General features: G+C 72.8%; 52 protein-coding genes (1 of these 52 only partly in view). 29 read left to right on the top strand and 23 right to left on the bottom strand.

Annotated features, from left to right (window positions below):
* The 3 genes from bcsA to A5481_RS17595 form a co-directional block, all read right to left on the bottom strand.
* A protein-coding gene (bcsA, locus tag A5481_RS17605; protein ID WP_048436246.1) for a UDP-forming cellulose synthase catalytic subunit crosses the window boundary here: on the bottom strand, positions 1-909 show its 5' portion. 1,860 nt of this gene lie to the left of the window's left edge; 909 of the gene's 2,769 nt are visible here — the first part of the coding sequence; the start codon lies at positions 907-909; the stop codon falls past the left edge of the window.
* Positions 909-1,652, bottom strand: a complete 744-nt coding sequence (gene bcsS / locus A5481_RS17600; protein WP_053082538.1) for a cellulose biosynthesis protein BcsS — start codon at positions 1,650-1,652, stop codon at positions 909-911. The genes bcsA and bcsS overlap by 1 nt, the downstream gene beginning before the upstream one ends.
* Before the next feature lie 503 nt (positions 1,653-2,155).
* Complete coding sequence (locus tag A5481_RS17595; RefSeq protein WP_053082537.1) at positions 2,156-4,903, bottom strand: PAS domain-containing hybrid sensor histidine kinase/response regulator; 2,748 nt, start codon at positions 4,901-4,903, stop codon at positions 2,156-2,158.
* 197 nt (positions 4,904-5,100) lie between these two features.
* Here A5481_RS17595 and A5481_RS17590 point away from each other — a divergent pair, with 197 nt between their 5' ends.
* Positions 5,101-5,496 carry a PilZ domain-containing protein gene (locus A5481_RS17590; RefSeq protein ID WP_048436245.1) on the top strand — a complete coding sequence of 132 codons (396 nt, stop codon included), beginning with the start codon at positions 5,101-5,103 and terminating at the stop codon, positions 5,494-5,496.
* A gap of 345 nt (positions 5,497-5,841) precedes the next feature.
* Here the strand turns inward: A5481_RS17590 and A5481_RS17585 are convergent, their stop codons facing one another.
* The gene (locus A5481_RS17585) at positions 5,842-7,002 is read right to left on the bottom strand and encodes a ceramide glucosyltransferase (RefSeq protein ID WP_048436244.1); all 1,161 of its coding nucleotides are present in this window, start codon (positions 7,000-7,002) and stop codon (positions 5,842-5,844) included.
* Positions 7,003-7,191: 189 nt separating this feature from the next.
* On the opposite strand from A5481_RS17585, the gene A5481_RS17580 reads away from it, so the two are divergent.
* The 3 genes from A5481_RS17580 to A5481_RS17570 all read left to right on the top strand — a co-directional run bounded on the left by A5481_RS17580 (position 7,192) and on the right by A5481_RS17570 (position 10,484).
* Positions 7,192-9,279 carry a prolyl oligopeptidase family serine peptidase gene (locus A5481_RS17580; protein ID WP_048436243.1) on the top strand — a complete coding sequence of 696 codons (2,088 nt, stop codon included), beginning with the start codon at positions 7,192-7,194 and terminating at the stop codon, positions 9,277-9,279.
* 109 nt (positions 9,280-9,388) lie between these two features.
* Positions 9,389-10,030, top strand: a complete 642-nt coding sequence (locus tag A5481_RS17575; protein WP_048436242.1) for a L,D-transpeptidase — start codon at positions 9,389-9,391, stop codon at positions 10,028-10,030.
* Between the two features lie 76 nt (positions 10,031-10,106).
* Positions 10,107-10,484, top strand: a complete 378-nt coding sequence (locus A5481_RS17570; protein WP_048437074.1) for a hypothetical protein — start codon at positions 10,107-10,109, stop codon at positions 10,482-10,484.
* A gap of 7 nt (positions 10,485-10,491) precedes the next feature.
* Here the strand turns inward: A5481_RS17570 and A5481_RS17565 are convergent, their stop codons facing one another.
* The gene (locus A5481_RS17565; protein WP_048437073.1) at positions 10,492-11,355 is read right to left on the bottom strand and encodes a S49 family peptidase; all 864 of its coding nucleotides are present in this window, start codon (positions 11,353-11,355) and stop codon (positions 10,492-10,494) included.
* A 378-nt stretch (positions 11,356-11,733) separates the two neighbouring features.
* Here A5481_RS17565 and A5481_RS17560 point away from each other — a divergent pair, with 378 nt between their 5' ends.
* On the top strand, positions 11,734-12,078 hold the full coding sequence (locus tag A5481_RS17560; RefSeq protein WP_245239186.1) for a hypothetical protein: 345 nt from the start codon (positions 11,734-11,736) through the stop codon (positions 12,076-12,078).
* A gap of 248 nt (positions 12,079-12,326) precedes the next feature.
* Positions 12,327-13,481, top strand: a complete 1,155-nt coding sequence (locus A5481_RS17555) for an HD domain-containing phosphohydrolase (RefSeq protein ID WP_048437072.1) — start codon at positions 12,327-12,329, stop codon at positions 13,479-13,481.
* Between the two features lie 48 nt (positions 13,482-13,529).
* On the opposite strand, the gene A5481_RS17550 is transcribed toward A5481_RS17555, so the two are convergent.
* On the bottom strand, positions 13,530-14,471 hold the full coding sequence (locus A5481_RS17550) for a LysR family transcriptional regulator (RefSeq protein ID WP_048437076.1): 942 nt from the start codon (positions 14,469-14,471) through the stop codon (positions 13,530-13,532).
* 336 nt (positions 14,472-14,807) lie between these two features.
* Here A5481_RS17550 and A5481_RS17545 point away from each other — a divergent pair, with 336 nt between their 5' ends.
* From A5481_RS17545 to A5481_RS17535, 3 genes are all read left to right on the top strand, one after another.
* Positions 14,808-15,713: a hypothetical protein gene (locus tag A5481_RS17545; protein ID WP_048437071.1), complete on the top strand. Its 906-nt coding sequence runs from the start codon at positions 14,808-14,810 to the stop codon at positions 15,711-15,713.
* A gap of 6 nt (positions 15,714-15,719) precedes the next feature.
* Positions 15,720-16,580, top strand: coding sequence for a phosphoribulokinase (locus A5481_RS17540; RefSeq protein WP_048437070.1), 861 nt, complete (start codon positions 15,720-15,722; stop codon positions 16,578-16,580).
* A 173-nt stretch (positions 16,581-16,753) separates the two neighbouring features.
* Positions 16,754-17,992 carry a sensor histidine kinase gene (locus tag A5481_RS17535; protein WP_048437069.1) on the top strand — a complete coding sequence of 413 codons (1,239 nt, stop codon included), beginning with the start codon at positions 16,754-16,756 and terminating at the stop codon, positions 17,990-17,992.
* A gap of 90 nt (positions 17,993-18,082) precedes the next feature.
* On the opposite strand, the gene A5481_RS17530 is transcribed toward A5481_RS17535, so the two are convergent.
* Positions 18,083-19,618 carry a sensor histidine kinase gene (locus A5481_RS17530; protein ID WP_048437075.1) on the bottom strand — a complete coding sequence of 512 codons (1,536 nt, stop codon included), beginning with the start codon at positions 19,616-19,618 and terminating at the stop codon, positions 18,083-18,085.
* A gap of 245 nt (positions 19,619-19,863) precedes the next feature.
* Here A5481_RS17530 and A5481_RS17525 point away from each other — a divergent pair, with 245 nt between their 5' ends.
* The 3 genes from A5481_RS17525 (at position 19,864) to A5481_RS17515 (ending at position 23,360) form a co-directional block, all read left to right on the top strand.
* Positions 19,864-20,319, top strand: a complete 456-nt coding sequence (locus A5481_RS17525) for a (2Fe-2S)-binding protein (protein WP_048437068.1) — start codon at positions 19,864-19,866, stop codon at positions 20,317-20,319.
* 13 nt (positions 20,320-20,332) lie between these two features.
* Entirely contained in the window at positions 20,333-22,537 is a 2,205-nt protein-coding gene (locus A5481_RS17520; RefSeq protein WP_048437067.1) for a xanthine dehydrogenase family protein molybdopterin-binding subunit, read from the top strand.
* 70 nt (positions 22,538-22,607) lie between these two features.
* A complete protein-coding gene (locus A5481_RS17515; RefSeq protein WP_064504089.1) occupies positions 22,608-23,360 on the top strand; it encodes a uracil-DNA glycosylase family protein in 753 nt (250 codons plus the stop codon).
* Positions 23,361-23,653: 293 nt separating this feature from the next.
* Here A5481_RS17515 and A5481_RS33660 read toward each other — a convergent pair whose 3' ends face one another.
* A complete protein-coding gene (locus tag A5481_RS33660; protein WP_156312135.1) occupies positions 23,654-23,929 on the bottom strand; it encodes a hypothetical protein in 276 nt (91 codons plus the stop codon).
* A gap of 536 nt (positions 23,930-24,465) precedes the next feature.
* On the opposite strand from A5481_RS33660, the gene pyrF reads away from it, so the two are divergent.
* Together pyrF and A5481_RS17505 are read left to right on the top strand one after the other, a co-directional pair.
* Positions 24,466-25,176, top strand: a complete 711-nt coding sequence (pyrF, locus tag A5481_RS17510; RefSeq protein ID WP_048437065.1) for an orotidine-5'-phosphate decarboxylase — start codon at positions 24,466-24,468, stop codon at positions 25,174-25,176.
* A gap of 29 nt (positions 25,177-25,205) precedes the next feature.
* Positions 25,206-25,517: a DUF1330 domain-containing protein gene (locus A5481_RS17505; protein ID WP_048437064.1), complete on the top strand. Its 312-nt coding sequence runs from the start codon at positions 25,206-25,208 to the stop codon at positions 25,515-25,517.
* A 192-nt stretch (positions 25,518-25,709) separates the two neighbouring features.
* Here A5481_RS17505 and A5481_RS17500 read toward each other — a convergent pair whose 3' ends face one another.
* Both A5481_RS17500 and dapB read right to left on the bottom strand, forming a co-directional pair.
* Positions 25,710-26,333 (bottom strand): 2,3-bisphosphoglycerate-dependent phosphoglycerate mutase, encoded by a 624-nt coding sequence (locus A5481_RS17500; RefSeq protein WP_048434814.1) that lies wholly within the window; start codon positions 26,331-26,333, stop codon positions 25,710-25,712.
* Between the two features lie 31 nt (positions 26,334-26,364).
* A complete protein-coding gene (gene dapB, locus A5481_RS17495; protein WP_048434815.1) occupies positions 26,365-27,162 on the bottom strand; it encodes a 4-hydroxy-tetrahydrodipicolinate reductase in 798 nt (265 codons plus the stop codon).
* 172 nt (positions 27,163-27,334) lie between these two features.
* Here dapB and A5481_RS17490 point away from each other — a divergent pair, with 172 nt between their 5' ends.
* Positions 27,335-28,408, top strand: a complete 1,074-nt coding sequence (locus tag A5481_RS17490) for an alpha/beta fold hydrolase (protein WP_048434816.1) — start codon at positions 27,335-27,337, stop codon at positions 28,406-28,408.
* Here A5481_RS17490 and A5481_RS17485 read toward each other — a convergent pair.
* Together A5481_RS17485 and A5481_RS17480 are read right to left on the bottom strand one after the other, a co-directional pair.
* Positions 28,374-29,096, bottom strand: a complete 723-nt coding sequence (locus tag A5481_RS17485) for a MarC family protein (RefSeq protein ID WP_048434821.1) — start codon at positions 29,094-29,096, stop codon at positions 28,374-28,376. The two genes, A5481_RS17490 and A5481_RS17485, sit on opposite strands and share 35 nt — an antisense overlap.
* Positions 29,093-29,839, bottom strand: a complete 747-nt coding sequence (locus tag A5481_RS17480) for a class I SAM-dependent methyltransferase (RefSeq protein ID WP_048434817.1) — start codon at positions 29,837-29,839, stop codon at positions 29,093-29,095. Before A5481_RS17480 ends, A5481_RS17485 begins: the two co-directional genes overlap by 4 nt.
* Positions 29,840-30,015: 176 nt before the next feature.
* On the opposite strand from A5481_RS17480, the gene gloB reads away from it, so the two are divergent.
* The 3 genes from gloB to A5481_RS17465 all read left to right on the top strand — a co-directional run bounded on the left by gloB (position 30,016) and on the right by A5481_RS17465 (position 32,440).
* Positions 30,016-30,795: a hydroxyacylglutathione hydrolase gene (gloB, locus tag A5481_RS17475; RefSeq protein ID WP_048434818.1), complete on the top strand. Its 780-nt coding sequence runs from the start codon at positions 30,016-30,018 to the stop codon at positions 30,793-30,795.
* A gap of 5 nt (positions 30,796-30,800) precedes the next feature.
* Entirely contained in the window at positions 30,801-31,238 is a 438-nt protein-coding gene (locus tag A5481_RS17470; protein ID WP_048434819.1) for a cupin domain-containing protein, read from the top strand.
* Positions 31,239-31,567: 329 nt separating this feature from the next.
* Positions 31,568-32,440, top strand: a complete 873-nt coding sequence (locus tag A5481_RS17465) for a hypothetical protein (RefSeq protein ID WP_245238914.1) — start codon at positions 31,568-31,570, stop codon at positions 32,438-32,440.
* Positions 32,441-32,484: 44 nt separating this feature from the next.
* Here A5481_RS17465 and A5481_RS33655 read toward each other — a convergent pair whose 3' ends face one another.
* The gene (locus A5481_RS33655) at positions 32,485-32,715 is read right to left on the bottom strand and encodes a hypothetical protein (RefSeq protein ID WP_156311902.1); all 231 of its coding nucleotides are present in this window, start codon (positions 32,713-32,715) and stop codon (positions 32,485-32,487) included.
* A 97-nt stretch (positions 32,716-32,812) separates the two neighbouring features.
* Between A5481_RS33655 and A5481_RS17460 the strand changes: the two genes are divergently transcribed.
* Both A5481_RS17460 and A5481_RS17455 read left to right on the top strand, forming a co-directional pair.
* Positions 32,813-33,463, top strand: coding sequence for an alpha-ketoglutarate-dependent dioxygenase AlkB (locus tag A5481_RS17460; RefSeq protein ID WP_064504087.1), 651 nt, complete (start codon positions 32,813-32,815; stop codon positions 33,461-33,463).
* Positions 33,464-33,549: 86 nt separating this feature from the next.
* The gene (locus A5481_RS17455; protein ID WP_064504085.1) at positions 33,550-34,509 is read left to right on the top strand and encodes a hypothetical protein; all 960 of its coding nucleotides are present in this window, start codon (positions 33,550-33,552) and stop codon (positions 34,507-34,509) included.
* A 133-nt stretch (positions 34,510-34,642) separates the two neighbouring features.
* On the opposite strand, the gene A5481_RS17450 is transcribed toward A5481_RS17455, so the two are convergent.
* From A5481_RS17450 to A5481_RS17440, 3 genes are all read right to left on the bottom strand, one after another.
* The gene (locus A5481_RS17450) at positions 34,643-35,338 is read right to left on the bottom strand and encodes a peptidoglycan-binding domain-containing protein (protein ID WP_245298643.1); all 696 of its coding nucleotides are present in this window, start codon (positions 35,336-35,338) and stop codon (positions 34,643-34,645) included.
* A gap of 372 nt (positions 35,339-35,710) precedes the next feature.
* Positions 35,711-37,573, bottom strand: a complete 1,863-nt coding sequence (locus A5481_RS17445; RefSeq protein ID WP_082984930.1) for a sensor histidine kinase — start codon at positions 37,571-37,573, stop codon at positions 35,711-35,713.
* Positions 37,574-37,793: 220 nt separating this feature from the next.
* Entirely contained in the window at positions 37,794-38,024 is a 231-nt protein-coding gene (locus tag A5481_RS17440) for a heavy-metal-associated domain-containing protein (protein WP_064504083.1), read from the bottom strand.
* Positions 38,025-38,226: 202 nt separating this feature from the next.
* Here A5481_RS17440 and A5481_RS17435 point away from each other — a divergent pair, with 202 nt between their 5' ends.
* From A5481_RS17435 to A5481_RS17425, 3 genes are all read left to right on the top strand, one after another.
* Positions 38,227-39,861, top strand: coding sequence for an EAL domain-containing protein (locus A5481_RS17435; RefSeq protein ID WP_064504081.1), 1,635 nt, complete (start codon positions 38,227-38,229; stop codon positions 39,859-39,861).
* A 198-nt stretch (positions 39,862-40,059) separates the two neighbouring features.
* Positions 40,060-41,748: an adenine deaminase gene (gene ade, locus A5481_RS17430; protein ID WP_048437131.1), complete on the top strand. Its 1,689-nt coding sequence runs from the start codon at positions 40,060-40,062 to the stop codon at positions 41,746-41,748.
* A 122-nt stretch (positions 41,749-41,870) separates the two neighbouring features.
* Positions 41,871-42,776, top strand: a complete 906-nt coding sequence (locus A5481_RS17425; protein ID WP_048437132.1) for a TIGR01459 family HAD-type hydrolase — start codon at positions 41,871-41,873, stop codon at positions 42,774-42,776.
* Positions 42,777-42,843: 67 nt separating this feature from the next.
* Here the strand turns inward: A5481_RS17425 and A5481_RS17420 are convergent, their stop codons facing one another.
* Both A5481_RS17420 and A5481_RS17415 read right to left on the bottom strand, forming a co-directional pair.
* Positions 42,844-43,377 (bottom strand): protein phosphatase CheZ, encoded by a 534-nt coding sequence (locus A5481_RS17420; RefSeq protein WP_048437133.1) that lies wholly within the window; start codon positions 43,375-43,377, stop codon positions 42,844-42,846.
* Between the two features lie 204 nt (positions 43,378-43,581).
* The gene (locus A5481_RS17415; RefSeq protein ID WP_048427618.1) at positions 43,582-43,965 is read right to left on the bottom strand and encodes a response regulator; all 384 of its coding nucleotides are present in this window, start codon (positions 43,963-43,965) and stop codon (positions 43,582-43,584) included.
* A 251-nt stretch (positions 43,966-44,216) separates the two neighbouring features.
* On the opposite strand from A5481_RS17415, the gene A5481_RS17410 reads away from it, so the two are divergent.
* Positions 44,217-45,209 carry a bifunctional riboflavin kinase/FAD synthetase gene (locus A5481_RS17410; protein ID WP_048437134.1) on the top strand — a complete coding sequence of 331 codons (993 nt, stop codon included), beginning with the start codon at positions 44,217-44,219 and terminating at the stop codon, positions 45,207-45,209.
* 41 nt (positions 45,210-45,250) lie between these two features.
* Here A5481_RS17410 and A5481_RS17405 read toward each other — a convergent pair whose 3' ends face one another.
* The 4 genes from A5481_RS17405 to A5481_RS17390 all read right to left on the bottom strand — a co-directional run bounded on the left by A5481_RS17405 (position 45,251) and on the right by A5481_RS17390 (position 46,969).
* A complete protein-coding gene (locus A5481_RS17405; protein ID WP_048437135.1) occupies positions 45,251-45,490 on the bottom strand; it encodes a hypothetical protein in 240 nt (79 codons plus the stop codon).
* Between the two features lie 154 nt (positions 45,491-45,644).
* Entirely contained in the window at positions 45,645-46,109 is a 465-nt protein-coding gene (locus tag A5481_RS17400; RefSeq protein WP_048437136.1) for a type II toxin-antitoxin system VapC family toxin, read from the bottom strand.
* Positions 46,110-46,112: 3 nt separating this feature from the next.
* Positions 46,113-46,352, bottom strand: coding sequence for a type II toxin-antitoxin system Phd/YefM family antitoxin (locus A5481_RS17395; RefSeq protein WP_048437137.1), 240 nt, complete (start codon positions 46,350-46,352; stop codon positions 46,113-46,115).
* A 125-nt stretch (positions 46,353-46,477) separates the two neighbouring features.
* Positions 46,478-46,969 carry a GNAT family N-acetyltransferase gene (locus A5481_RS17390; protein ID WP_167350101.1) on the bottom strand — a complete coding sequence of 164 codons (492 nt, stop codon included), beginning with the start codon at positions 46,967-46,969 and terminating at the stop codon, positions 46,478-46,480.
* A 408-nt stretch (positions 46,970-47,377) separates the two neighbouring features.
* Here A5481_RS17390 and ileS point away from each other — a divergent pair, with 408 nt between their 5' ends.
* The 5 genes from ileS (at position 47,378) to A5481_RS17365 (ending at position 54,821) form a co-directional block, all read left to right on the top strand.
* Positions 47,378-50,350 (top strand): isoleucine--tRNA ligase, encoded by a 2,973-nt coding sequence (ileS, locus tag A5481_RS17385; RefSeq protein ID WP_048437138.1) that lies wholly within the window; start codon positions 47,378-47,380, stop codon positions 50,348-50,350.
* A 28-nt stretch (positions 50,351-50,378) separates the two neighbouring features.
* Entirely contained in the window at positions 50,379-50,876 is a 498-nt protein-coding gene (gene lspA / locus A5481_RS17380) for a signal peptidase II (RefSeq protein WP_048437144.1), read from the top strand.
* Positions 50,877-51,006: 130 nt separating this feature from the next.
* A complete protein-coding gene (locus A5481_RS17375; RefSeq protein WP_048437139.1) occupies positions 51,007-51,663 on the top strand; it encodes a hypothetical protein in 657 nt (218 codons plus the stop codon).
* Positions 51,664-52,086: 423 nt separating this feature from the next.
* Positions 52,087-53,442, top strand: a complete 1,356-nt coding sequence (locus A5481_RS17370; RefSeq protein ID WP_245239195.1) for a M16 family metallopeptidase — start codon at positions 52,087-52,089, stop codon at positions 53,440-53,442.
* 80 nt (positions 53,443-53,522) lie between these two features.
* Positions 53,523-54,821, top strand: a complete 1,299-nt coding sequence (locus tag A5481_RS17365) for a M16 family metallopeptidase (protein WP_048437141.1) — start codon at positions 53,523-53,525, stop codon at positions 54,819-54,821.
* Between the two features lie 110 nt (positions 54,822-54,931).
* On the opposite strand, the gene A5481_RS17360 is transcribed toward A5481_RS17365, so the two are convergent.
* Positions 54,932-55,390 carry a cupin domain-containing protein gene (locus A5481_RS17360; protein ID WP_048437142.1) on the bottom strand — a complete coding sequence of 153 codons (459 nt, stop codon included), beginning with the start codon at positions 55,388-55,390 and terminating at the stop codon, positions 54,932-54,934.
* Positions 55,391-55,758 lie beyond the last annotated feature (368 nt).

Genomic DNA, 55,758 nt, shown 5'->3' with positions numbered 1-55,758 from the left:
GCCGTTCCACTTGTCGAGCCCGGCCTGGGTCACGCCGTAGAACATCTCGTTCTCGGACGGCATGCGGGCGAAGGTGCGCAGATTCCGCTCGACCGGGTCCGGGTTGAGGAAGACGTGCGGGGTCTGGACCAGGAACAGCGACGGGTCCTGCGCGAACAGCCCGACGGTCTCGGTCAGGAAGCTGCGGAACGGCGCGTGGTCGGCGTCGAGCACCAGCACGATCCCGGCGCGGGAGGCGCAGAGCCCGTTGTTGAGGTTGCCGGCCTTGGCGTGCTCGTTGCGGGCGCGCGTCACGTAGCGGGCGCCGAGCGCGGCGCAGAGCGCCTGCAGCTCGGCCCGGCGCGCCCGGGCCGCGGCCGCCCGGACGGGATCCGGGTCGGCGCATTTCTGGTCGGTGCCGCCGTCGTCGAGGAGCCAGACCGTCAGCTTGCCGGCCGGGTAGTCGAGATTCAGCGCCGCCGCGAGGGTGACGCCGAGGATCGCGGTCGGCTCGTTGTAGCTCGGGACCAGCACGTCGACGGCGGGCAGGTCGGCGGCGGCGGGCAGCGGCACGCTCTCGCGCACCAGCGGGTCGGCGTTGACGACGAGGCTGACCGCCAGGATCAGCACGCAGTACAGTTCGGCGCCGAGCAGCACGAGCCCGCAGCCGAGACCGACCGGGTCGTCGAGGGAGGGCAGCGTGCCGGTGAGGCGCCAGTAGACGTAGCGGATCACCACCAGCGTCCCGAGCGCCAGGAAGGCGAGCCGCGGCAGGCCGCGGCGGGGCGCCAGCAGCCACAGCGCCACCATGCCGGCGCAGGCGCCGCCGCAGAGCCAGGCCTGCGCCTCCGGCCCGACCGGCTGGACGAGGAGCCCGACCGTGAGGAGCGCCGAGACGCCCCAGGCGAGCCAGCGGAGACCTGCGGCCATCAGAACCCCGCCCGCATGTCGACGGTGGTGTAGAGGCCGCCCTTGCGGGTCTGGTCGTGGAGGTAGCCGGCCGCGACGCCGAATTGCAGCGCGCCGAGCTGGAACCCGCTCCAATGGGCGCCGAGGCGCCACTGCCGGTAGTAGTCGTCGCCGAGCAGCGCGGCCTCGGGCCCGAGGAAGCCGCCCATCACCGCGACGCCGCCCCGCAGCCGGCCGTAATAGGCGTTGAAGGTGCTCGCATAGGTGCCGGTGGCGTGCACCATCGTGTCGGGGGTCGGCCGGGCGTAGAGGTCGAGCGCCGCCTTCAGGCCGCCGGCATTGCGCACGCTCGCCTCCAGCCCCGGCACCTCGTTGCGGCGCATGGTGAGGCCGACGAAGGCCGACAGCACCGCCTCCGGCCAGACCCAGCCGTAGCCGATCATCGCGGCGGCCTCCGCCTGCTGGCCGAGCCCGGTCCCGGCCCGGTACGAGCCGATCAGCGTGTCGGCCCGCAGGCGCAGGCCGCTGGTCAGGAGGGTGCCGGCCGGCGCCGCGGTGGCGGTGGCGCCGGCGAATTGCGAGCCCTGCGAGCTGACGGTCGCCGAGGTGTCGACCGAGACGATCCAGGCCTCCTGCGGGGCGGCCGGCTCGGTGCCCGTGTACCAGTCGGCCGCCAGCGCCGGCCGGCCGCCGAGGGCGGCCGCCGCCAGGACGCAGCGGAGGGAGCCGCGCCGGAACGCGGCACGGACGGGAATGCGGTGCATGTCGATACGCCACGAGACCTTGCAACGCCGGCAGGATCGGGCCCGCATCCTTAAGCGGACCTTGCCGGGACGGGCCGCATCCCGTCCGATTAAGTCTTACGACATTCAGGATAATTTCGATCGGAAAAGAATCCTGGACGGGGCGAGTCAAGCCTGCCGCCGGCCCGCGTCCACAGCCGCGGCGGGGTAGGCGGGGAAACGCTTCCCGGGGCTGTCCGCCTAGCTCCAGCCAAGCTTCCAGGATGTCGCGGGATCCCCTCTCCCGTGTGGGAGAGGGGTAGGGGTGAGGGTGGTGCGGTTTTCGCAACGAACACGAACTGTCGAGCTGCGCAGCTCCACCGTCGAAGCGTCATTCTGAAGCCGAGCCAACCTCACCCCCGACGCCTCTCCCGGACGGGAGAGGGGGAGCGTTCGACTTGGGAATGCCGTGGCAGCCCGACACGATTCTTGTCTCGCGCAGGGCGACTACTCCCGGACTTCACGCCCCTCCCCGCCCGCACGCCTTAGGCCGTCAGGCCGAGGCCGGACGGCGCCGCCGTGGCGTTCGCCGCCTCGGCCCGCAGGCGCCGGGTCTCGAACGCCGCCGCGGTGCAGCGGGCGCGGGCGCGGGCGAGCGCCGCCGCGAAGGCCGTCGCATCGCGTGCGACCTCGTCCTCGCCGCAGGCTTCGAGCGCGGCGCAGGCCCGGGAGAGCGCCGCGAAGCCGAGCATGCCGGCGGCCGAGACGAGGCCGTGCGCCTCGAAGCGCAGCCGCGCCCGCTCCGCCGCCTCGCCGCCCTCCCCGGCGAGCGCCCCGGTGACCTGCTCGGCGAGGTGGCCGAGGAGGCGGCCGACCGCCTCCGGCGGCAGGACGGCGCGCACCCCGTCGTAGAGCGTCTGGTCGAAGGCGGCGGGCTCGTCCTCGGCCGGCGCGGCCGGGGCGCGGTCGAGCCAGCGGGCGAGGACGGCCGTCAGTTCGGCCGGGGTGAACGGCTTGCCGAGATGGTCGTCCATCCCGGCATCGCGGAACGACTGGACCTGGTCGGGCAGCACGTTGGCGGTCATGGCGACCACCGGCACCCGCGCGGCCGCACCGGGCAGGCAGCGGATCAGCCGGGTCGCCATCGTGCCGTCGAGGCCCGGCATCTGCACGTCCATCAGCACGAGGTCGTAGGCGCCGGCCTCGACGGCGCGCACCGCCTGGAACCCGTCCGTGGCGACGTCGACGGAATGGCCGGCGGCCCGCAGCATCAGGCAGGCGAGCTCGCGGTTCACCTCGATGTCCTCGACGAGGAGGAGGCGGCCGGGGCGGCCCGGCGCCGCGGCGCGGGCCTCCGGCGCGGCCTGATCGCTTGCCCGGTCTCCTGCCCGGTCTCCTGCCCGGGGCAGGGTCAGGGTGAACCAGAAGGTCGCGCCGCGGCCGGCCTCCGAGATCACCCCGATCTCGCCGCCCATCGCCTCGACGAGGCGGCGGCTGATCGCGAGCCCGAGGCCGGTGCCGCCGTAGTCGCGGCGGATCGAGCTGTCGACCTGCGAGAAGCGCTCGAACAGCCGGCCCTGCTTGTCGGCCGGGATGCCGATGCCGGTATCGGCGACGCTGAAGCGGATGCGCTCGCCGTCCCGGCCGCTGCCCTCGTGGCGCAGGGCGAGGGCGACGCTGCCGCGCGGCGTGAACTTCACCGCGTTGTTGAGGAGGTTGAGGAGGATCTGGCGCAGGCGGCCCTCGTCGCCGACGAGGCGGCGCGGCAGGCTCGCGTCGATGGCGCTCGTCACCGCGAGGTCCTTGGCCGCCGCCGCCGCACCGACGACGCCGAGGCAGCCCTCGGCCAGGGCCTCGATCGCGAACGGATCGCCGCGCAGGGACACCGCACCGGCCTCGACCGAGGAGAAGTCGAGGATGTCGTTGACGAGGGTGAGCAGGCCGCCGGCCGAGGCGCGGGCGAGGGCGGCGTAGCGCCTCAGCTCCGGCTCCAGGCCGTCCGCCTGCGCCAGCAGGCCGGTGAAGCCGATCACCGCGTTGAGGGGGGTGCGGATCTCGTGGCTCATCGCCGACAGGAAGTCGGTCTTGGCGGCGTTGGCCCGCTCGGCGGCGGCTTTCGCGGCCTCTGCGGCGGCCTTCGCGGCGACGAGCCCGGCCTCCGCGTCCTTGCGGGCCGAGATGTCGAGGTTGAGGCCGGTGACCCGCAGGGCCCGGCCGGCGGGATCGCGGCCGAGCCGGCCGATCGCCTGGATCCAGCGCGTGCCGCCGGGGAGCACGACCCGGAAGGCGATGTCGAAGGTGCCGCCGCCGGCCACGGCCCCGCGCAGGGCCTCGAGCGCCGGCTTGCGGTCCGGCGGCGCCAGCCGCCGCAGCCAGGCGCCGAGCGCGAGCACCGCCGGCCGGTCGCCCGGAAGCCCGTGCAGCCGCGCGCTCTCGGGGGCCAGGATGATCTCGCGGGTGACGAGGTCGAGGTCGAACAGGCCGGCGCCGGCGGCATCCTGCGCGAGCCGCAGCAGGTCGCCGGTCTCCTCCAGCGCCTTGCGGGCGGCCAGGATCTCGTCGATGTCGAGGGCCGAGCCGAGCCAGCCGAGCAGCCGGTCGTCCTTGCGCAGCGGCTGGAACGAGAGCTGGTGCCAGCGATAGGCGCCGGTGCGGTCGCGCAGGCGGCCCTGGGCCTCGCCGCTGCCGCCTTGCGCCAGCGCCGCCTCGATCCGCGGGCGGTCGTCCGGGTGGCAGCGCTCCTCCCGCAGCGCCCGGCCCGGTCCGATCCCGTCGAAATAGCGCTCGAAGGCCGGGTTGGCGTAGACGGTCTCGCCGGTATCGGTGCGCTCCATCCAGACGAGCTGGGGCAGCGTGTCGGCGAGCGCCCGGTAATGCGCCCGGCTCGCCCGCAGCGCGGCCTCGACGTCCTGGCGCGCCGCGGCGTCGCGGATCGTCGCGACGACCGCCGATCCCGCGCGCGGTCCCGGCGCGGAGGCCCGGGTCTCGACCCACAGCCAGCGCCCGTCCGCATGGGCCAGGCGATGCACCAGGGCACCGCCGCCGGCCATGAGCGCCGCGACGCCGGCGCGGTCCTCCGGATGGACCAGCTCCGCCAGGGGCCGGCCCGCGAGGGCGCCGGGCGCGCGGCCGGTCAGCGCGCGGCAGGCCGCGGAGGCGAAGACGACGCGCCCCGTGCGATCGATCTCGGCGACGAGGTCGGGGCAGCCGGCGAGCCGCCGCGCGGCGCGCCCGCTCCCGAGCAGGCGCGCGACCGCGGCGCGCCAGCCGGCCCGCGTCGCCTCATGCGCCATCGGATCACGCTCCATGAGGCGCGCCCGGTGCGGCACCGCGCGTCGTCGTCCGCACCCGAGAGACCGGCGGGTGCGGCGTCGTGTCGGGACCCTGCGTCATGTCGGAGGCGGACTCGAAAGGACCAAAAGATATCACATGATGGTTAATCACCAATTCATTAAACGAGACTTAACCTATCCCTGCGACCAGAAAGGTCATGAACGTCACGCCCCACACGCCTCAGCTCGGCCCGACCTCCCCGGCATCGGCGGCCCTCGCCGACGCGGCGCGGGAGGCCGGCGAGCGGCGGCGCGACCGGCGTTTCCCCGTCACCCTGTCGGCGCGGCTGCATCACGGCGGACGGAGCTGCCGCACCGAGATCCTGAACCTGAGCCGCGGCGGCCTGCTGCTGGCGCCGGTGGCGGCGGTCGCGCTGGTGCCGGGCGCCCCGATCCGGATCGAGGCCGCATCGATCGGCGAGGTCGAGGCCCGGGTGGTCAGCCTGAGCGCGCTCGGGATCCACGTGCGGGTCGGCGACACGTCCGAACGGTTCCAGCACGCCCTGGTGCGGCTCGCCCGGCTGACCCGGATCTGGACGGCGCGAGAGGCGTGAGGGTGATCCGTGCCGGCCGCCGGCACGGCCGGCGTCGAGCACGGGACGAGGTCGAGCACGAAACAGGGCGGAAGCGACCGAGGTCGGGGCTCATCGGTCATCGGAAGGCGCACTGTCGCGAGTGGCTTCGCCGCCCCGTGAGGCCGCCTCCGCTCCGTCGTCCGCGGGGTGTGCCGCTACGCCCTGGCCCGAACGGCGGCCGGGGCGATCGTCGCGGACCGCCTCATGGGTGGCGTCATGCCTCCCTCCGTTCCCGTCGCCGCCGCGCCCGTGCGGGGGGCGAGGACGGGAGCGTGCGCCCTCCCCCACCGGTCGTCAAGCGGCGAGACATGCCGCGCCGCGCGGTCACGCCGCCGAGGCGTCGGTGCCGAGGCGGGCGGGCTTCGCCCGGAGATCCTTGGTGCGGATGTCCATGGCGTTGCCGCGCCAGACGATGTCGCGGGCGACCCAGGCGGCGAGCCAGATCGGCACGAACAGCAGGTCGCGGGCGAGGCAGGCGAGCGGCCAGCGCCAGGAGCGCGGCCAGCCGTTGCGGGCGGCGAGCCGCCACTCGGCGCCGTACCAGACGGAGCCGGTCCCGAGCATCGCCGCGAGGCCGGACAGGCCGCCACCCGCGGCCGGGTAGGCCGCCAGCATCGGGATCACCGCGCCGGTGCCGATCTCGGGGGCGAAGAACAGCGGGAAGGTGACGCGGCGCAGCCGCGCCCAGCGCAGCTGGCGCGACCACACCTCGCCGGCCCGGCGCGGCCCGAGCGGCTGGGCGAAGGGCGCGGCGACGAGGTGGACCTGCCGGCCCATCGCCCGCACCAGCTTGGTCGCCGCGGCGTCCTCGGCGATCTCGGCGCCGAGCGCCCGGATGCCGCCCCGGGATTCGAGCATCGGCCGGTGCCAGAGCATGCTCTTGCCCTGCGCGAAGCCGAGGCCGAGCGCCTCGCCGACATATTGCCAGCGCGCCTGCAGGGTGTTGAGGAAGGCGCACTCGACCTCGGCCCAGAAGCTGCCGGGCCGGGTGCCGACCGGCGTCGAGCAGACGAGGCCGGTCCCGGGGCGCCAAGCGGCGCGCAGGCGCTGGATGTAGTCCGGCGGCATCAGCACGTTCGAATCCGCCAGCACGATCCAGTCGTGGCGCGCCGCGTCCCAGCCGCGGATGCAGTTGTTGAGCTTCGGGTTGTCGCTCACCCGCTCGTCGCCGACGATGAGGCGCGCCGGCACGCCCGGATTCGCCGCGATCAGGCGCTCGACCAGGGGCACGATCGGATCCGCGGCGCGGGCGACGCAGAAGATCAGCTCGTAGGCCGGATAGGCGAGGCGGAAGCCCGAGGCCAGGGTCTCCTCGCTGTAGGTCTCGAGGCCGCAGACCGGCCGCACGATCGTCACCGGCGCCTCGGCGGCGCCCGCCGGCTCGGGATCCGGCCGTCCGAGGCGGCGCAGCGCGATGGCGAGGCTCGCGAGGTTGATCAGCGTGAGAGCGAGGCAGATGATGGCGGCGATGCCGGTACCGGTCATGCGGGTCCTCCCGGGCCGGTGCCGACCCGCGCCCTGTCCGCCCGTCAAACAGGTGGGCTGTTGCAGCCGTATGACGGTGCCGCAGGCCCGGGCCCGGTGGTCCCGGACGTGTTCCCCGGCGGCATCACCCTGGCCCCCGTCCCCGGCCGGGCTAGATCTCACCCGATCCGCGAACCCGAAGGGCCCGGCATGACGCGCATTCCCGATCCCCGCCCGACCCTCGAGGCCCCCGACGACGATCCCCATCTCTGGCTCGAGGAGATCGACGGCGAGCGGGCGCTGGCCTGGGTCGAGGCGCAGAACGCCGACACCCTCGCGGCCTACGCCGACGGCCGCTTCGCCGCCGACCGCGACGGCCTGAAGGCCGCCCTCGACCGGCCGGACAAGATCCCGGGCGTCACCCGGCGCGGCGGCCTGCTCTACAACCTGTGGCAGGATGCCGAGCATCCCCGCGGCCTGTGGCGGCGCACCACGGAGGCCGAGTACCGCCGGCCGGAGCCGGACTGGGACGTGCTCGTCGACCTCGACGCGCTGGCCCGCGACGAGGGCGAGGACTGGGTGTGGAGCGGCGCCGCGAGCCTGCCCGGCAGCCACGCCCGGGCGCTGATCCAGCTCTCCCGCGGCGGCGGCGACGCCACGGTGGTGCGCGAGTTCGACCTGACGGAGCGCCGCTTCGTCGAGGGCGGCTTCGCGCTGCCGGAGGCCAAGAGCATCCCGGTCTGGCTCGATCCCGACACCCTGCTCCTGGCCTCGCCCCTCGGCGGCCCCGAGCACGCGACGCCGTCGGGCTATGCCCGCACGGTGCGGCTGTGGCGGCGCGGCACCGACCCGCTCGCCGCCCCGGTGATCTTCTCGGCGGCGCCCGCCAGCATGGTCGCCTACGGCTACCCGGACCGGGAGGCGAGCCCGGAGCGCCTGGTCTTCGCCGAGCGCACCGGCTTCTTCGACGGCACGGTCAGCCTCGGCGACCGCACCGGGCCGAAGACCCGCCTCGACATCCCGACCGACGCCGACGCCCACTGGCATCGCGGTTTCCTCGCCATCCGCACCCGCACGCCCTGGGAGGTCGGCGGCCGGACCTACGAGCCCGACAGCGTGCTCGGCATCGGCCTCGACGCCTTCCTTGCCGGCGATCGCGGCTTCGCGGTGCTGTTCACCCCCGGGCCGCGCCGGGCGCTGCAGGGCTTCTTCTGGACCGGCGGGCGGCTGGTGATCTCGGTCCTCGACGATCTCAAGGCGATCTTCCCGGTCTTCACTCCCTCCGCGGGCGGCTGGGCCGAGAGCCGGGTCGCCGGCCTGCCGGAGCTCGGCGTCGTCAGCGTCTGGTCGATGGACGGCGAGGAGGAGGAATCGAACGGCGACCTCCTGGCGGCGGCGAACGATCCGGTCACCCCCTCGACCCTGCTCGCCACCCGCGCCGACCTCGCCGCGCCGACGCTGCTCAAGCAGGCCCCCGCCCTGTTCGCGGCCGACGGCCTGGTGGTGACCCGGCACGAGGCGGTGTCGAGCGACGGCGAGCGCATCCCCTACGTCCAGGCCGGGCCGCCGGGCGAGACCGGCGAGGCGCCGGTGCACCTCTCGGGCTACGGCGGCTTCCAGGTCACGAACCTCGCCGGCTACTCGGCGGTGCTCGGCCGGCTCTGGCTCGCCAAGGGCGGCACCCGGGTGGTGGCCAACATCCGCGGCGGCGGCGAGTTCGGCACCCGCTGGCACGAGGCCGGCCGGCGCGAGGGCAAGGCGCTCACCCACGACGACTTCGCGGCGGTGGCCGCCGACCTCGTGCGCCGCGGCGTGACCCGGCCCGGCCGCATCGCCGCCGAGGGCGGCTCGAACGGCGGGCTCCTCATCGCCAACATGCTGACGCGCTACCCCGAGCGCTTCGGCGCGCTGTTCTGCACCGTGCCGCTGATCGACATGCGCCGCTACACCAAGCTGCTCGCCGGCGCGAGCTGGATCGCCGAGTACGGCGATCCCGACGCCCCGGAGGACTGGGCCTTCCTGCAGCACATCTCGGCCTACCACGCCGCCGAAGGGGACCGGCCCTACCCGCCGATCCTCATCGCCACGACCCGGCGCGACGACCGGGTCCATCCGGGCCACGCCCGCAAGATGGCGGCGAAGCTCCAGTCGCTCGGCTACGCCGCCCGCTTCTACGAGCCGGAGGCCGGCGGCCACTCGCACGGCAAGACCAGCGCCGAGACCGCGTCCTTCGCGGCGCTCGGCGCCGCCTTCCTGCGCCGGGCGATCGGCTGGGAGCCGGAGGTGGCCGGCACATAAAGGTTTCTGCACAGTAAAACCGGGAACCTTGACGCGGCGCGCACGTCTTTCCGGCACCCGAAGCGTGGCATATTGCCTCCGCGCCAGGCCGGACAAGGAAGCCTCCACGATGCGCGCCGCAACAGCACTCCTCGTCACCCTCTGCGTGGCGGGGGCCGGTGTCGGGGCTACCGAGGCGCGGGCGGGAATCCTGATCCGGGTCGACAAGACCACCCAGCGGATGACGGTGACGCGCGACGGGCAGACGCTCTACGACTGGCCGGTCTCGACCGGCATGGCCGGCTACAGCACGCCGCGCGGCGCCTTCTCGCCGTCCCGCATGGTGGCCGATTACCGCTCGCGCGAGTGGGACGACGCGCCGATGCCGCACGCGATCTTCTTCACCGGCCGCGGCCACGCCATCCACGGCAGCTCCCATACCGGCCGCCTCGGCAGCCCGGCCTCGCACGGCTGCGTCCGCCTCGCGCCGGGCAAGGCGGCAGCCCTCTACGCCCTCGTCAAGGCGGAAGGGATGGGCAACACCCGGGTGGTGATCGGCGGCGACGAGACCGTGCTGGCCGGCCGCGCCGCGCCGCGCCGCGAGGCGCGGGCGCGGCGGGAGCGCCTCGACGAGGACGGCTTCACCCCGGTCGCCCGCGTCTCGCGCGGCCGCTCCCCCGATCCGTGGGGCGACGAGCGCTGGCAGCCGGTCGGGGCGACCTACCCGTCGCCCTATGGCGCGACGTACTACTCGTACGGCCCGTCGTACTGAGCCGCGGCGGGTTGCCGAACCGGGCACCCGGCGACACCTAGGGCCTACGCCGCCTCACGAGGGAGCAGGCCCCGGCATGCGCAGCCTGTTCGTCCTGATGAGCATCGCGGTGGCGCTCGGCTTCGTCGTCAGCGGCCTCATCAACGGCCTCGACGACCGGGCGCTCGCCCGCAGCGAGCGCGAGGCGCAGAGGCGGGTCGGGGTCGCGGTGGCGGACCATGCCCGGCGGCTCGGCCTGTCGCCGGACTGGGTCGCCTATTGCCGGGCCGAGACGCGGCGCAAGCTCGCGACCTACCCGAAGGACGGCTCGATCCCGTTCGGCCTGCGCTATTCGAGCGCCGGCACCGAGGAGGTCGAGCGGGCGATCCGCGAGCGCGAGACCTACGAGCGCCAGGACCAGATCCTATGCCTCACCCAGCTGCCGGCGGCCTTGCGCGACGGCGCCGCGCCGTGAGCCGGCACTACAATCCGTAGCGGGCGAAGGCGGCGCGCTCGTCGAGGACGGCGAGCGCGCCCTCGATCGCCGCGATCCCGACCGCCCCCGGCTCGCGCCGGCGCAGCAGCCGGGCGACGAGGCCGCCGCGCGCCGGCTCGACGAGGGTCAGGCGGACCTTGTCGCCGAAGCGCTCCCGCAGCACCGAGCGGACGTCGCCGTGGCCGTCGACGAGGCCGAGCGCCAGGCCCTGGCGGCCGGTCCAGACCGCGCCGGAGAACAGCTCGTCGGGATCGCCCTTCAGGCCCGGCCGGCGGCTGCGGACGAGCTCGGTGAACATCGCCTGCACGTCGGCCTGGATGGTCCTGAGGCGCGCGACGTCGTCCGGGTTCTCGGGCCGGAACGGGTCGAGCATCGCCTTGGCCTTGCCGGCGGTGTGGACCCGGCGCTCGACGCCGAGGCGCTCGATCAGCCCGGTGAAGCCGAAGCCCGCCGAGACCACGCCGATCGAGCCGACGAGGGAGGACGGATCGCAGAAGATCTCGTCGGCCGCGCAGGCGATCATGTAGCCGCCCGACGCCGCGACATCCTCCACGAAGGCGAGGACCGGCACGCCGGCCTCGGCGGAGAGCGCCCGGATGCGGCGGAAGATCAGGTGCGACTGCGCCGCCGAGCCGCCGGGCGAGTTGACGACCAGGGCCACCGCCCGGATGCCCTTCATGCCGAAGGCCCGCTCCAGGGCCGGCGCGCAGGCGCCGAGCGACAGGCCGGCCCGCAGGGGCGACACCGCCCCGATGGCCCCGCTCAGGCGCACGACCGGCACCACCGGGTGGCGGCGGGTCCAGGCGGCGGGCAGGAGGGCGCGCAGGGCGGCGAAGGGCCGGAACGGCATGGCGGGGCGGGATCTCCGATGATGCCCGACAGGTACGCGCACCGCCCTGCCCCGGCAAGCGAGCCCCGGGGGCCTTGCAGGCACGGACCACACCCGGCGCGGTGCAAGCCCCGGGCCGGGATACCTGGGAAGGGGTCGGACCGGATCCTGCAAGTCGACCCCAAGTTTTTCGCGTCCGTCGATTGAAGCGGGGCCGGGCGGGTCTAGATGGGCCGCCAGCGCCCCTCGGTCGTCCGGCGGTCGTCCGGCGGGCGTCCCGCCGGCCACGCGGCCGGCGGGAGCGAGCCTCGTTGCCCGCGGCGCCATCGCCGTCGCGGTCCCTGTCGCAGCCGGGGCGCCGGCGGCAGAGTGCCGCGCCGCCCGAGGGAGATCGATCACATGCGCGCCCTTCGATGGATCAGCCTGGTCCTGACGCTCCTCGTCGCCGGGATCGGGCTCGGCACCAGCCGCAGCTCCGCCGCCGCCCTGCCGACCGCCGGCGCCCTCGCGACCGGGGCCGGCACCGCCGCCCCCCTGGTCGAGACGACCTATTACTACCGCCGCCACTACCGCTACCGGCCCTACCGCCGCTATTACGGCTACCGCCCCTATCGGCGCCACTACTACCGGCCGTATTACCGCCACGCCTACCGTCCGTACTATCGCCGCTACTATCGGCCCGCTTACCGTCCCTACTATCGGCCGTATTACCGCCGGATCTACGGCCCGCGCTTCTACTTCTAGTCCGCGCCCCTGGACGGGGATCCCGTGACGGCGAAGCCGGGCGACAGGCCCGGCTTCGCGCTCCGGACACCGTCGACCGGCCCTGTCCTCGATTCCATTCCGCCATTTACCTACGGTTAAGCGCTAAAAGCCGAAGATCGCCGCACGAACGGACCAGACCCTGGCTTCGAGATCGGGAGAGCGCGCGGCTCTCCCCGCCGTCATCGCCGGCGAGATGGCGGACATCGTGCGCCGCGGGAGATGGGGAGATGGACGTACTCGTCGTCGACGACAGCCGGACGATGCTCGCCCGGATGAAGCGGCTGCTGGAGCACGACCGGCAGGCCGTCGCCGCAACCTTCCAGGACCCGGGCGCGGCCCTCGACGAGGCGCGGATGCGCGCCTTCGACCTGGTGCTGGTCGACTACACCATGCCGGAGATGGACGGCGTCGCGGTCATCCGCGCGCTGCGGGCGATCGAGCACTACGCCCAGGTGCCGATCGTGATGATCACCAGCGAGGTGAGCGACGCGGTCCGCCTCGCCGCCCTCGATGCGGGCGCCACGGACTTCCTCGACAAGAAGCTCGGCCGCGTCGAGCTGAGCGTCCGCCTGCGCAACCTCGTGCGGCTCGCCACCGCCGTGCGCCGTCTCGACGACCAGGCCTCCTGGCTCGCCGGCGAGGTCGAGAAGGCGGTGCGGACCCTGCGCGAGCGCGAGGCCGAGATCATCTTCCGGCTCTCCCTCGCGGTGGAGTACCGGGACAACGACACCGGCGACCACACCTGGCGCGTCGCCCGCTACAGCCAGATCATGGCCGAGGCCCTCGGGCTCGACGCCGACCTGTGCCGCCGCGTCTACCTGGCGGCCCCGCTGCACGATGTCGGCAAGGTGGCGATCCCCGACGGCGTGCTGCTCAAGCCCGGCCGCCTCGACGCGGAGGAATTCGCGCTGATCCGCACCCACGCGGCGATCGGCCAGCGGATCCTCGGCGGCAGCAACTGCGCGCTGATCGGCCTGGCGGCGTCGATCGCCGAATCCCATCACGAGCGCTGGGACGGCGGCGGCTACCCGGCCGGCCTGTCCGGCGAGGCGATCCCCCTGGCGGCGCGGATCGTCGCGGTGGCCGACGTGTTCGACGCGCTGACGACCCAGCGCCCGTACAAGGCGGCGATGCCCCTCGACGAGGCGCGGGCCTGCATCGAGGCGGAGAGCGGCCGCCACTTCGACCCGGCCTGCGTCGCGGCCTTCCTGTCGCGCTGGGACGATATCGTGGCGGTCGGCGCCACCGCCTCGACGCGCCTGCGCGACATCCCGTTCCGGATCGAGCCCTGGGCCCGGGTGCCGGCCCTGCCCCGGGAGGTGCCCGCGGAGGCGGCGGCCGGTCCGGGCCGCTCCGCGGTGCCGGAGGACGCGGCCGCGTAAGGCAGGCCGCTCGGGATGCCGGAGGACGCGGCCGCACAAGGCGGGCCGCTATGGGGTTCCGGAGGACGCGGCCGGCGCCGGCAGCACCGGAAGCCAGCCGGCGCCCTCCTCCACCAGGAAGTCCCAGAACGCCTGGCCGGCGGGGCTCAGCACCTTGTCGGCCCGGCGGACCGCGAACCAGTCGCGGCGGATCGGCAGGCCCTCGACGTCGAGGAGCACCAGGCGTCCGTCCGCCACCTCGGCCGCCACGGTGTGGCCCGAGATCAGCGCGATGCCCAGGCCCGCCATCACGGTCTGCTTGATGGTCTCGTTCGAGCCGCTGTCGACGCCGATGCGGGCGCGCCGGATAAGCAGGCCGGTCATGAACTCCTCGAACACCGTGCGGGTGCCCGAACCGTATTCCCGCACCAGGAACGGCTCCTCGGCCAGTTCCTCCCGGGTCAGGCCGCGCCGCCCGGCGAGGCGGTGGCCGGGGGCGGCGATCACCACCAGGGGATGGAGGCCGAAGGCCTCGGCGGCGATCGGGAAGTCCCGCGGCGGCCGTCCCATCAGCGCGAGGTCGACCCGGTAGTCGCGCAAGGAATCGACGGTGGCGCCGCGATTGCCGACCACGAGGTCGATCTCGACCCCCGGATGGGCGTCGGCGAAACCGCCGACGATGCGGGGAGCGAAGTACTTCGCGGTCGAGACCACGCCGAGCGAGACGCGGCCGCCGCGGCCGCCGCGCAGGGTCCGCAGCCGCTCGGTGCAGGTCTCGAGCACGGTGCCGATGCTGTCGATCGCCCAGAGCAGCTCGCGGCCCGCATCGGTGGGCTTGAGCCCCGCATGGGTGCGATCGAACAGGAGGAGGCCGATCTCATCCTCGAGCCCCTTGATCCGCGCCGTGAGTGCCGCCGGGGTGACGTTGAGCTCCTGCGCGGCCCGGGTCATGGTGCCGAGCCGCGCGATCGCCGCGACGGCGTGGAGCTGCTTGAGGGAGAGGTTGCGTATCCGGTCCTGAGCCATGCGCCTCTCGTGTGCCTGCGCGTCTCTCGTGCCTGCGCGTCTCTCGTGCCCGAGCGTCCCGGGCGGTCCGCTCCTCCGACGTCGCGAACGGGACCGATCCTGCCCCGGCGATGGCGACGGGCAGGTGTCGCCAGCACCGTTACCGTCGCCGGACAATGCCCCCTCGCCGCCCGATCCGACAGCGCCGCCGCGGCGGACGCATCCCGTACTTCGGGACGGGGTGACGGCCCCCCCGGCCGGCGCCTAAGCTGCGGGCGAGCGAAGACGACCGGCAGGCGACCACGGGCAGGCCTGACGGTCGGGCGTTCCCGGGAATCGCACATGCTTCTGAGCGTTCGCATCGATGCGCCCCCGCCACGGCGCCAGCCGGCCGCCGGCCCGGTGCTCGCCGCCCTGGCGGCGGCGGCGGCGGCGACCGCCGGCCTGATCGCGACGGCGACGCCCCGGGACCCCGGGATCGCCGCCCGCCGCATCTTCGCGGAGGCCCTGCGGGAGGCCGAGGTCGCGGCGATCGCCTGGCGCGACGGCGAGCGGCCCGAGCCGCGCGTGGCCGGGGCCGCCCTGGTCCTCGCCCTCGCCCCGCTCGAGGGCGCGGACGACCTCGACGGCGGGATGCCCGCCGGCACCCTGTTCTCCCTGCGCCCCGCCGGGCCGGACCCGGAGGCGGCCTTCCTGGCCCCCGGCCGGACGCAGGTGGCGGCGGGCTTCGTCACCTACGGGCCGCGCACCCTCCTGACCCTCACCGACGGCACCGCGACCACGACCCGGATCCTCGATCCGCGCAGCGGCGTCTTCGGGCCGCCCGCGGCGCTGCGGGTGCCGGAGGCGGATCCCCGCCTCGGCGCGGACACGCGGGAGACGAGGTCGCGGGATCCGGGACCGCGGGCCGGGCGTGCCTGCGCGTGCCTCGCCGCCTGCGCCCAGCGGGTCCTGGCCCGCGGCGGGCTGCATCTCTGCCCGGGGGAGACCCGGCGCGGCCGGGAGGACGGGATCCGGCTCGTCCACGAGGCGGCGCCGGTCGCGCTGGCGATCGAGGCCGCCGGCGGCGCCGCCACGGACGGGCGCGGCCGCGCGATCCTCGATCTCGCCGCCGCCGATCTCGGCCGCGCCACCTCCCTGGCCTTCGGGGGACCCCGCGAGGTGGCCGAGCTGTCGCGCCGCCTCGCGGCGGACCGCGATGCCGGCGGCTCGCCGCTCTTCGGCAGCCGCGGGCTGCTGCGGGCCTGAACGGCGGTGTCGGCGCTCCATCCCATCGTGTCGGTGACCGGGTCGTCGGGCTCCGGCACTACCTCGGTGCGCAACACCTTCGAGCAGATCTTCCGCCGCGAGGGCGTCGAGGCGGTGTTCATCGAGGGCGACGCCTTCCATGCCCTCGACCGGGCGCAGATGCGCGAGGCGGAGGCGCGGGAGCCGACCCTGAGCCATTTCGGCGAGCGGGCGAACCTGCTGCCCGAGCTCGAGGCGGTGTTCCGCGAATACGGCGCTTCGGGTCGCGGCCGCACCCGTCACTACGTCCACGATGCCGAGGACGCCGCGCGCTGGAGCGCCGAGCCCGGCACCTTCACGCCGTGGGAGGCGTTTCCCGAGAGGTCCGACCTGCTGTTCTACGAGGGCCTGCACGGGGCGCTCGCCAACGAGCGCATCGACATCGCCGCCCATGCCGACCTCAAGATCGGGGTGGTGCCGGTGATCAACCTCGAGTGGATCCAGAAGCTCCACCGCGACAAGGCCGCCCGGGGCTACTCGATCGAGGCGGTGACCGACGTGATCCTGCGCCGGATGCCCGACTACGTCACCACGATCTGCCCGCAATTCACCAACACCGACATCAACTTCCAGCGCATCCCGACGGTCGACACCTCGAACCCGTTCGTCGCCCGCTGGATCCCGACCGCCGACGAATCGATGGTGGTGATCCGCTTCCGCGACCCGCGGAGCATCGACTTCCCCTACCTGATCTCGATGATCGCCGGCAGCTTCATGTCGCGGGCGAACTCGGTGGTGATCCCCGGCGGCAAGCTCGACCTCGCGATGCAGCTGATCCTGACGCCGATGATCCTGCGGCTCGTCGAGCGCCGGCGCCACCTGCTGTAGCACGGGCGCCGGCGCCGCAGGGGCCGCGCCGTCCCCAGGCTCGGCTTGTGCTCGGGACAGGATGGCGTAAGAGTCCGGCCATCCGACGTGCCTCGGGGAAGACGGCACCCTGACGAAGGCACCCTGGGGAAGGCGCCCCGCATGGCGAGGGCCCCGGTGCGTGGCGAGTGACCATGGCGAGTGACGGGTCGATCCGTGAGGCGCACGAGGCCGCGACCGGCCGGGCGGAGCTGCCGTACCGGCTGCGCCAGCAGGCGTTGCTGGGCGCCTTCGCCCGGATGGCGCTGCAGACCCGCGACCTCGACGCGCTGCTGCAGCGCGCCAGCGAGTTGTGCGCCGAGGGCCTCGGCGCCGCGTGCTGCCAGGTGCTCGAATACCGCGCCCGCGACCACGCCTTCGTGATCCGGGCCTGCACCGGCCTCGCCTCCGACCTCGTCGGGACCGACGTCACGGCGGCCGACGAGGCGACGCCGGCCTCCTACGCCTTCCGCACCGGCGCCGGCGTGCTGGCCAACGGCATCCAGGTCAGGACCGGGCCGGGCGCGGCCGAGCCGGACGGCGCGCGCCTGCACCTGCCGGAGGCCCTCGCCCATCTGCCCGCGGCCCTCGTCGCCGCCGGGACCTGCCACGCGGTCAACGTGCCGATCGCGCTCGGCGACGAGAGTCGGCGCGCCTACGGCGTGCTGGAGGCCTGGGGGAGCGAGGGCCACGGCTTCGACCGGGCCGACCAGGAATTCCTCGCCGGCTTCTCCGGGCTGATCGGCATCGCGGTCGAGCGCCACCAGGGCGACGCGCGCCTGCGCGACGCCCTCGACCATCAGGTCCAGCTGACCCGGGAGATGAGCCACCGGGTCAAGAACAGCCTCGGCGTGGTGGCGGGCCTGCTGCGCCTCCAGGCCCGGGACGCCCAGTCCGACGAGGTGCGCCACGCCCTCGAGGATGCCGGCGCGCGCATCGCCACGGTGGCGGAGGTGCACGACCATCTCTGGCGCGGCATCCACCAGCTCGGCATGGTCGACCTCGCGGATTTCCTGCGCGAGCTGGTGGCCAAGCTGCAGGAGGAGGCGCCGGGCCACCGGCTCGCCTGCGAGGCCGACCCGAAGGTGATCAGCGCCGACCAGGCGATCCCGATCGGGCTCGTGGTCACGGAACTCGTGACCAACGCGGTCAAGCACGCCTATCCGCAGGGGACCGGGCCGGTGCGGGTGACGCTCGCGGTGCGGGGCGAAGGCCTGCACCTCGCCGTCAGCGACGACGGCGTCGGCCTGCCGCCGGGCTTCGACGTCTCGATGCGCCAGCGCTCGCTCGGCCTCAAGATCATCGCCAGCCTGATCCGCCAGCTCGATGGCCGGCTGAGCATCGCGGGCGGCGCGCCCGGCGCGCATTTCGCGCTGGATATTCCGCTGGTCTGAGCGACCGGTCGACGTGGGCCTCTGATGTCGCGGAGGATCTTTCCCCCGCTCCGCGACCTCGTCCCGAGGTCAGAGCGTAGACATCCCTGATTATGCCGCCCGGACCGATCGCGCCGGGGCGGGGCTCTCCTTCGCCACCGCCGGCAGCGCGTCCATCACCCGGGTCGCCGGGAAGGTCACGATCACCTCGGTGCCCTCGCGCGGGCGCGACTTCAGCTGGAAGCCGCCGCCGTGGAGGTCGACGAGGCCCTTGACGATCGGCAGGCCGAGGCCGGAGCCCTGCTCGGCGGTCTTGATCGCCAGCGAGCCGCGGCCGAACGAGGACATCACGGTCGGGATCTCGTCCTCGGGGATGCCCGGGCCGGTATCCTTCACGCTGACATACTGGCCGCCCGACGAGGTCCAGCCGACCTTGATGACGATCTCGCCCCCCGGCGGGGTGAACTTGACGGCGTTCGACAGCACGTTGAGCACGATCTGGCGCAGGGCCCGCTCGTCGGCCCAGAGCCGCGGCAGGGTCGGGTCGATCAATTCGCGGAAGGTCTGGTTCTTGGCCCGCGCCCGCAGGGCCATCATGTGCCGGCTCTCCTCGACCACGTAGGCGAGCGCCAGGGCCTCCTCGTTCAGCTCGTAGCGCCCGGCCTCGATCCGCGAGAGGTCCAGGATCTCGTTGATGAGGTTGAGCAGGTGCAGGCCGCTGTCGTGGATGTCGGTCGAGTATTCCTGGTAGGAGGCCGAGGAATGCGGGCCGAACACCTCGTTCTTCATCACCTCCGAGAAGCCCAGGATGGCGTTGAGCGGCGTGCGCAGCTCGTGGCTCATGGTGGCGAGGAAGCGCGACTTGGCGAGGTTGGCCTCCTCGGCGCGCCGGCGCGCCTCGTCGGAATTGGCCTTGGCCTGCTCCAGTTCTCCGAAGATCGCGTCCTTCTCGGCCCGCGACTGCAGCGCCGAGACCGTCGAGCCGTGCAGGTGGTTCGACAGGAACAGGAAGAACACCTGCGCGCAGACCGCCATGGCGACGAGCAGGACGGATTCCGCCTCGCGCGACAGGCACAGGAGCGCCGCGGTGGCGGCGCTGAGCGGCAGGAGCCCGGCATAGGCCGCGAGCGGCACCGTGGCGGCGAGCATCGTGGTCACGGCGGCCACGATGACGAGGACGAACATCACGAAGGTGCGGGCGTTGGCGGCGTCGACCTTCACCAGCATCAGGGCGAGCAGCGCCCAGGCGACACTCTGCACCGCCTCGCCCAGGATCACCCGCCGGCGCGAGGCGCTCAGCGAGATCGCGTCCGGGTCCTGCCGCAGGAGCGAGCGCGACAGGGCGGTGTTGCCGGCGATCGCCACCAGCACGCCGGCGCACCAGGCGCCGCCGAGCAGGGACGGCGCCCAGAACACCGACGCCGCGGCGATGCAGCAGGCCAGCACCACCTGGGGCAGGAAGGCGCCGAGCCGGTACTGGGCGTAGACGCGCAGGAGCTCGTAGTCGAAGGCGCGCTCGAGCCCGATCGAGGAGGTCAGCCGCTCGCGGGCGGAGCGGACGTCCCGCGCGACCTTGCGCCGCCGGGCCGTCTCCTCCGCCGTCGGGCCGCGCCCGCGCTGGACCATTTGCGCCGTGACTTCGGACATCGCGATCGGATCGTACCGCTCCCTGGGCATCATTCCGCCGGCCGGCCCGGGAGAGGCTGGTCGAAATTCGTTAAGGTCCCCCTGCCGGAACCCCACGAATGCGACGCAAACCCCCGTCCCGCCCTGCCGCTGCGGCACGCGAGGACGGGTGCGCTGGCGCACATCGGCCCCGCTTGCCGGCGGTACAGGAGCAGCCGCACACAAGCGGGCCTGGAACCGTTCCAGCCTCTCGTCGGAAGCGCACGATGACGAAGCTCACCCTCAACGGCCGGACCTACGAGGTCGAGGCCGATCCCGAGATGCCGCTCCTCTGGGCGATCCGCGACCACCTCAACCTCACCGGCACGAAGTACGGCTGCGGCATCGCGCAGTGCGGCGCCTGCACGGTCCATCTCGACGGGCAGCCGGTGCGCTCGTGCCAGACCCGCCTCGGCGACGTCGGCGAGGCCAGGATCACCACGATCGAGGGGATCTCGGGGCCGGTCGCCGAGGCGGTCCGGACGGCCTGGCGCAGCCTCGACGTGGTGCAGTGCGGCTACTGCCAGTCGGGCCAGATGATGTCGGCGATCGGCCTCCTGTCGGAGAACAGGACGCCGAGCGACGCCGACATCGACGCCGCCATGGACGGCAACGTCTGCCGCTGCGGCACCTACCAGCGCATCCGCGCGGCGATCCACGACGCCGCCCGCTCCCTCGCCTGATCGGGACGCCGCCATGCTCAACCGCAGATTCACGACGCGCGACGCCGCCGTCGCCTCCCGCCGCGCCTTCCTGGGCGGCTCGGCCGCCGTCGCCGGCGCCCTGGTGATCGGCCTCACCCTCGACCCGAAGGGCGCCCGCGCCGCCGCCGGCCCCGACCTGTCGAAGGCCCCGGCGAAGCCGAACGCCTTCGTGCGCATCGCCGCCGACGACACCGTGACGGTGGTGATCAAGCACCTCGACATGGGCCAGGGCAACACGACGGGGCTCGCCACCATCGTGGCGGAGGAGCTCGACGCCGACTGGGCGCAGATGCACGCGGTCTTCGCCCCCGCCGATGCCAGCCTCTACAACAACCTCGCCTTCGGGCCGATCCAGGGCACCGGCGGCTCGACCGCGGTGGCGAATTCCTGGATCCAGCTGCGCAAGGCGGGGGCGGCCGCCCGCGCCATGCTGGTCGCGGCTGCCGCCCAGGAGTGGAAGGTTCCCGCCGGCGAGATCACGGTCGACAAGGGCGTGCTGCGCCACGCGAGCGGGAAGGAGAGCCGGTTCGGGGCGTTCGCCGCCAAGGCCGCCCTGCAGGCGATCCCCGAGAACCCGGCGCTGAAGGATCCTGCCGCCTTCCGGCTGATCGGCACGAAACTGCCCCGGCTCGATTCGAAGGAGAAGACCGACGGCAGCGCGCGTTACGCCCTCGACGTGCGCCGGCCGAACCAGCTCACGGCGCTCGTCGCCCGCGCGCCGCGCTTCGGCGCGACGCTGCAATCGGTCGACGACACGGCCGCGAAGGCGGTGCCGGGGGTGGTGCAGATCGTGCGCATCCCGAGCGGCGTCGCGGTGGTGGCGCGTGACACCTGGTCGGCGATGAAGGGCCGCGAGGCCCTGACGCTCGCCTGGGACGATGCCGGCGCCGAGCGTCAGTCGACGGAATCGCAAGCTGCGGCCTACAAGGCGCTGGCCGACAAGCCGGGCCTCGTCGCCTCGAAGAGCGGCGATGCGGCCGGCGCCATCAAGGGCGCCGCCAAGGTGCTGGAAGCGGAGTTCAGCTTCCCCTACCTGGCGCACGCGCCGATGGAGCCGCTCAACGCCACGATCGAGCGGGCCGGGGACGGCTCCTACGACATCTATGCCGGCTCGCAGTTCCAGACGATCGAGCAGGCGGTGGCGGCGGGCATCCTCGGCACCACCGCCGACAAGGTCCGCATCACCACCCTGTGGGCCGGCGGCTCGTTCGGCCGGCGCGCCACGGCTTCCGCCGACTACATCGCGGAGGCCGCCGCGATCCTGAAGGCGACGGGCGAGACGGCCCCGATCCACCTCGTCTGGACCCGCGAGGACGACATCACCGGCGGCTATTACCGCCCCGCCGCCTATCACCGCATCCGCGCCGGCCTCGACGCCAAGGGGGCGATCACCGGCTGGGAGCACCGCATCGTCGGCAAGTCGATCATCATCGGCACGCCCCTCGAGGCGATGATGGTGAAGGACGGGGTCGACGCCACCACCGTCGAGGGCGCGTCCGACACGCCCTACGCGCTGCCGGCCTACCGGTTCGAAGTCCACAACGCCCGCGAGGGCGTGCCGGTGCTGTGGTGGCGCTCGGTCGGGCACTCGCACACCGCGCAGGCGATGGAGGTGTTCATCGACGAGCTGGCGCACGCCGCCGGCCAGGACCCGGTCGCCTACCGGCTCGGCCTGCTCAAACAGGCGCCGCGGCTCTCCGCCGCGCTGACGCTGGCGGCCGAGAAGGCGGGCTGGAGCGCCCGCGAGACGAAGCCCGGTCGCGGCTACGGCGTCGCCGCGCACGAGTCCTTCGGCTCCTACGTGGCGATGGTGGCCGACGTGACGGCGCAGGCCGGCAAGGTGAAGGTGAACCGGATCGTGGCGGCGGTCGATGTCGGCGTCGCGGTGAACCCGGACATCATCCGGGCCCAGGTCGAGGGCGCGGTCGGCTTCGCGCTCTCGGCGGTCCTGCGCAACAGGATCACCTTCAAGGACGGCGAGGTGCAGGAGAAGAACTTCGACGCCTACGAGCCGACCCGGATGAGCGAGATGCCGAAGGTCGAGGTCCACATCGTGCCCTCGGCCGCCGCCCCCACCGGCATCGGCGAGCCGGGCGTCCCGGTGCTGGGTCCCGCGATCGCGAACGCGGTCTTCTCCGCCACCGGCCAGCGCCTGCGCTCGCTGCCCCTCGACCTCGCGGCACTCCGCGGCGTGTGATCGCGCCTCACGGCGCCTGGCGGCGTGTGATCGCGCACCACACGCTTAACCTCCGCCCTATATGAGGAGCATGACTTCCAGTTTTGGACCCGAGACGACTTCAGGGTGCGGCGAGAGCCGCACCCTTTTTTCGTCCGCACCGGATTTCGCCGAGACGGCCGGGCGGGTGCGCGCCTGCCGGCTCTGCCGCGAGGCGCCCCGCCACGGCCCTCCCCTGCCGGTCGAGCCGCGGCCGATCGTCCAGGGCACGTCGCGGGCCCGGATCTGCATCGCCAGCCAGGCCCCGGGCAACCGGGCGTTCCAGAGCGGAGTGCCGTTCCAGGATCCCTCCGGCAAGCGCCTGCGCGAGTGGCTCGGCCTCGGCGAACCGGCCTTCTACGACCCCGACCTCGTCGCGATCGTGCCGATGGGCGCCTGCTTTCCCGGCCACGACGCCAAGGGCGGCGACCTGCCGCCGCGGCGCGAATGCGCCGAGACCTGGCGGGCGCCGCTGCTCGCCGGGCTGCCGGACCTCGAACTGGTCCTGCTGATCGGGCAATACGCGCAGGCCTGGCATCTCGGCCGCCGGCCCGGCGGCCTCACCAGCACGGTGGCGCGCTGGCGCGAGATCGTCTCGGAGCCCCGGCGCCCGCGCCTGCTGCCGCTGCCGCACCCGTCGTGGCGCAACACGCCGTGGCTCAGGAAGCATCCGTGGTTCGAGGCCGAGCTGTTGCCGGTGCTGCGGGAGGAGGTGGCGCGGCTGGCCCGGGAGGTCGGCCGGGGGCATCGGCAGGATGACCGGCGCCCAGATGTCGAAGGAGAACGGCGGCGGCCCGTCACATGACGGCGGTGCTTCGGCGTGCATCAGCATCTGCCGTCGCGTCCTTGACTCTCCGATTCGAAACCCTATGTTACGCTCAGTTGCAAAGAGCATGCTGACTCGGGACCCTGCGTCACGTACCCGGGTCGCCAGGGCAACCAGATGTGCAGGCATCTGCTGACGGGACATTAAGTTGGGCACCAACCCCTCGGAGCTAAGGTGCCGCTTCTACCGTCGAAATTCCCGAATTAAAGGCTTGTGAGGCATAAGCTTCGTGAGCCTTTTTTCCATTCTACGTGGGGCGCAGGCGCCGCCACTCAAGGCACCTCGACTTTACCGATGCGCGTTCCATGCGGATTCTTGCCGCTGTACGCCGTAACGATGCTGTAGCAAGGCCCGATCTGCCCGTGCGGCTGATGCTGCAGAATCGCCATTCCTGTCGAACTACGGACGACCGTGAGCCTGGTGTCACGCATCCGGGTAAATTCACAGTAAATCGGCGCACCCGGGACAATGATCGATGCAACGTAATGCACGACATCACTTTCGGCATCGAACCCGGCAGAGATGGTCTCTTTTTGTGCCGTTGCCAAATATGGGCAGCTCCAAAACCTCCTTGACCGTAACGACCTTGCCTCAAAACAATACGATCAGCGGGAATGAGAATCTTTCCTACGGTTTTTTCGAGAACCTTGCCAAAGAAATTAGTCCCATTGGTTGGGTGCGGGATGAGCGTGTTAGACATTGCGCAAGTGGCTCGACGAGTCACCCTTTCATACGCCGGACTGGGCAAGACGCGCGATATATTCCTTTTTTCCGGTTCGGCGTTTGACTGGAGCGGCATCGCGGCGTGGCGGATCCCTGCCTGATCGTGCTTCCTGTCGGCCGACGCCATGCGCTTGGCACATGATGCAGCCAGATTCCGCCATTGGCGTTCGCTCGGCCCTACCGCACTCCGGTGAACCGCATCGGTTTCGGAAAACAGGTTCAAAGGTGGTGCCGACAGCCCGATACCGGCCCTCCGCCCGATGTGACGCCCTGTCCTGGCGGGGATCGTATGGCGCACCGCACTTGATTCCGGGCCGCGCTCCCCCGATGGGAGCATATGCAGCATACGTACGGAGGTCCCGTGCCCGAGCCCATCAGCCCCCGCGACCGCCTGATCGTCGCCCTCGACATGGCGAGCACCGACGAGGCCGAGCGCCTGATCGCGCGGATCGGCGACGCCGCGAGCTTCTACAAGATCGGCTACCGCCTCGGTTACGCCGGCGGCCTGACCCTCGCCGAGCGGCTGGTCCGGGGCGGCCACAAGGTGTTCCTCGACCTCAAGCTCCACGACATCGGCAACACGGTCGAGGAGGGCGTGCAGTCGCTCGCCGGGATCGGCGCCACCTTCCTCACCGTGCACGCCTATCCCCAGACCATGCGGGCGGCGGCGAGCGGGCGCGACAAGGCGGGCAGCGGCCTGAAGATCCTCGGCGTCACGGTGCTGACCTCCTACGACGATGCCGACGCGCGCGAGGCCGGCTACGCGCTCCCCGTCACCGACCTCGTCGCCGCGCGCGCCGCGGCGGCCAAGGATATCGGCATCGACGGCATCGTCTGCTCGGCGGCGGAGGCCGCGCAGGTGCGGGCGGTGATCGGGCCCGACCGCCTGATCGTGACACCGGGCATCCGCCCGGCCGGTGCCGCGATCGGCGACCAGAAGCGGGTCGTGACTCCGGCCGAGGCGATGCGCGTCGGCGTCGACCACGTCGTGGTCGGCCGGCCGATCACCGGGGCCGCCGACCCGCGCGACGTCGCCCGCCGCATCGTCGACGAGATGGCGGCGGCGCTCTAGAACCCACGGACGACAACGGGAGGAGCCGCATGGCGAAGGGATACTGGATCGGGCGCGTCGACGTCTCGAAGCCGGAGGCCTACAAGAACTACGTCGCCGCCAACGGCGTCGCCTTTGCCAGGTTCGGCGGGCGCTTCCTGGTGCGCGGCGGCAGCTTCGAGGCGGTCAGCGGCACGAGCCGCGCCCGCAACGTGGTGATCGAGTTCCCGAGCTACGACCAGGCCCTCGCCTGCTGGCACTCGCCCGAGTACCAGGCCGCCCGCGCCAAGCAGGAGGGCGGGGCCGAGATCGACCTCGTGGTGATCGAGGGCTACGACGGCGCGCAGCCCGGCGAGGGCTGATACCGTTTCCGGACGATCCCTTCCGGAAACGGTATCACCAGCCGGCGCGGCGGAGCCGCAGGCTCCGCACGCCTGAGCGAAGCCGAAATCCGCATTGCGAAGCAATCAATCGGATTTCGCAATCAATCGGATTTTGGATGAGGCGGGCCGGCGGCTCCCGGTCCGGGAGCCGCCGTGAATCCGCCCCGCCGCTCAGTCGCGGTCGAGGACCTCCTTCGAGGCGACGGTGGTGTCGTCCTTCAGGTGGTAGACCAGCGGCACGCCGGTATGGAGCTCGAGGCCCGGGATCGTCTCCGTGGTGAGCCCGTCGAGCACCATCACCAGGGCGCGCAGCGAGTTGCCGTGCGCGGCGACGAGCACGCGCTCGCCGCGCATCACCCGGGGCAGGATCTCCCGCATCGTGTAGGGCAGCACCCGGGCCACGGTGTCCTTCAGGCTCTCGCCGCCGGGCGGGGGCACGTCGTAGGAGCGGCGCCAGACATGGACCTGCTCCTCGCCCCACCTGGCGCGGGCATCGTCCTTGTTGAGGCCCGACAGGTCGCCGTAGTCGCGCTCGTTGAGGGCGGCGTCGGCGTGGGTCGGCAGGCCTGACTGGCCGAGCTCCTCCAGGATCAGCGCGCAGGTGCGCTGGGCCCGCGAGAGGTCCGAGGTGAAGGCGACGTCGAACTGCACGCCCTTCGCCTTGAGCCGCCGCCCGGCCGCGCGCGCCTCCTCGACGCCGAGCTCGGTGAGCCCCGGGTCCTTCCAGCCGGTGAACAGGTTCTTCAGGTTCCACTCGCTCTGGCCGTGGCGCGCGAGGACGAGAAGACGCTCCATGATGGGTATCGCTCCGTTTCGTGGGGAAATCTTACAGGCCGAGCACGTCGTCCATGCCGTAGAAGCCGGGCTCGCGGCCCAGCGCCCAGAGGGCGGCCTTGACGGCGCCGGCGGCGAACAGGCCGCGGTCGCTGGCGAGGTGGGTGAGTTCGATGCGCTCGCCGGCGCCGGCGAAGATCACGCTGTGCTCGCCGACCACGCTGCCGCCGCGCAGGGTGGCGAAGCCGATGCTGCCGGGCTCGCGCGGGCCGGTATGGCCGTCGCGCACCGCGACCTTGCGCTCGGACAGGGCGACGCCCCGCCCCTCCGCCGCGGCCTCGCCGAGGAGGAGCGCGGTACCGGAGGGCGCGTCCACCTTGTGGCGGTGGTGCATCTCCAGGATCTCGATGTCGTACTCGTCGCCGAGGGTGGCGGCGACCTTGCGCACCAGGCCGGCCAGCAGGTTGACGCCGAGCGACATGTTGCCGGACTGCACGATGCGGGCGTGGAACGCCGCCGCCTCGAGCTTGGAGACATCGTCCGGCGACAGGCCGGTGGTGCCGACCACGTGGACGATGCGGGCCTGGGCGGCGAGCTCGGCGTAGAACACCGTCGCGGCCGGGGCGGTGAAGTCGAGGACGCCGTCGGCCTCGGCGAAGGCGGGCAGCGGATCGTCGGTGACCGGGACGCCGAGGGGCGACAGGCCCGCGAGCACGCCCGCATCCTGGCCGAGCGCGGGCGAGCCCTCGCGCTCGATCGCCGCGGACAGCGTGCAGCCCTCGGTCTCGGCCACGGCCTGGATCAGCATCCGCCCCATGCGCCCGGAGGCGCCGACGACGACGAGACGCATGGCTGTCATGCTCCTGGTGCCGGCGGCCCGCGACCGCCCCGGGGCCTCGTACAGGGGCCGGCGGGTGCTGCCAAGGCGCCGGGAGAAAAGCGGGCACGGGCGAGGGGGATATGCGCGGGACTGCGAAGGCCCCATCTTCCTTTTCGCAATGCAGCATGGCGCCGGAGATCCCATGACCTTTCGGTTCGTCCCAGGGCGCACGACCCGGCGCGCCGCCTCCGGCGCGGTCAGGATCCTGCGCGCAACCGCCAAGGCAACCGCCAAGGCGACGGCAACCGCGACCGCGAACGCCGCCGCGGCACGCCGGACCGGCGCGCTGATGCGCGAGGGCGCCGAGGCGCTGAAGCCCGACGCGCCGGCCCCCGCGCCGCCGGGCCGCTTCGTCGAGGTCGACGGGATCCGGGTCCATGCCATCGTCCGCGGCCGGGGCCGGCCGGTGGTGCTGATCCACGGCAACGGCACGATGGCGGAGGACTTCGTCATCTGCGGGCTGGTCGAGCAGTTGGCCAGATCCTACCGGGTGATCGCGATCGACCGGCCCGGCTTCGGCCATACCGAGCGGCCGCGGCACCGGATCTGGACCGCCGCCGCGCAGGCGCGGCTCGTCGCCCACGTCCTCGCGGCGCTCAAGGTCGAGCGGCCGGTGGTGGTCGGGCATTCCTGGGGCACCCTCGTCGCGCTGGCCCTGGCGCTCCGCGACGACCCCGATTCGGCCCTCGACCTGCGCGGGCTGGTGCTGCTCTCCGGCTACTACTATCCGGGTCGGCGGGCCGACGTGGCGATGATCGCGCCGCTCGCCGTCCCCGGTCTCGGCGACGCGGCGCGGGCCCTGGTGCCGGGCGCGGTCGGCCGGGCGCTGGCGCCGCAGGTCTTCCGCCACGTGTTCAGCCCGCAGCCCGTGCCGGCACGGTTCACCGCGCGCTTTCCCGTCGCGCTGTCGCTCTCGGCCACGCAAGGCCGGGCGAGCGCCGAGGACACCGCGAGCATGAACGCCGCCGTCGCCCTGATGCAGGGACGCTACGCGGCGTTACGCCTGCCGGTGGCGATCCTGTCGGGCGACGCGGACGCGGTCGTGAGCCCGCAGGAGCAATCCTGCCGCCTGCACGCGGCGGTGGCCGGCAGCACCCTGACCCTGCTGCCGGGCCAGGGCCACATGATCCACTACTCGGCCAAGGCCCGGATCCTGCGGGCGATCGGGGCCCAGATGGCGCTTACGGGCCGGACCCTGTCCTGGCATTCGCGATGAGCGGGCCCAGCACGTCGGTGACGCCGGTGAGCGTGATCTGGGTGCCGACGCACAGGAGCAGGAAGGCGGCGAGCCGCCCGAGCACCCGCGCCCGGGCATGGCCGAGCCGCTCGACCAGCCGGTCGGCGAAGGCGTAGGCGAGCAGGATCAGCACGGCGATGACCAGGGAGGCCGCGGACGCCCCGGCGAGGTAGGCGAGCCGGTCGGTGCCGCCGTCCGGCCGGCCGGCGCCGAGCGCGATCGCCACCGCGATGGTGCCGGGCCCGGTGGTGAAGGGCAGCGTCAGGGGAAAGAACGCGATCTCGGCGAGCGCGGTCGGTTCGGGCCCGTCCTCGCTGCCCTGGACCGGCTCGGCCTGCGCGGTCTTGCGTGCCTCGCGCTGCTCGGGCGCGGCGAGCAGGGTCCAGGCCTGCGCCGCCACCACGAGGCCGCCGGCGATGCGCAGCGCCGAGAGCGAGATGCCGAAGAAGCTGAGCACCGAGGCCCCGGCCCAGAGCGAGACCAGCATCACGGCGGCCGCGTAGACGCCGATGCGGCGGGCGAGCCAGGTGCGCTCGGCGTGGCTCCGGCCCGCGGTCACCTGCGCGAAGATCAGCGCCGAGCCGGGCGGGTTGACGATCGAGAACAGGGCCGAGAAGGCGAGAAGGAAGCTCTGCAGCGCGGCGTCCGCGCCCGGGAACGGCATCAGGCGCCCCCCGGGACGGGGGCGGGCACCGGCACCGGCGCCAGCACCCGGGCGCGCAGGCGCGAGGCCTTGCGGGCCTGGACGGCGACCGGACGGTGGAGCTGCTTCGTCGCCTCGACCACGTGCAGCCCGGCGAAGGGCAGCGACAGGCCGGTGCCGACCCGCTCCCAGGCGCTCGCGGTGCGCAGGGTCAGCCAGCCCTCCACCGGGGGCACGTACAGGGTCTCGGCCCAGTCCTCCGGCAGGAACAGCGTCTCGCGCATCAGCCGGCCGAGCTGCGAGCGGCTGTAGGGCTGGCCGTGGCCGAACGGTGTGGCGTCCCGCCGCGCCCACAGGCCGCGGCGGTTCGGCACCGCGACGATCAGCCGGCCGCCGGGGGTGAGCACGCGCCAGACCTCCTGCATCAGCTCGGCCGGGCTCTCCACCGCCTCGATGGCGTGGATCAGCAGGACCCGGTCGAGGGCGGCGTCGGGCAGGGGCATCATCGTCGGATCGACGAGGCAGGAGGCGGAGCGACCGGAGCCGGGCCAGTTCGTCACCCCTTGCGCCGCCGGCATGAAGGCGAGCGTCCGCTCGGCGGCGTGGCGGACCGGGCCGAGATACGGCACGGCGTAGCCGAGGCCCATCACCCGCAGGCCCGAGACCGAGCCGAGCATGCGGTGGACCGTGCGGCCGACGAGCCGCTGCGCCACCGCCCCGAGGGGGCTGGCGTAGAAGGCGCGCAGGTCGGTGACGTCGACGCTCATCGGTGCTCGGGGACATGGGGGCCATCGCGGCCATCAATGGGGAGTGGCGCGAAGCGCGGCAAGGCGTCAACCCGCAACGCCGCCCGCGCGCTCCCCGCTATTTGCCGGCGCACCTCGCGAGGGCGGCGGCGACGCCCTATCTCCCGCGCCGTGAGGTTGTTCGAGGAAGCGCCGCCATGCCCGAGATCCGTCCGGAGATCCGCACCTTTCCGTGCCGGAGCGACAATATCGGCGTGCTGATGCGCGACCCTGCGACCGGCGCCTGCGCGGCGATCGACGTGCCGGAGGCGGCGGCCGTCCTGCGCGCCCTCGACGAGACCGGCTGGCGCCTCACCGACATCCTGGTCACCCACCGCCACGGCGACCACGTCGAGGGCATCCCGGAGGTCAAGGCGCGCACCAACGCCCGGGTGACGGCACCCGCCAAGGCCGGCAGCGCCGTGCCGCAGGTCGACGCCACCGTGCGCGAGGGCGACGTGGTGACGGTGGGCTCGCTCGCCGCGGCGGTGTGGGAGACGCCGGGCCATTGCGACGACCACGTCACCTACTGGTTCGAGGAGGCGGGGATCGCGTTCGCCGGCGACACCCTGTTCACCCTCGGCTGCGGCCGGGTGCTCGAGGGCCCGCCCCAGGTGCTGTGGCGCTCGCTGTCGCGCTTCCTGCCCCTGCCCGACGAGACCGTGATCTATTCCGGCCACGACTACGTGCTGTCGAATGCCCGCTTCGCGCTCGCCGCCGAGCCGGAGAACGGCAACCTGAAGTCCCGGGCGCTCCTCGCGGAGAAGGCCCGGGCCGACGGCCGCTTCCTGGTGCCGACGACGCTCGGCGAGGAGAAGGCCACCAACCCGTTCCTGCGCGCGACCGAGCCGGGGCTCGCCCGGGCGGTCGGGATGGAGCCCGGCGCCGATCCGGCGGCGGTGTTCACGGCCTTGCGCGAGTGGAAGAACCGGTTCTGAGCACGATGAACGCGCTGACAGCCGCCGAGGTCGTGCGCCTGCTCGACCTCAAGCCCCATCCGGAGGGCGGGCATTACCGCGAGACGTTCCGCGATCCCCGCGAGATCGACGGGCGCCCGGCCTCGACGGCGATCTACTACCTCCTCGACATCGGCGAGACCTCGGAATGGCACCGGGTCGACGCCACCGAGGTCTGGCTGTGGCATGCCGGGGCGCCGATGGTGATCACCACCAGCCCCAACGGCCACGACGCCGAGGCGCGCCACCTCGGCCCCGACCTCGCCCGGGGCCACCGGCCGCAGATCGTGGTGCCGGCCGGCCACTGGCAGACCGCCACCAGCCTCGGCGCCTGGACCCTGGTGAGCTGCACCGTGGCGCCGGGCTTTCGCTTCGAGGGCTTCGAGATGGCACCGCCGGACTGGCGGCCGATGCCGCGGGGATAGCGGGCGTCATCCCGGGCGAGACCCGCGACGGATGGAACGGCTGGAGCGGGCGCCATCGGCGGCGGGTCGATGCCCGCGCCGATGGGCCCGCTCAGTCCCCTGCAACCCGAAGTTCCTGTGATCGTCGCATTTTTGCAGCAGGCAGGCCGGCCGGCATCGTCTCTAAGCGAAGAGATACCGGAGCCGTGCATCCCCGAGGCCGTCGCGCGACCATGACCGGACACACCAAGCCGATCCGGCGCCTGGCGGCGGGCCTGCTGCTCGTTCTCGCGGGTCCGGGGCCCGCCCGGGCCGACTCCCGCGGACAGCCTCGGGCGGACCGGAACGGCATGCCCGATTCCGGCACCCGCAAGCCGGAGACGTCCGATCCGAGCAAAGGCGAGAAGGATGTCGATACCGAGCACCTGTTCGGCTTCACCGAGGGCGCCGATGCCGGCGAGAAGGGGGAGCAGGAAGCGGTCATCGATACCGTCACGCGCGTCGGCAAGCGCAAGGACGGGCCCGGCTCGTCGACCTACCGGGTGTTCGACACGCGGTTGGCGTATCAGTTCAACCCGATCGACAAGCTGAGCATCGAGCTCAGCGCGTTCGGCACGCTGCGGCGCCAGCGCACCATCCTGGATCTGGACGACAAGTCCTACGGCACCTTCGACGGCACCTCCCTGGAGGTGAAGTACCAGTTCCTGAAAGGGTCGAAGGAGCAGCCGCTGGGGCTCGCCCTGGAGGTGCGCCCACGCTTCACGCGCATCCTGCCGGTCGAGGGCAACGGCGCCGACATCTTCGACATCGAGAGCCTGCTTCAGCTCGACGTTCAGGTCGTGCCGGACACGCTCTGGTACGGCAGCAACATCAGCTTCGAACCGGCTGCCGGTCGCCGGCGGGGCGGCGGCCCGGGCTACCGCTCCTCGACATTCCTGTGGTCGAACGCCCTCGTGGCACGCATAGGGGAGAACACCTACCTGGGTCCCGAGGTGCGCTACCTGCGCGGCTACGACGGGACCTTCCTGAACCGGCTGGAGAGCGAAGCGCTCACCGTCGGGCCGGCCCTGCATCACCGGTTCACCGAGAAGACGTGGGTGACGGTGGCGTATGCGGGGCAGGTCTGGGGCCGCGACGCCGACCCGGCCCTGGCGGGCCGCGCCCTCGGGCTGAACCAGTTCGAGCGGCACAACGTCCGGGTCAAGTTCGGCATGGAGTTCTGACGGACGAGGGACCGCCTCCCTGCCTGCGGCCTCGCATGACGGCTTCAAGGCGCGCTCGCCGCCGCGACGGAGCCCGGTAGAGCGCTCGCCTCGAAACCGCGCGCGCCGCGGCCGAGACACGGCGTGACGGCACCTGCCAGGCCGAGGATCGCGCCCGCGAGGTGGGCGACGCGCGAGCCCCCCGGAATCAGGGCGGAGAACGGCACGATCCGCAGCGACCAGGGCAGGATGGCCCGTGAGCCGATCAGGGTGGCGTTGGGGGTCGCTCGTGGCAACGAACCGACCACGGGGAATCTGCCGCCCGGGCGCGAAATCGGCTAGGACGCGGGCCCGCCTGGAAAAAGTCTCCCGTCCGCGAAGAGGATTGCTCCCCTGATCGAGCTCGCCCCCGGCCTGGTCCATTACCCGGGCTACCTCGACGAGGCCGCGCAAGGCGCGCTCGCCGCCGACCTCGCGGCGATCCTGCATGCGGCGCCGCCCTTCACGCCGACGATGCCGCGCACCGGCAAGCCGTTCTCGGTCCGGATGACGAATTGCGGCCCCCTCGGCTGGGTCTCCGACCGGGCCGGCTATCGCTACCAGGCCCTGCATCCGGAGACCGGCCGGCCGTGGCCGGCGATGCCGGAGGCGGCCGCGCGGGCCTGGGCCGCGCTCTCCGGCTGCCCGACCGAGCCCGAGGCCTGCCTCGTCAACCTCTACGCGCCGGGCACCCGGATGGGGCTGCACCAGGACCGGGACGAGGCGGAATTCGCCGCTCCCGTGCTCTCGCTCTCGCTCGGGGCGACCGCCCTGTTCCGCTACGGCGGCATGAACCGCTCCGACCCGACCCGCTCGGTGCGGCTGTCCTCGGGCGATGCCCTGGTGATCGGCGGTCCCTCGCGCCTCATCTTCCACGGGGTCGACCGCATCCTCGCCGCCGGCCCGGACCTGCTCGGGCCCGGTCCGGCCCTGCCCGGGGCGGTGGCGCCGGGCGGGCGCCTCAACCTGACCCTGCGGCGCGTCTCGGCGATCGACCGCGCTTGACAGACCGGCGCGCACGGCCGACGCATCCGCGCATGTCCCGCGCCGTCCGATCCCGGGCGGCGTCTCTTCGAGCCGAGACGAGTCTGATGTCGACGAGTCCCCTGTCGCTGCGCCTCCTGGCGCTCCTCTCCTGCCTGGCCGGCCTGCCGGCCGCGGCGCTCGCGGCCGATCCGGTCTACCCGCCGGGCTCGCGCTTCGGCTTCGATCCGGCGAAGGAGATGGTGGTCTCGCGCCGCTTCACCGGCTTCGAGCGGACGGGCGGCGGCGCCACGGTCTCGGTGGTCGAGCTGCCGGCCCAGGCCTACAAGGACCTCACCGCCAACTTCACCGACGAGAACCTGAAGAGCCAGGGCCTGGTGGTGAAGAGCCGCGAGACCCTGAAGCTCGCCGACGGGCGCGAGGGCCTGCTGGTCACCGGCGAGCAGCCGATCGAGCAGCCCCCCGGCACGCCGGCCCTGCACAAGTGGGTCTTCCTCGTCTCCGACCCGACCGTGACCGGCATCGTCATCGGCCAGACCCTGCCCGGGGCCGAGGCGGACGACGCGATGCGGGCGATGCTGACCAGCGTGCGGGTGCGCCCGGCGCTCACCCTCGACCAGCAGGTCGCCGCCCTCCCCTTCCGGGTCACCGACACCGCGGGCTTCCGGCCGGTGCGGGTGCTCGGCGGCAACTCGGTGCTCTACACCGTCGGTCCCAAGGACCAGATGGTCAACCTCGAGCAGCCGATCCTGGTGCTCGCCGAGGCGGTGCAGCCGGCCCCGGGCGCCGAGCAGCGCGACGCCTTCGCCAAGGCCGCCCTGTACTCGAACCAGACGATGAAGGACTTCGCGATCGAGCGGTCGCAGAGCTTCCGCCAGAACGGCGCCGACTGGCACGAGATCGTCGCGCGGGCCGTCGACGTGCCGTCGGGCACGCCGGTCGTGGTCTCGCAGACCATCCGCTTCCAGCCCGACGGCTATTTCCGCGCCGTCGGCGTGGTGCGCGCCTCCGACCGCGAGGCGATGCTGCCGCGCTTCCGCAAGGTGGTGGACGCGATCGCGTTCTAAGCAGATTTCGCCGAAGCGGTTACCGGTTCGGCGCCAAAAATCCGCGACACAACAAGAACCTAAGCGGGCGAAGCGGTGGCCTGCCAACGCAAGTCCGCTCAGAGCCGCGGCGACGCGGGCCCCTGTCCGCCTCTCACTCCGGCTTCAACCCCGAGCGCGCCTCCAGCTCCTGCAGGGTCCGGCGCGCCACGCTGGCGCCGGGCAGGCGGCGCTCGCGCTCGAAGCGGGCGAGCGCCGCGCGGGTGCTCGGGCCGGCGATGCCGTCGACGGTGAGCGGGCCGTAGCCGAGCTTCACCAGGGCGCGCTGGGCGTAGGCCACCGCCTTGTCGGGCTTCGCCCCGGCGGCCGGCGCCGCGTGGAGGGCGGTGGCGTTCGGCTCCCCGGCCTTCGAATCCGCCGCCTTCGCATCCGGCGCCTTGTCCGCGGCCCTCGCCTCCCGGACGGGGACCGTCGGGCGCGCGGCCTCCCGGGTCGCCGCGGGCTTGGCCTGAGCATTGGCCGGACTGGATTTCGGGCCGGATGCGGCGTGGCCCTCCCCACGGATCAGCGCGCCGATGCCGTCCGCCGCCGGCCGGGAGGCGTCCGGCTTCGCGGACCGCGGCGCATCGGCACGGGCACCCGCCTGGGCGGCGGCCTCCGCGGCCGGCGACGCGCCCCGGTCGGCCGACGCCCGGTCGGTCGACGCCTTGTCGGGAGAGATCTTGTCGGGAGCTTTGGCGAAGAGCGGGGCCGGGTGCCGGCCGGTCTGGAAGCTGAGGGCGTTCGCCGCTACCGCCGCCACCGCCCCGAGGACGAGGAGGCCGCCGACGATGCCGGCCGGGTGCCGCATCAGCCGGTCGGTCCGCGCCCGCAGGCGGTCGAGGGGACCGGCGGGGCGCGGTGCGCTCCGGGGCGGGCGCGGCGCCCGGGGAACCGGCCGCGGACGCGGCGCCGGTCGAGCCTCGGCGGTCAGCGGCCCGTCGGGATCGTGCCGACGCGCCGGAGCCTCGTCGGGACGACGCGCCGGAGCCTCGTCGATAGGACGGGCCGAAGCCTCGTCGCGCCGTCGGGCCGTGGCCTCGACGGGTCTCCGGGCCGGCGCGTCGGACATCGCGTCTCCTTCCGGGTTCGAGCGGTCCGGCTTCGACCTTGCCGCCTGCGTTCCTGCCGCCTTCGATCTCGCCGCCTTGTCGCGGACCAGGGATGGGTGGGCCACGCGGGGTCAGCCGGTCAGCCGCATCGTGGCGGGCGCCTCCGCGAAGCCGCCTGTCGCGGGTCCGGCCGGGGACCCGGCGAGCGCGCCGGTCCGGATCGGCACCGGGCCGCCGGGGACGGCGCGCACGCCGCGGCAATCGAGCGGCAGGGCGACGACCACCCGGGTGCCGCGGGACGGGCTGCTCTCCACCGTCAGCTCGCCGTGGTGCAGCCCGACGAGGCCGCGCACCACCGACAGGCCGAGGCCGGTGCCCTCGTGCGGGCGGCCGTAGCCGGCACCGGCGCCGAGGCCGGCCTGGAAGAACGGGTCGCCGAGGCGCGGCAGGTCGGCCTCGGCGATGCCGATGCCGGTATCGACCACCGCCATCTCGACCCGGTCGAAGACCCGGCGCACCGACAGCACCACCTCGCCGCCGCGGGGGGTGAACTTCACGGCGTTCGACAGCAGGTTGATCAGCATCTGCCGGCACGCGCGGGGGTCGGCGGTGATCTCCGGCAGGTCGACCGCGACTTCCCGCCGCAGGCGCACGCCGCCCTGGTCGGCGCGGATCTGCATCAGGTCGCATACGCCGCGGGCGAGGCCGGCGACGTCGAACGGCTCGGGCACGTAGTCGAAATTGCCGCTCTGGATCCGCGACATGTCGAGGAGAGCGTTGACCACCTCGAGCAGGTGCCGGCCGGAGGAGTGGATGATGCCGGCATATTCCCGCCGCCGCTCCGGGCCGAGCGCCAGGGTCGATTCGGCCTCCAGCATCTCCGAGAAGCCGATGATGGCGTTGAGCGGCGTGCGCAGCTCGTGGCTCACGGTAGCGAGGAAGCGGCTCTTCACCTCGTCGGCGCGCTCGGCCGCCGCCCGGGCCTGGTCGAGCTCCTCGGCCCGGCGCCGGTGCTCCGAGACGTCGCGGGTCACCGCAACCACGGCGGCCTCGCCGGGCGCCGCCGGCCCCGCCGCCCCCGGCACCCGGTGGGCGCGCATCTCGGCCCAGATCACCCGGCCGGCCTCGCCCGCCTCGCCGGCGGCGTGCAGGCGGAACTGCAGCGTCACCGGCTGGGCCTGGTCGGCGGCGGCGCTGAGCGCGGTCAGGAAGGCCGGCCGGTCGGAGACGTGGACGCGGTTGAACAGCCCGCGGCCCTCGAGGGCGTCCGGCGTCGTCCCGGCCAGCGCCCGCGCGGCCGGGCTCGCCTGCAGCACGCTGCCGTTGCGGTCGTGCCAGGTGACGAGGTCGTCGATGGCGTCGAGCAGGAGCGCGTCGCGCAAGGACGCGGCGTTGAGCCGGTCGCTCCAGCGGCCCTCGCGGCGGTGATGCTCGACCGACAGCGCCAGCACGTGGCAGATCGCCGTGATGGCGAAGACCGGCATCGCCAGGGCCGCCGGCCAGGCGAACAAGCCGAATTCCTGCGCGGGCTCGATCAGCGCCACCGCCACCGCCCCCAGCATCGCGAAGCCGGCCGCGACCAGCGCGGAGCGGTGCGAGCCGGCGAGCAGCGCCTCGACCGGGATCATCACCAGCCAGATGCTCACCGCCGAGGTCGGCCCGCCGGTCAGGCTCGCCAGGCAGACGACGAGCCCGGTGAGCGCCGCCGAGGACAGGCCGTGGGCCATCGCGAGGTTGCCGGTCCGGGCCAGGACCAGGGCCGCGACGACGGGCAGCATCAGGCAGGCCGCGGCGGCCGCCTCGACGAGCGTCGGCACCCCGCGCCACAGCAGGTAGGGCGGCAGCATCGCCATCAGCACGGCGCCGGTGGCGAGCCGCGAGATCAGGAACCGCTCGTGGCGGGCCCGCTCGGCCGGGTCGCCCGCGGCGGAATCATGGACGAGGCCCGCGAGCCGGGCATCGATCAGGGACGCAAAGGCACTGTTGATACGCACACCGCCACGCCAGCGCGGGAGACCTCGCGGCCCCGGCGCCCCTACACTGCGAACTCCGGGAACCGTCGCAGAGGCGGCTTAAACGAACGTTAGAGCGCGGGCCCCCGGGGAGAACTGTCCCCCGGTGGATCGCGAGGGCGGTCGCCGGCCCCGGTTTCGGCCGGTCGCGGCCTCGCCAGGTCCTGGCATCGGCTCGTCCTTGCATCGCCCGGTCTTGCCATCAGCCCGTCATGGCCTCGGCCTCGTAGCCGGCCCGGCCGAGCGCCTGGGCCACGTCGAGCGCCTGGGCATCGGTGACGACCGCGACCCGGCCGCCGGCCAGATCCACCTCCACCCGCGCCGCCGGGTCGAGGCGCTGGATCGCCTTCGTCACCGCCGCGACGCAGCCCTGGCAGGTCATGCCCTCGACCTTCATCAGGAGCTCCATCCGGTCTTCGGCCCGATCGGTCATCGCCACTCTCCTGTCCGGTCGCGGCGCACCAGGGCCGCGCAAGCCATCTCGGGTACTGCGGCACTCTGGACAAGGGCGCGGCGAAAACCGTGGGCAGCCCTCGGCCGTGTCTTGCGGGCATCCGGCCCGTCGGCGACAACCGACGGACAGGCCGGATTCCCTGCGGAACCCGGCCCGTCCTCGATGCGTATGAGGAATCGCCATGGCCCTCCAGACCGGCCGGCGCGCCGGCGGGTCGTCGGCGAGCCGGATCGCCCTTAGCCTCTCGTGCCTCCTGGCGGGCGGGCTCTGCCTCGCCGTCGCCGTGCTCACCGCGCCGGTCCTCGGCGCCGCGGCCGGGGCCGCCCTCGCGGCGGCGGCTCTCGGCGGGATCGCGACCGCGTATTCCTGGCGCCGCGCGACGCGGCTCGCCGGCCAGGTCGAGACGCTGTCGGGCGAGATCGACGTCCTGTCGCGCCGCCTCCTGACGCTCGAGCGGCGGGAGGTGCCGGCGGCACCGGCCGCCGACCTCGAGGGCGGCCTGTCCGAGGTCACCGCCGAGATCGGCCTCCTCGGCGGCATCGTGCGCGAGCTCGCCATGGCGGTGGCGGCTCAGGACGAGGACCTGACCCTCCTGAAGGCCGGGCAGGCCGCGTCCGTCCCGGTCCAGCCCGCCGCCCCCGCGCCGCCGGTCCAGACCGCGCCTCCGCCCGCGCCGATGCAGGCCCCGCTCGCGTCGCCGGCACCGGTCCCGATGCGGCCGGCCCACGCGGAACCGGTCCACGCGGAACCGGTCTACGCCCAGCCCCTGTACGGACAGGCGCCGCCGGCCCGCACCGACGTACCGCCGGCCCGCCACGAGGCGCCCCGGACCATTCATCAGACCGCGGCTCCCCCGCAGGCCCCGTCCCGGCCGGCCGAGCCCCCGGCGCCCGCCCCGATCCCGGCCCCCGCGGAGGCCCCCTGGGCCGCCGACCCGATCCTGCCGCGGGAGGCCGCGCCGGCCCCGCGCCGGCCCTTCGTGCCCGAGCCTGCCGCCGAGCCGCGCCCGGAGGGCGAGATCCTGGCCGCCCTGTCGCAGGGGCTCGAGGTCCACCTGCAGCCGATCGTCAGCCTGCCGCAGCGCAAGGTGGCGTTCTACGAGGCCCTGGCGCGCCTGCGCGTCGGCGACGCCCTGCTGGGACCGGCGGAGTTCATGCGGGTGCTGGAGCGGCACGGGCGCACCACCGAGCTCGACCGGCTGATGCTCGCCCGCGTGACGGCGATCGGCCAGCACCTCGCGGGCCGCGGCAGCGAGACCCCGGTGGCCTACGCCCTGTCGCCGGGCTCGCTGTTCGAGCCGGGCTTCCTGCGGGCGGTCGGCCGGCTGATCGACCTGCATCCGGAGCTCGCCGGCCGGCTGATCCTGGCGCTGCCGCAGCGCAGCTGGCGCAGCCTCGACGCCGAGCAGGCGGGCGCCCTCGCCGCCCTGCGCGAGCGGATCGGGCTCGCGGTCGACCGGGTCGTCGATCCGCGCCTCGACGCCGCGGCGCTCGCGGTCCGCGGCGCGAGCTACGCCAAGGTCGGCGTCGAGACGCTGCTCGGCGAGCACGGCGCGGCGCTCGCCCACACCCTGGCGCGAGCCGGCATCCGGCTGGTGGCCGAGGGCGTCGAGCGCGAGGCCGAGGTGCCCGACCTGATCGACCTCGACCTGCCGCTGGCGCAGGGCACGGTGTTCTCGCCTCCCCGCGTGGTGCGGCCCGAGGTGCTCTCGCCGCCCGCACCCCCACCGGCCCCCGAGCCGGAGCCGACGCCGCCCGCCGACGAGCCGCCGCCGGTGCGGCGCGCCTTCCGGGACGTGCTGCGCCGGGCCGTGTGACGGCATCGCGCGAGGTCGCGGCGGATGACGAGGCGGTAGCGGCGCGGGCCGTGCGGGCCTAAGCAGATTTCGCCGAAGTGGTTACCGGTTCGGCGCCAAAAATCTGCGACAAAACAAGAACCTAAGCGGGCGAAGCGTTGGCCTGCCAACGCAAGTCTGCTTAGCATGAGGGATCCTCGCAGAGCAGAAAGGCCCCCGATGTCGGACCCCATCGCCCGCCGGATCGCGCAAGGGGCGGGCCGGGAGCCCGCCGACCTGGTGATCCGCGGCGCCCGTCTCCTCGACCTCGTCACCGGCGACCTGGTGGAAACCGACATCGCGGTCTGCGGCGACACCGTGGTGGGCACCTACGGCGCCTACGAGGGGCGGCGGGTGATCGAGGCGGCGGGCCGCATCGCCGTGCCGGGCTTCATCGACACCCACCTCCACATCGAATCCTCCCTCATCACCCCGCACGAATTCGACCGCTGCGTGCTGCCTCACGGCGTCACGACGGTGATCTGGGACCCGCACGAGCTCGCCAACGTGCTCGGCACGGCCGCCTTCGACTACGCGCTCGCGGCCGCGGGCGAGACCGTGATGGACATCCGGGTCCAGCTCTCCTCCTGCGTGCCGGCGACCGACCTTGAGAGCGCCGGCGCCCGGATCGAGGCCGCCGACCTGGCCCGGTACCGCGACCATCCGCGGGCGCTGGGGCTGGCGGAATTCATGAACTTCCCCGGCGTGGTCGCGGCCGATCCGGGCTGCCTTGCCAAGCTCGCGGCCTTTGCCGGACGCCCCATCGACGGCCACGCGCCGCTGCTCTCCGGCGCCGCCCTCAACGCCTATGCGGCGGCGGGCATCCGCACCGACCACGAGGCGACGGGCGCGCAGGAGGCGCTGGAGAAGATCCGCAAGGGCATGACGGTGCTGATCCGCGAGGGCTCGGTCTCGAAGGACCTGCACGCGCTGAGCCCCCTCCTCACCGAGCGCACCGCGCCGTTCCTCGCCTTCTGCACCGACGACCGCAACCCCCTCGACATCGCCGAGGAGGGCCATCTCGACCACCTGATCCGCACCGCGATCGCCCTCGGCGTGCCGCCGCTCGCCGCCTACCGCGCCGCGTCGCTGAGCGCCGCCACCGCCTTCGGGCTCACCGATCGCGGGATGATCGCGCCGGGCCGCCGGGCCGACATCGTGCTCCTCGACGACCTCGCGACCTGCGCGGTGTCGCACGTGTTCGCCGCCGGCCGCCCCGTCGACGAGAGCCTGTTCGCCGCCCGGACGGTCACGCCGCCGCCGGGCCGCGGCAGCGTGCGGGCCGCGCCGGTGACCGCGGACGACCTCGCGGTGGCGCCGCCCCCGGGCGAGACCTCGGTGATCGGCGTGGTGCCGGGCCGGATCATCACCGAGCATCGCCGCCTGGCCCCCGGCGGCGTGCCGGACCTCGCCCAGGACGTCGCGATGGTCGCGGTCGTCGCCCGCCACGGCACCCGCAGCATCGGCCGCGGCCTGGTGCAGGGATTCGGCCTCCGGCGCGGGGCCATCGCCTCCTCGGTCGGGCACGACAGCCACAATCTCTGCGTCGTCGGCGCCGATCCCGACGCGATGGCGCGGGCGGTCAACCGCCTGATCGACCTGCAGGGCGGCTTCGTCGTCGCGGACGAGACCGGGATCCTGGCCGAGCTGGCGCTGCCGATCGCCGGCCTGATGAGCGACCTCCCCTTCGAGGCGGTGCGCGACGCCCTGCCCCCGCTGCGCGACGCCGCCCGCCGGCTCGGCTGCACCCTGCCCGAGCCGTTCCTGCAGGTCGCCTTCCTGCCGCTGCCGGTGATCCCGCACCTCAAGATCACCGATCGCGGCCTCGTCGACGTCGACCGGATGGCTTTCATCCGGCCCGATGAATGACGCGGGAGCGTCTGTAAACGATTTTACATGTAAACGATTTCACGAGAAACGTTGCGTTCGGTCCGAACCGTCTGTAAGCCCGATGCCGCGTTCTGCTGCGATGCAGCGAGGGGAGAGGCGGCATGGCAGAGATGGTCCGCGCGGCGCATCCGGGCGAGGTCGCGATCCTGGACGGGATCGCGGGCGTCGCCGACGGGTTCGACCTGATCCTGTGCGACGTCTGGGGCGTGCTGCATGACGGCCTCCATGCCCACCGGGCGGCGGCCGAGGCGCTGTCGCGTTTCCGCGCCCTGCCGGGCGCGCGGCCGCGCCGGGTGGTGCTGGTCTCGAACGCGCCGCGGCCCGGCAGCTTCGTCCAGGCGCAGCTCGACGGGTTCGGCGTGCCGCGCAGCGCCTACGACGCCATCGTCACCTCGGGCGACCTCACCCGCCGGCTCATGGCCGAGCGGGCGCAGGCGCCGATGTACCATCTCGGGCCCGACCGCGACCTGCCGGTCTTCGACGGCCTCGGCCTCGCCCGCTCCGGGCCGGACGAGGCCGCCCACGTGGTCGTCACCGGGCTCGTCGACGACGAGGTCGAGACGGCGGCGGATTACCGCGCCCGGCTCGAGCCCTGGGCCGCCCGCGGCGTCACCCTGATCTGCGCCAATCCCGACCTCGTGGTCGAGCGCGGCGCGCGGCTGATCCCCTGCGCGGGGGCGGTGGCGGCGCTCTACGAGGAGATGGGCGGCGCGGTCGTCTATGCCGGCAAGCCGCACGTCCCGGTCTACGAGGCGGCGCTCGCGACCGCGGAATCCTTCGACGGCGCCCTTCCCCTCCCCCGCGAGCGGGTGCTGGCGGTGGGCGACGCGATCCGCACCGACGTCGCCGGCGCGCGGGCCTTCGGCATCGCCTCGCTGCTGGTGGCGCGCGGCATCCACGCCGAGGAGCTCGGCGTCGCGGCGGGCGCGCCGATCGGCGACATCGCGCACTGGCTCGAGGCGCAGGCCGTGCACCCGGACGGCGTGATCGATCTGCTGCGCTGGTAGGCGACGCGCCAGGAACCGGGGCGCGGCAGCCGCACCCCGGCCGGACGATTCAGGGCCGTCGGGACGGTCAGGAGAACAGGGCGTCGATCGCGTCCTGCGGCGTCGCCGGGCCCTTGAGCTGCGGGCCGTTGAGCATCAGCGTCTCGGCGCGGGCCTTGCGGCGGGCCTCCTCGGCGTCGTGCTCGGCCTCGCCGTCGCGCACGTTCACCACGGTGGAGAACTGCGACAGGCGCTTCTCGAGCTGGCCCAGGGCCTCGACCACCTTGGAGATGCGCTGGCCGGTAATGTCCTGGAAGGTGCAGGCCTCGAAGATGTCGCCGATATGCGCCTCGACCTCGGCGCGGTACTCGTCGAGCGTCCTGGCCTTGATCGCCAGCATCGCCTCGGCGGATTCCATGATCCGGTTGGTGGCGCTGGCGGTGGCGGCGACGACGCTGCCGAGCTCGTCATGCGCCATCGGGATGCGGTCGCGGGTGAGCTCCTGGGCCCGCAGGGCCGCGATGCCGCGCTTGAGCTTGGTGATGTAGTCGGCGATCTCGAGCAGTTCGCTCACCGGGACCGCCGAGTTCGCCGGTTCGGTCTGGCCGCTCGTGCGAACCATGGGCGTCCTGCCTCCGAGCAACCGGTTGAGGGCGGACCGCGGCCCGGCCGTCATCTCCCTGAGCACGTGATCGCTCCCCGCCGATGAAGTCTCCCGGGCCAGGCGCGACGGCGGCTCCCCGGAGCGGGCGGCGCGGCCGGGCTCTCGGGCCCGCCGCACGGCTCCGCGCCCGGAGGGCGCCGCCTCGTCACCGAGCCGGCGGTGTCACGCGCCGCAGACCGCCTCGATCTTGGTCTTCAGCGTCTGGGCGTTGAACGGCTTGACGATGTAGTTGTTCACGCCGGCCTTCTTGGCGGCGATGACGTTCTCGGTCTTCGACTCGGCGGTGACCATGATGAACGGCGTGGTGCGCAGGGCGTCGTCGGCCCGGACATGGCGCAGCAGCTCGTACCCGGTCATCGGCTCCATGTTCCAGTCGGAGATGACGAGGCCGTACTTCTTCTGCTTCAGCTTGGCCAGGGCGCCGGTGCCGTCCGAGGCGTCGTCGACATCCTCGAAGCCGAGCTGCTTCAGCAGGTTGCGGATGATGCGAACCATCGTCTGGTAGTCGTCCACCACGAGGATCGGCATGCCGAGGTCAAGGGCCATGGCTTACGGCTCCGTTCGCGGGCGCGACACATCCCCGTGCGCGACGAAACCCGCTTGGATCATGAGGCGAGGCGCCGGGCGGCTCCTCTGTTCCCAGCTTGTAATTCCACCCCCCTTGAGAACCGGTTAAAGCCGCGGCGCACCCCCGGCCCCTCCTCCGCCGGGCGGCATCCGGCTTGACCCACCGGGCGGATTTCGACAGGGTCCGGCCGCCTTCGAGACCTCTTCCCCCCGTGAGCCAAGGACCGTTGATGCCGCGCGACGAGACCGCCCCGCGCCCCGTCGCGTCCCTTCCCGTCCACCGCGACGGCGAGCCGGTGCCGGAGCGGCTGAGGGGGGCGGTCGCGGCGCTCGGCAATTTCGACGGCATCCACCAGGGCCACCGCGCGCTCATCGCCGCGGTGCGGGAGATGGCGGCGGCGCTCGGCCGGCCGAGCGCGGTTCTCACCTTCGAGCCGCATCCCCGCGCCTTCTTCTCCCCCGACGCGACGATGTTCCGCCTCACCGGCGAGGGCGAGAAGCTCGCGGTGCTCCAGCGCCTCGGCGTCGACGGCGCCTTCGTGCGCCGGTTCGACGCGGGCCTCGCCGGCACCGGAGCGTCGGCCTTCGTCGCCGACACCCTGAAGGGCGAGCTCGGCCTGTCGGGCGTGGTGATCGGGCACGACTTCCATTTCGGCCGCGGCCGCGAGGGCACGCCGGCGATGCTGGAGGCGCTCTGCGCCGAGAACGGGCTCGCTTGCCGGATCGTCCCGGCGGTGGCGGCGGGCGGCGGCGAGGCGCCGGTCTCGTCGAGCGCGATCCGGGCCGCGCTCGAGGCCGGCGACGTCGCAACCGCCAACCACCTCCTCGGCTATCGCTGGTTCGTCGAGGGCGTGGTGCGCCACGGCGACAAGCGCGGCCGCACCCTCGGCTTCCCGACCGCCAACGTGGCGCTCGACGCCTGCGGGCTCGCCCACGGCATCTACGCGGTGCGCGTGCGCCTGACCGATGGCAGCGTGCGCGACGGCGTGGCGAGCTACGGCCGCCGGCCGACCTTCGACGACGGCGCACCGCTCCTCGAGACCTACCTGTTCGACTTCGCCGGCGACCTCTACGGCCAGCGCATCGCGGTCGAGTTCGTCGGCTTCATCCGCGGCGAGGCGCGCTTCGACAGCGCCGAGGCCCTGGTCGCGCGCATGCACGAGGACGCGGCGGAGGCGCGGCGGAGGCTCGCCGCGGACCGCACGCCCTCGATGCTGGGGTGAGACCTCGATGCTCGGGTAAGATCCGGCCGGGGGAGAGGGGGCTATTCCGGGATGAACTCGCGGATCGGCGCCTCGGTGTCGGCATCCCGGCCGCGCGGGCGCTTCGCCCGCCGCATGGTGCCGCGATCCTCGTCGGGGATCAGCAGCGGGTCGGTCGGCGTGACGGAACCGGTCGCGTCGATATCCTCCGGCACCGGCCGCGGCGGCGAGCGGACCTCGCGCGCCAGGACCGGCGCGGTCAGAACGGCGGTGAGCGCGAGGACGGAGAGCGGCGTCTTCATGGCGACCTCCCGGAATCGATGAACCGTCCGGGTCAACCGTGCGCCGCCGCAGCCTGTTCCGGCTCAGTGCCCGATGATGAGCCCGGACCGCCCAATGCCCGTCACTGCTGCGGCCGCCAAGTCACGCAGGCTCCGAATCACACCAGGCTTCGAGTCAGGAGCCGGTCGATGGCCCCGGAACGCCGGTCGGCAACGACATGAAGGGATCATGCGCCGGCACGCCCAGGGGGCTGAAATGCCGGAGATTGCGCGTCAGCACCGTCCAGCCATGACACAGAGCCGTCGCCGCAATGGCAAGGTCCGCCAGGTCGGGCTTGCGGCCCTGCTCCCGCGTCCGGTCGATCAGACATCCGAGATGTCGCGCCACGTCCAGATCGACCGACACGATCCGGCCGCCGTAGAGATGCAGCAGCGCTGCGAGCCACTCTGCCAGCCGTTCGGCTTTTCGGTACGCGCCCTGCCTGCGGCTCTTCGCGATGCCGGCCTCGATCTCAGCGATCGTGATGACGGAGAGATAGAGGTCGGCACTGTTGCGATCCATCCACGCGACCAGTTCCGGCGTGGCAGCCGCCTGGGTTGGAGCAGCGGCGGAGAGAACGTTGGTATCGACGAGGTACACGCATCAGAACTCGACGTCCCGCAAGCTGCCGTTGCGCGGCGGCAGGTCCTCCGCCTCCAGGGGCGCCGACATGAGGAGCCGGCCGAAGGACGGGACCTGCGACAGGCGCTGCCACTCCTCATAGCTCAGCAGGACGGCCTCCGGCCGTCCATGGCGGGTGATCACCGACGGTTCGCCCTGTCGGGCCCGGTCGATGACGGCGGAGAGGGTGGCTTTCGCGTCACGCAGCTGAATTTCCACCATCGCGTCCCTCCATGACCATTGTAGTCACGATGCCGCATCCGGTGGCGAAAGCAAACGAATCGTCGGAGGGCGGCGACCATGTCCGGCAGCCTGATCGACGCCGGGGCACCCGGCTCCGGACGTTCTCATCCGCGGGCGGCCATGCCGTTCGTCCGGGACGGCCCATGACGAGGTGTCTTGAGCGATGATGGGCCGACCGGCACCGGAACGACATGCGTCGCGGCCGGGTCGGCGCATTCCGCGAAGCCGAGCCGGCGGTAGAACGCCGCCGCGTCCGGCGAGGCCGCCCGCAGGCGCACGATCCGGAAATGACCCTCGGCCTCCCGCAAGAGATACCGCACCAGCAGGGCGCCGAGGCCGCGGCGCCGATGCGATCGGAGCACGTAGACGTGCCGCAAGCGGCCGATGTCGTCCTCCGCCGTGTACGGGTCGCGGTTCAGGCCGCCGAAACCCACGAGGCGGTCCTGCTGCCAGAGTCCCAGAAAGATCTCGCCCGGTTGATCGAACCGGTTCGCGCCCGAGGCCCAGCCCTCGAACAGGCGGCGCACGAAGGCGATGCCCTGTGAACTGGCCTCCGCTCGGATCGGTTCGGCGGCAGGGCGGAGTGCGGCGAGCACCGCAACCGTCACATCGGCGGGTGCAACGGCCTCCCTCTCGAAACCTGGCATTCCTCACCCCCGTCTCGCATCGGCAGATCCTCGTCCGCGACGAGCACAGACATGAGCATTCCGCCGAATGCCGGAGTGCGGGACCTGACGCCAGGATATCATGCCGTCGACGAAGCGCCGATGGCCGCCGGCCGCTCCGCCGCATCACGCCGCTTCCCCCGCCCGCCCGCCGCTGCTAGAAGCGCCGGATGATCGAATCGCGCCCGCGCCGCGTCGCCCTCCGGCGAATTACGAGCCCGGCTTCCGCCTGAGGGCCGCGTCCGCGCGGCCGCGCGGAAGACCGGGCTGCTGCCGTTCCGCCGCTTGCGATTCCCTCCGGGGGCTGCGCGTCCGCGCCCCAGACGAGCCTCGACCACCATGACCGACACGAAGCCCGCCGCCGGGCGCGACTATTCCGAGACCCTGTTCCTGCCGGTCACCGCGTTCCCGATGCGGGCCGGCCTGCCGCAGCGCGAGCCGGAGATCCTGGAACGATGGGCGCGCACGAACCTCTACGCCCGCATCCGCGAGGCCGCCGCCGGCCGGCCGAAATTCGTGCTGCACGACGGCCCTCCCTATGCCAACGGCCACATCCATATCGGCACCGCGCTCAACAAGATCCTGAAGGACATCGTCGTCCGCACGCAAGGCGCGCTCGGGCACGACGCCAACTACGTCCCGGGCTGGGACTGCCACGGCCTGCCGATCGAGTGGAAGATCGAGGAGCAGTACCGCGCTGCCGGCCGCAACAAGGACGAGGTGCCGGTGGTCGAGTTCCGGCGCGAGTGCCGGACCTTCGCCGAGCACTGGCTGTCGGTGCAGCGCGAGGAGTTCAAGCGCCTCGGCGTCACCGGCGACTGGGACCACCCCTACCTGACGATGGCCTACCCGGCCGAGGCCGCGATCGCCCGCGAGCTGATGACCTTCGCCACCACCGGCCAGCTCTATCGCGGCTCGAAGCCGGTGATGTGGTCGGTGGTCGAGAAGACCGCGCTCGCCGAGGCCGAGGTCGAGTACGAGGACCACGTCAGCGACACCATCTGGGCTGCCTTCCCGGTCGTCGAGGCGAAGACCGCCCCGGACCTGCAGGGCGCCCGCGTCGTCATCTGGACCACCACCCCCTGGACGATCCCGGCCAACCGGGCCGTCGCCTATTCCAAGAAAGTATCCTACGGACTGTATCGTGTCGTTGCTGCGCCTCAAGAGAACTGGTCTCAACCTGGTGTTCGTTACGTTGTTGCTGACAAACTGGCGGGCGACGTCTTCAAGGCAGCGCGCGTCGAGTCCTTCGAGCGACTGAGCGACGTCTCGGCCGAGGAGCTTGCCGGCGTGACGCTGGCGCATCCGCTGGCGGGCTGGAACGACGGCTATGCGCACGCCGTGCCGATGCTGGACGGCGAGCACGTCACCGACGACGCGGGCACCGGCTTCGTCCACACGGCCCCCAGCCACGGCCGCGAGGATTTCGAGGTCTGGATGGCCAATGGCCGCGGTTTGCGCGAGCGCGGCATCGAGACGGCGATCCCCTACACGGTCGATGCCGACGGCGTTCTGACCGAGGCCGCGCCCGGCCTCACCGGCACCCGCGTCCTCGACGAGAAGGGCCAGAAGGGCAACGCCAACAAGGCGGTGATCGCCGCGCTCACGGCCGCCGGCACGCTGGTCGGCCGCGGCACGCTCAAGCACAGCTACCCGCATTCCTGGCGCTCGAAGAAGCCGGTCATCTTCCGCAACACGCCGCAATGGTTCATCGCGCTCGACAAGCCGGTCGAGACCCTGAACGGCGCGACCCTGCGCGACGTGGCTTTGCGCGAGATCGCCGTCACCCAGTGGGTGCCGCCGCAGGGGCAGAACCGCATCACCGGCATGATCGCCAACCGGCCCGACTGGGTGGTGTCGCGCCAGCGCGCCTGGGGCGTGCCGATCACGGTGTTCGTCCACCGCGAGACCGGCGAGATTCTTCGCGACGAGACGGTCAACGCCCGCATCCACGCCGCCTTCGCGGCGGAGGGGGCGGATGCCTGGTTCACCGACGCCGACGGCGCCCGCTTCCTCGCCCCCGAGCACGACCCGGCCGCTTACGAGAAGGTGACCGACGTCCTCGACGTGTGGTTCGATTCCGGCTCGACCCACGCCTTCACGCTCGACGACCCCGAGCAGTTCCCGGGCCTTGCCGGCATCCGCCGCCGCCGCGACGGCGGGACCGACACGGTGATGTATCTCGAGGGTTCGGACCAGCATCGCGGCTGGTTCCACTCCTCGCTGCTCGAATCCTGCGGCACCCGCGACCGCGCGCCCTACGACGTGGTGCTGACCCACGGCTTCGTCCTCGACCCCAAGGGGGAGAAGATGTCGAAGTCGAAGGGCAACGTCGTCGCGCCCCAGGACGTCATCAAGGGCTCGGGCGCCGACATCCTGCGCCTGTGGGTGGCGGCCTCGGACTACACCGACGACCTGCGCATCGGCCCGGAGATCATCAAGACCTTCTCGGAGACTTATCGCAAGCTGCGCAACTCGCTGCGCTGGATGCTGGGCACGCTCGCCCATTACCGGCCCGAGGACCGCGTCGCCCCTGACGACATGCCGGAGCTGGAGCGCTTCATCCTGCATCGTCTCGCCGAGCTTGATGTCGAGATCCGCGACGCCTTCCGCACCTTCGACACCAAGCGGGTGGTGGCGCTGCTCAACGGCTTCATGACCGGCGACCTGTCGTCGTTCTACTTCGACGTGCGCAAGGACGCGCTCTACTGCGATCCGATCTCGTCGCAGACCCGCCGCGCCGCGCTCACCGTGGTCGACGAGGTCTTCCGGCGCGTCACAGTCTGGCTCGCCCCGGTCCTCGCCTTCACGGCGGAGGAAGCCTGGCTCGCCCGCTACCCGTCCGAGACGGCTTCCGTCCACACCGAGACCCTGCCGGAGACGCCCGCCTCCTGGCGCGACGACGCGCTCGCCAGGCGCTGGGCCAAGATCCGCCGGGTCCGCCGGGTGGTGACGGGCGCGCTCGAGATCGAGCGCGCGGGCAAGCGCATCGGCGCGAGCCTGGAGGCGGCCCCGACGGTGTTCGTCGCCGACCAGGAGCTGCTGGCGAGCCTCGACGGGATCGACTTCGCGGAAGTCTGCATCACGTCCGCCGTCGCGGTCGAAGGCCGCGAGGGCCCGACGGAGGCCTTCCGGCTCGACGAGGTCAAGGGCGTCGCGGTGGTGCCGGCCCTGGCGCAGGGGCGCAAATGCGCCCGCTCGTGGAAGGTGCTCGACAGCGTCGGCAGCGATCCGGACTACCCGGACGTGACGCCCCGCGACGCGCAGGCCCTGCGCGAGTGGGACGCGCTGCACGCGAAGGCCGCCGAGTAAGGGCCGGGGACACGGGCGAGGAACAATGATGCGTCCCCTCCCCTTCGGGCTCATGGTCGCGCTCGTCACCCTGGTCCTCGACCAGGGGACGAAGCTCGGCCTGCTCTTCCTCGCCGACCTGCCGGTTCGCGAGCCGGTGGTGCTCGCGCCCTTCGCGCAGCTGATCGTGGTGTGGAACCGCGGCGTCTCCTACGGGCTGTTCCAGCAGGATTCGGCGCTCGGGCGCTGGGGGCTCGTCGGGGTGTCGCTGGCAGCCTCGGTCGCGCTGTCGATCTGGATGGCGCGGGCCGGCAGCCGGTGGCTCGCCGGCTCGCTCGGCCTCATCGTCGGCGGGGCGATCGGCAACGCCATCGACCGCGCCGCCTACGGGGCGGTGTTCGACTTCGTCCACCTCCATGCCGGCGCCTGGTCCTGGTACGTGTTCAACGTGGCGGATGCCGGCATCGTCTTCGGCGTGGTCGGGCTCCTCTACGACGGGCTGGTGCTGGAGCGCCGCCGCGCTCAGGCAACCGGGGAGCGCGCCTGAAACTCCCTGTGTGTCGCGTGCGCCACGCCCGTTCCCGGCGTTGCGCGCGCTCGACCCCACGCCATACCTTCGCCCGAAACCGCCACCACCCAAGCTGGTAACGACGGGGCGGAACAGACAGGGGGCCAGCATGCTCGACAAGCGTACGATACTCGCCGCGGTGACGGTGGCCGGGCTCGGCCTCCCGGCCGGGGCGCAGGCCCAGGAAGGCGTGGCGATGAAGAACGCCCTGTCGTCGATCGGCCTGATCGAGCCCGAGCGGCCGATGATCACCTATCGCGAGCGCGCGCCCCTGGTGCTGCCGCCGCACATGGACAAGGCGGCTCTGCCGCCGCCGGTCGACCGCCGCGCCGTGCGCGAGGCCAACCCGCAATGGCCGACCGATCCCGAGACCGCCTCCCGCGAGCGCCGCGCCGCCGAGGACCGCAAGCCGATCACCCGCGGCTATGGCGGCCGGATGAGCGACAACAACGCCACGCTGCCGATCCAGGAGATGCGGGCCGGCCGGCGCGAGGGCGCGGGGCTGGAGACCACGCCGACCTACAAGCCCGGCGACAACGTCAAGGAGTCGTTCTGGCTCAACCCGATGCAGCTCTTCGCCGGCAAGAAGGACGAGGATCCGAACCTCCCCGACGTCGAGCCGACCCGCGACGAGCTGACCGCGCCGCCGACCGGCTACCGCAAGCCCCCGAACGGCAAGATCGCCCGCACCGACCGCGGCCCGATGGGCATGAAGTCGGACCGCGAGGAGGCCGATCCCGGCGCCTACCTGCGCTCGCGCCAGTAACGTTTCCGAGATTCCAATCCAGTTTTCGCCCCGGGCCGCCACCGCCGCCCGGGGTTTTTCGCGAGTCCAGCCCCGCTTCCGGCGCAGGACGGACACGGCTCGACGCCCGAGGGTCGACCTGAGGGAAGGGTGCTCAAGCTTCCGCGACGTTTTCACGCCACGCTTCAACTGCGGGAACCCGGGCCCGACCTGCGTGCAACGCATTTCTCCGCAGTCATCGGGTCCCCCCTGCCACAAAATGCTCTAGAACAGGGTCTCTAACGGCCGGCGACCCCGGTGGCCGGCCCGCCGGCCGGCTCGACCGCCCGCTGGCCCGTGACTCGCATGAGCCGCAAGCCTCCCTTAAGTGAGCCGGTTCACGATCCAACACGGGTGGCCTCTCCGGCCACTCGGCTAAGGTAGATCAGGATGCCCCCAAACAGGATGCGCCCCGCCCCCGGCCTCGTCTGCCCCATCAGTGCGACCCTGCGCACCGATGCGGCGCCCTTCGGCCGTGCGGAGGCGGGCGGTCCCGACGTGGCGTCCTTCGTGCTCGACAACGGCCTCGACGTCGTGGTGGTGCCCGACCACCGCGCGCCCGTCGTCACCCACATGGTGTGGTACCGCAACGGCTCGGCCGACGATCCGCTCGGCCAGTCGGGCATCGCCCATTTCCTCGAGCACCTGATGTTCAAGGGCACCGAGACCCATCCGGTCGGCGCCTTCTCGAAGGCGGTGTCGAGCCTGGGCGGCCAGGAGAACGCCTTCACGTCGTTCGACTACACGGCGTACTTCCAGCGCGTCGCGCGCGAGAACCTGAAGACCATGATGAGCTTCGAGGCGGACCGGATGACCGGCCTGATCCTCGACGACGCCGTGGTGGCCCCGGAGCGCGACGTGGTGCTGGAGGAGCGCCGGATGCGGGTCGAGACCGACCCGGCGGCCCAGCTCTCCGAGGCGATGGCGGCCTCGCTGTTCGTGCACCATCCCTACGGCATCCCGATCATCGGCTGGATGCACGAGATCGAGGAGCTGAACCGCACCCACGCCCTCGACTATTACCGCCGCTTCTACACCCCGGAGAACGCCATCCTGGTGGTCGCCGGCGACGTCACCGCCGACGAGGTCCGGCGGCTGGCCGACGACACCTACGGCGTGGTGGCGCCGCGCGGCGCCCGGCCGCAGCGGGTGCGGCCGCGGGAGCCGGAGCCCCGCGCCGCGCGGCGCCTGAGCGTCGCCGACCCGAAGGTCGAGCAGCCGACCCTGCAGCGGCTCTACCTCACCCCCTCCTGCATGACCGCCCGCGACGGCGAGAGCCACGCCCTCGAGCTCCTGGCCGAGGTGCTGGGCGGCGGGCCGACCTCGTACCTCTACCGCAGCCTGGTGCTGGAGCAGGGCGTCGCGGTGAATGCCGGCGCCTGGTACATGGGCTCGGCGATCGACGACACCCGCTTCTCGGTCTACGCCGTGCCGGCGGAGGGCGTGAGCCTCGAGAAGCTGGAGGAGGCCCTCGACCGGGCGCTCGCCCGCGCGCCCTCCGAAGCGCTCTCGGCCACCGCGATCGAGCGGGCGAAGACCCGCCTCGTCGCCGAGACGGTGTATTCCTCCGACAGCCAGTCGTCGCTCGCCCGCATCTTCGGCTCGGCGCTCGCCATCGGCGAGAGCATCGAGGAGGTGCGGCGCTGGCCCTCCGAGATCGAAGCGGTGCAGGCCTCGCGCCTCGCGGCGGTCGCCGAGCGCTACCTGGTGCCGGCCCGCTCGGTCACCGGCTACCTGACCAAGGCCCCCGCGGCCGCCTGACCCTCGGCCGACGCCGCCCGGCGCGCGCTCCGAGCGCCGCCGGGCGAACCCGTAGAATTCCACGACAACAAGAGGTCCTCATGACCCCGGCCGACGCCGTCTCCCGCACCGCCGCCCCGGATTCCTCCTCGTCGCCGACCCAGGCGCGCTCCGTCCTCTCGGCCCGCGGCGTCGAGGCCTGGCACGTCGAGTCGCCGATCGTCCCGCTGATCGCGCTGGCCTTCACCTTCGAGGGCGGCGCCGCGCAGGATTCGGAGGGCAAGGCCGGCACCGCCCAGATGCTGGCCCGCCTCCTCGACGAGGGCGCCGGCCCGCACGATTCCGACGCCTTCCAGGAGCGGCTCGCCGCCCGCGCCATCGAGCTGAGCTTCCATGCCGGGCCCGACGCGATCGGCGGCTCGCTCAAGATGCTGGTCAAGCACGCCGACGAGGCGATCGAGCTCCTCGCCCTGGCGCTGGCCCAGCCGCGCTTCGACCAGCCGGCGATCGAGCGGGTGCGGGCCCAGATGCTCGCGGGCCTGCGCTACCAGCAGAACGATCCCGGCGTGATGGCCTCGCGCCGCTTCTTCTCGGAAGCCTATCCGGGCCACCCCTACGGCCGGCCCTCCTCGGGCACGATCGAGAGCGTGTCGTCGATCACCCGCGACGATCTCGTGGCGATGCACCGGCGGCTCATCGCCCGCGGCCGGGTCAAGGTCGCGGCGGTCGGCGCGATCGGCGAGGAGGCGCTGGTGCGCGCCCTCGACACCGCCTTCGGCGCCCTGCCGGAGGGCGGCGACCTGACCGTGGTGCCGGCGACCCGGATCACCGGCCTCGGCCGGCGCATCGTCGTCGATCTCGACGTGCCGCAATCGGTCCTGCGCTTCGGCACCGACGGCGTGCCGTGGCGCGACCCCGACTTCATCCCGGCCTACGTGCTGAACCACATCCTGGGCGGCGGCGCCTTCACCTCGCGGCTGTTCCAGGAGGTGCGCGAGAAGCGCGGCCTCGCCTATTCGGTCGGCACCTCGCTGGTAAGCCACCGCGCCGCCTCGATGACCTGGGGCTACACCGCGACCAAGAACGAGCGCGTCGCCGAGTGCCTGACGGTGATCGCCGACGAGATCGCCCGCCTGACCGGCGACGGCCCCTCCGACGACGAGCTGCAGAAGGCCAAGGACTACCTCACCGGCTCCTACGCGCTCGGCTTCGACACCTCGACCAAGATCGCCCACCAGCTGGTGCAGATCGCCTTCGAGGGTTTGGGCATCGACTACATCGCCCGCCGCAACGGCCTGATCGGGGCAGTGACGCAGGACGACATCCGCCGCGCGGCGGCCCGGACCCTCGGGGATGGGAAGCTGCTGGTGGTGGCGGCCGGGCGTCCGACGGCGATGTGAGGGAGGGGCCGGTCGTTTGATCGGCCCTTTCTAATATTCTTCCCTTTCCCGGATCTCCTGCCGCTTCGCTTCAGCCGTCCGGGACAGGACCCCGCGCTACGAAGAATTTTCTACGCCATCACGTCCCCGTCCGGCGGCCGCAAGCCGTCGAGTTCCGGCAGCAGCACCACGCTCTCCTGCTCGTTCGGGTCGGTGCGGGCGATCACCGCCGTGCAGGTCTCGGTCCGGCTGGCATTGTAGGGCAGGTGCGGCACCCCGGCCGGGATGTAGACGAAGTCGCCGGCGCGGCTCCACAGGTGGTGCTCCAGCCGCGGACCGTACCAGGTGCCGGCGACCCCCGAGAGGACGTGCAGCGCCGTCTCGTGCGCCTCGTGCCGATGGGCCTTGGCCCGCGCGCCGGGCGGCAGGGTGACGAGTTGCATGTGCAGGCCCCGCGATCCCACCGACTCGGCCGAGACGGCCGGGGCGTAGGTCAGCGCCTGCTTGCCGACGATGTTAGGGCCCGGGCGCACGACCCGGCAGGTCACGTCCGATGAAACGGCTTCGGGTGACAGGGCCTCAGATGACATGGCGCGTCCTCCGCGTGAGCGGTGCGGAGTTTACGCTCATCCGACGCGACGGGCACACGAAATCATCGGCATCCCATCGAGCTCACTTGCATCGATAAGAAACGCGGGTTCCCCTCTCCAGGCGATGCCGGGCTTGCCCGGTATCGCTGCAAGGTGTGGGAGAGGGGTAGGGGTGAGGGTGATACGGTTCTGGGTCTAGCTCCAGCTGTCCTACTGCCAGCACAACGGTCCGAGCTTTACGCTGAAGCGCGCCACCCTCACCCCTAACCCCTCTCCCACACGGGAGAGGGGAACCGCGCGTTACTGCGGGATGCTGGCACTTGACGTCTAGGGATAGTCGCCGCCCTCTAGAGCATCGAACCTTTAAT

Origin of the sequence: Methylobacterium platani, from assembly GCF_001653715.1 — a bacterium.
Classification (GTDB): domain Bacteria; phylum Pseudomonadota; class Alphaproteobacteria; order Rhizobiales; family Beijerinckiaceae; genus Methylobacterium; species Methylobacterium platani.
This window is presented reverse-complemented; position numbering and strand designations above follow the sequence as displayed.

Bases quoted from the DNA above. Each gene is read 5' to 3' on its own strand.
- A5481_RS17425 (WP_048437132.1), top strand. From the start codon at position 41,871: ATGGCAGAGATGGTCCGCGCGGCGCATCCGGGCGAGGTCGCGATCCTG.
- ileS (WP_048437138.1), top strand. From the start codon at position 47,378: ATGACCGACACGAAGCCCGCCGCCGGGCGCGACTATTCCGAGACCCTG.
- A5481_RS17405 (WP_048437135.1), bottom strand. From the start codon at position 45,490: ATGAAGACGCCGCTCTCCGTCCTCGCGCTCACCGCCGTTCTGACCGCG.
- A5481_RS17580 (WP_048436243.1), top strand. From the start codon at position 7,192: ATGACGCGCATTCCCGATCCCCGCCCGACCCTCGAGGCCCCCGACGAC.
- A5481_RS17535 (WP_048437069.1), top strand. From the start codon at position 16,754: ATGGCGAGTGACGGGTCGATCCGTGAGGCGCACGAGGCCGCGACCGGC.
- A5481_RS17435 (WP_064504081.1), top strand. From the start codon at position 38,227: ATGGCCCTCCAGACCGGCCGGCGCGCCGGCGGGTCGTCGGCGAGCCGG.
- A5481_RS17490 (WP_048434816.1), top strand. From the start codon at position 27,335: ATGACCTTTCGGTTCGTCCCAGGGCGCACGACCCGGCGCGCCGCCTCC.
- A5481_RS17575 (WP_048436242.1), top strand. From the start codon at position 9,389: ATGCGCGCCGCAACAGCACTCCTCGTCACCCTCTGCGTGGCGGGGGCC.
- A5481_RS17585 (WP_048436244.1), bottom strand. From the start codon at position 7,002: ATGACCGGTACCGGCATCGCCGCCATCATCTGCCTCGCTCTCACGCTG.
- A5481_RS17450 (WP_245298643.1), bottom strand. From the start codon at position 35,338: ATGCGGCACCCGGCCGGCATCGTCGGCGGCCTCCTCGTCCTCGGGGCG.
- A5481_RS17595 (WP_053082537.1), bottom strand. From the start codon at position 4,903: ATGGCGCATGAGGCGACGCGGGCCGGCTGGCGCGCCGCGGTCGCGCGC.
- A5481_RS17545 (WP_048437071.1), top strand. From the start codon at position 14,808: ATGCTTCTGAGCGTTCGCATCGATGCGCCCCCGCCACGGCGCCAGCCG.
- dapB (WP_048434815.1), bottom strand. From the start codon at position 27,162: ATGCGTCTCGTCGTCGTCGGCGCCTCCGGGCGCATGGGGCGGATGCTG.
- bcsS (WP_053082538.1), bottom strand. From the start codon at position 1,652: ATGCACCGCATTCCCGTCCGTGCCGCGTTCCGGCGCGGCTCCCTCCGC.
- A5481_RS17565 (WP_048437073.1), bottom strand. From the start codon at position 11,355: ATGCCGTTCCGGCCCTTCGCCGCCCTGCGCGCCCTCCTGCCCGCCGCC.
- A5481_RS17410 (WP_048437134.1), top strand. From the start codon at position 44,217: ATGCCGCGCGACGAGACCGCCCCGCGCCCCGTCGCGTCCCTTCCCGTC.
- A5481_RS17525 (WP_048437068.1), top strand. From the start codon at position 19,864: ATGACGAAGCTCACCCTCAACGGCCGGACCTACGAGGTCGAGGCCGAT.
- A5481_RS17440 (WP_064504083.1), bottom strand. From the start codon at position 38,024: ATGACCGATCGGGCCGAAGACCGGATGGAGCTCCTGATGAAGGTCGAG.
- ade (WP_048437131.1), top strand. From the start codon at position 40,060: ATGTCGGACCCCATCGCCCGCCGGATCGCGCAAGGGGCGGGCCGGGAG.
- A5481_RS17365 (WP_048437141.1), top strand. From the start codon at position 53,523: ATGACCCCGGCCGACGCCGTCTCCCGCACCGCCGCCCCGGATTCCTCC.
- A5481_RS17520 (WP_048437067.1), top strand. From the start codon at position 20,333: ATGCTCAACCGCAGATTCACGACGCGCGACGCCGCCGTCGCCTCCCGC.
- lspA (WP_048437144.1), top strand. From the start codon at position 50,379: ATGCGTCCCCTCCCCTTCGGGCTCATGGTCGCGCTCGTCACCCTGGTC.
- A5481_RS17590 (WP_048436245.1), top strand. From the start codon at position 5,101: ATGAACGTCACGCCCCACACGCCTCAGCTCGGCCCGACCTCCCCGGCA.
- A5481_RS17455 (WP_064504085.1), top strand. From the start codon at position 33,550: ATGTCGACGAGTCCCCTGTCGCTGCGCCTCCTGGCGCTCCTCTCCTGC.
- A5481_RS17560 (WP_245239186.1), top strand. From the start codon at position 11,734: ATGCGCGCCCTTCGATGGATCAGCCTGGTCCTGACGCTCCTCGTCGCC.
- A5481_RS17505 (WP_048437064.1), top strand. From the start codon at position 25,206: ATGGCGAAGGGATACTGGATCGGGCGCGTCGACGTCTCGAAGCCGGAG.
- A5481_RS17500 (WP_048434814.1), bottom strand. From the start codon at position 26,333: ATGGAGCGTCTTCTCGTCCTCGCGCGCCACGGCCAGAGCGAGTGGAAC.
- A5481_RS17420 (WP_048437133.1), bottom strand. From the start codon at position 43,377: ATGGTTCGCACGAGCGGCCAGACCGAACCGGCGAACTCGGCGGTCCCG.
- A5481_RS17530 (WP_048437075.1), bottom strand. From the start codon at position 19,618: ATGTCCGAAGTCACGGCGCAAATGGTCCAGCGCGGGCGCGGCCCGACG.
- gloB (WP_048434818.1), top strand. From the start codon at position 30,016: ATGCCCGAGATCCGTCCGGAGATCCGCACCTTTCCGTGCCGGAGCGAC.
- A5481_RS17470 (WP_048434819.1), top strand. From the start codon at position 30,801: ATGAACGCGCTGACAGCCGCCGAGGTCGTGCGCCTGCTCGACCTCAAG.
- A5481_RS17515 (WP_064504089.1), top strand. From the start codon at position 22,608: ATGACTTCCAGTTTTGGACCCGAGACGACTTCAGGGTGCGGCGAGAGC.
- A5481_RS17360 (WP_048437142.1), bottom strand. From the start codon at position 55,390: ATGTCATCTGAGGCCCTGTCACCCGAAGCCGTTTCATCGGACGTGACC.
- A5481_RS17370 (WP_245239195.1), top strand. From the start codon at position 52,087: ATGCGCCCCGCCCCCGGCCTCGTCTGCCCCATCAGTGCGACCCTGCGC.
- A5481_RS17555 (WP_048437072.1), top strand. From the start codon at position 12,327: ATGGACGTACTCGTCGTCGACGACAGCCGGACGATGCTCGCCCGGATG.
- A5481_RS17570 (WP_048437074.1), top strand. From the start codon at position 10,107: ATGCGCAGCCTGTTCGTCCTGATGAGCATCGCGGTGGCGCTCGGCTTC.
- A5481_RS17465 (WP_245238914.1), top strand. From the start codon at position 31,568: ATGCCCGATTCCGGCACCCGCAAGCCGGAGACGTCCGATCCGAGCAAA.
- A5481_RS17480 (WP_048434817.1), bottom strand. From the start codon at position 29,839: ATGAGCGTCGACGTCACCGACCTGCGCGCCTTCTACGCCAGCCCCCTC.
- A5481_RS17395 (WP_048437137.1), bottom strand. From the start codon at position 46,352: ATGGTGGAAATTCAGCTGCGTGACGCGAAAGCCACCCTCTCCGCCGTC.
- A5481_RS17415 (WP_048427618.1), bottom strand. From the start codon at position 43,965: ATGGCCCTTGACCTCGGCATGCCGATCCTCGTGGTGGACGACTACCAG.
- A5481_RS17375 (WP_048437139.1), top strand. From the start codon at position 51,007: ATGCTCGACAAGCGTACGATACTCGCCGCGGTGACGGTGGCCGGGCTC.